The following is a 57,671-nucleotide window of genomic DNA, read 5'->3' as shown; positions in this document are numbered from 1 at the left end:
CGAACAGGCCGAGCTCCTTCAGCCCCTCCACGATCTCGGCGGGGTACTCGTCGCGGTGCTCCAGCCGCGTCGCGACCGGAATGATCTCCTTGTCGACAAAGTCCCTGACCGTCGAAAGGATCTCCTGCTGGACCTCGGTGAGCCCGGCCGTCTGGGCGAGTCGCGTCATGACTGCTTCTCCACGTTCTTCTGCGAAGGCTGGCTGAGCTCCGGGCGGCCGGGCTGCTCCCCGCCCCGCTCCTTGATGTACGTCGCGGTGGGGACCATGACCTTGCGGCGGAACACGCAGACGAGCGTGCCGTCCTGCTTGTAGCCCTTGGTCTCCACGTAGACGATTCCGCGGTCGCTCTTGGAGCGCGACGGCGTCTTGTCCAGGACCGTCGTCTCGCCGTAGAGCGTGTCGCCGTGGAAGGTCGGCGCCACGTGCTTCAGCGACTCGATCTCCAGGTTGGCGATGGCCTTTCCGGAGACGTCCGGCACCGACATGCCGAGGAGGAGCGAGTAGATGTAGTTGCCGACGACGACGTTCTTGCCGAAATCGGTCGTGCTCTCCGCATAGTTGCTGTCCATGTGCAGCGGGTGATGATTCATGGTCAGCAGGCAGAAGAGGTGGTCGTCGTATTCGGTGACGGTCTTTCCGGGCCAGTGCTTGTAGACCGCACCGACCTCGAATTCCTCGTAAGTGCGCCCGAACTGCATCTCAGGCCTCCGGGGCTTCGAACTTGGAGGTGCGCTGCATGCCGGCCGCCCGGCCCTTGCCCGCGACGACCAGGGCCATCTTGCGGCTGGCCTCGTCGATCATCTCGTCGCCGAGCATCGCCGAGCCCTTCTTGCCGCCCTCCTCGGAGGTGCACCAGTCGTAGGCGTCCAGGATCAGCTCGGCGTGGTCGTAGTCCTCCTGCGAGGGCGAGAACACCTCGTTCGCGGCGTCGACCTGCCCGGGGTGCAGCACCCACTTGCCGTCGAAGCCGAGCGCCGCCGCCCGGCCGGCCACCTCGCGGTAGGCCTCCACGTCGCGGATCTGGAGGAAGGGGCCGTCGATCGCCTGGAGGTCGTGCGTCCGGGCCGCCATCAGGATGCGCATCAGGATGTAGTGGTACGCGTCCGCCGGGTAGCCGGGCGGCTGCTGGCCGACGACCAGGGTCTTCATGTTGATCGACGCCATGAAGTCGGCCGGGCCGAAGATCAGCGTCTCCAGGCGGGGCGAGGCGGCACCGATCTCGTCGATGTTGACGAGGCCCTTGGCGTTCTCGATCTGCGCCTCGATGCCGATCCGGCCGACCTCGAAGCCCATGGTCTTCTCGATCTGGGTCAGCAGCAGGTCCAGCGCGACGACCTGCTGGGCGTCCTGGACCTTCGGCAGCATGATGCAGTCCAGGTTCGGCCCGGCGCCCTCGACCACCGTGATGACGTCGCGGTACGTCCAGTGCGTCGTCCAGTCGTTGACCCGGACCACCCGGGTCTTGCCCGTCCAGTCGCCGTTGTTCAGGGCGTCCACGATGTGGTGGCGGGCGCCCTCCTTGGCGAGCGGCGCGCAGGCGTCCTCCAGGTCCAGGAACACCTGGTCGGCGGGGAGGCCCTGGGCCTTCTCCAGGAACCGGGGGTTGCTTCCCGGTACCGCGAGACAGGAGCGGCGCGGGCGCAGTCGGTTGACGGCAGTCATGCGGGGACCTCCAGAGGGTCGAGCTTGTTCGCTTTCCGGATCTCGTCGACGATACGGCCGATGATCTCCGTGATGCCGAAGTCCTTCGGGGTGAACACGGCGGCGACACCGGCCCTGATCAGGGCTTCGGCGTCGGCCGGGGGAATGATGCCGCCGGCGATGACCGGGATGTCACCGGCCCCGGTGCGGCGCAGCCGGGTCAGCACGTCCGGCACCAGCTCGGCGTGCGAGCCGGACAGGATGGACAGGCCGACGCAGTGCACGTCCTCGGCGACGGCCGCCGAGACGATCTGTTCGGGCGTCAGGCGGATGCCCTGGTAGACCACCTCGAAGCCGGCGTCCCTGGCCCGCACCGCGATCTGCTCGGCGCCGTTGGAGTGACCGTCCAGGCCGGGCTTGCCGACCAGCAGCCGCAGCCGCCCGGCGCCCAGGTCCTCGGCGGTCCGCGCGGTCTTCTCGCGTACGACGGCGAGCGGCGAGCCCTCCTCGGCGGTGACCGCGACCGGGGCGGACGACACCCCGGTCGGCGCCCGGAACTCGCCGAACACGTCGCGCAGCGCCCAGGACCACTCGCCGGTGGTCACCCCGGCACGGGCGCATTCGACGGTCGCCTCCATCAGGTTCCCGGTACCGGCGGCGGCCTTCTTCAGCGCGGCCAGCGCCTCGGTGGCCCGGGGCTCGTCGCGGTTGTCGCGCCACGCGTGGAGCGCGGCGACGACCTTGGCCTCGTTCGCCGGGTCGACCGTCATGATCGCCCCGTCGAGGTCGGCGGTGAGCGGGTTGGGCTCGGTCGTCTCGTAGACGTTGACGCCGACGATCTTCTCGTCACCGGCCTCGATCCGGGCCCGCCGCTCGGCGTGCGAGGAGACCAGCTCGGACTTGAGGTATCCGGACTCGACGGCGGCCATGGCGCCGCCCATCTGCTCGATCCGGTCCATCTCGGCCAGTGAGTCGGCGACCAGCTCGTCCACCTTGGCCTCGATGACGTGCGAACCGGCGAAGATGTCCTCGTACTCCAGCAGGTCGCTCTCGTGCGCCAGGACCTGCTGGATGCGCAGCGACCACTGCTGGTCCCAGGGCCGGGGGAGCCCCAGCGCCTCGTTCCAGGCGGGCAGCTGGACCGCGCGGGCCCGGGCGTCCTTGGAGAGGGTCACGGCCAGCATTTCGAGCACGATGCGCTGGACGTTGTTCTCCGGCTGGGCCTCGGTCAGGCCGAGCGAGTTGACCTGGACGCCGTAGCGGAAGCGGCGCTGCTTGGCGTCGGTGATGCCGTAGCGCTCACGCGTGACCCGGTCCCAGATGCGGCCGAAGGCGCGCATCTTGCACATCTCCTCGATGAAGCGGACGCCCGCGTTCACGAAGAACGAGATCCGCGCGACGACGGCCCCGAACTTCTCCTCGGGCACCTGCCCGGAGGCGCGTACGGCGTCGAGGACGGCGATGGCCGTCGACATCGCGTACGCGATCTCCTGGACCGGGGTGGCCCCGGCCTCTTGGAGGTGGTAGCTGCAGATGTTGATCGGGTTCCACTTGGGGATGCGGTTGACCGTGTACGTGATCATGTCGGTGGTCAGCCGCAGCGAGGGCCCGGGCGGGAAGACGTGCGTCCCGCGCGACAGGTACTCCTTGACGATGTCGTTCTGCGTGGTGCCCTGGAGCTTGCCGGGGTCGGCGCCCTGCTCCTCCGCGACGACCTGGTAGAGCGCCAGCAGCCACATGGCGGTGGCGTTGATCGTCATGGAGGTGTTCATCTGCTCCAGGGGGATGTCCTGGAACAGCCGGCGCATGTCACCGAGGTGCGACACGGGCACACCGACCCGGCCGACCTCGCCGCGCGCCAGGACGTGGTCGGGGTCGTACCCGGTCTGGGTCGGCAGGTCGAAGGCGACCGACAGACCCGTCTGGCCCTTGGCGAGGTTCCGCCGGTAGAGCTCGTTGGACGCCTCGGCCGTGGAGTGGCCCGCGTACGTCCGCATGAGCCAGGGGCGGTCCTTCTGGCGTTCGGTCATCTCTGGACCTCAGACGTTCCGGAAGCGGTTGATGGCGTCCAGGTGCTTCTCGCGCATCTCCTGGTCGCGCACGCCCATGCCCTCGCGGGGGGCCAGCGCCAGGACGCCGACCTTGCCCTGGTGGGCGTTGCGGTGCACGTCGTGGGCGGCCTGGCCGGTCTCGTCGAGGGAGTAGACCTTGGAGAGCGTGGGGTGGATCTTGCCCTTGGCGATGAGGCGGTTGGCCTCCCAGGCTTCGCGGTAGTTGGCGAAGTGGGAGCCGATGATGCGCTTGAGCGACATCCACAGGTAGCGGTTGTCGTACTCGTGGTTGTAGCCGGAGGTCGAGGCGCAGGTGACGATGGTGCCGCCCTTGCGGGTCACGTAGACGCTCGCGCCGAACGTCTCGCGGCCGGGGTGCTCGAAGACGATGTCCACGTCCTCGCCGCCGGTCAGTTCACGGATGCGCTTGCCGAAGCGCTTCCACTCGCGCGGGTCCTGGTTCTGCTCGTCCTTCCAGAACCTGTAGCCCTCGGCGTTGCGGTCGATGATCGCCTCGGCGCCCATCTTCCGGCAGATCTCCGCCTTCTGCTCGCTGGAGACGACGCAGATCGGGTTGGCGCCGCCGGCCAGTGCGAACTGTGTCGCGTACGAGCCGAGTCCGCCGCTGGCGCCCCAGATCAGCACGTTGTCGCCCTGCTTCATGCCGGCGCCGTTGCGCGAGACGAGCTGGCGGTACGCGGTGGAGTTGACCAGGCCCGGTGCGGCGGCCTCCTCCCAGCTGAGGTGGCCGGGCTTCGGCATCAGCTGGTTGGACTTGACGAGGGCGATCTCGGCGAGACCGCCGAAGTTGGTCTCGAAGCCCCAGATCCGCTGCTCCGGGTCGAGCATCGTGTCGTTGTGCCCGTCGGACGACTCCAGCTCCACGGAGAGGCAGTGCGCGACGACCTCGTCGCCCGGCTTCCAGGCGTTGACGCCCGGGCCGGTCCGCAGGACGACGCCCGCCAGGTCGGAACCGATCACGTGGTACGGCAGGTCGTGGCGCTTGGTGAGCTCACTGACCCGGCCGTACCGCTCCAGGAAGCCGAAGGTGGAGACCGGTTCGAAGATCGAGGTCCAGACGGAGTTGTAGTTCACCGAGCTGGCCATGACCGCCACCAGGGCCTCGCCCGGACCGAGTTCCGGCACCGGCACGTCCTCCACGTGGAGTGACTTGCGCGGGTCCTTGTCGCGGCTGTCGACCCCGGCGAACATCTCGGCCTCGTCCTTGTGGACGGTGACCGCGCGGTACGACTCGGGGACGGGCAGCGCCGCGAAGTCGGCGGCGGTGGGCGCGGCGGAGCCGCCCTTCGCTTCGGTCTGCGACTGGATCGCGTCCAGGATTTCCTTCACGGGTGCCTCCGGCGGATGGGGTCTCCCCGGCTCGAGCGAAGACGAGAGCTCGGGGAAGCGTTGAGGGAACGCTGAGGGTCCCTGGGAACAGGGGATACGGGTCTGGAGGTGTGCCGTCGGTTCGGCGGGGGTGGTACTCGGCTGCTTGCTCTGTGGAGCAGAAGGGTTGCCTGGTGACGCAGGCGCCCGGGCGCGCAAGCGCGGTGGCTTGCGGGGACAGCCGGCGTACGTGAGTTGCCAGCACGCCGGCCGCCCGGATGCCTTCAACGTATGGCACTGCGTGACAGCTGACAAGGCACTCGGTGCCAGTAATTTCCCTCAATTGTCAGCCGGTCGCCACGCATGAGCAACACGGGCTGCGGTATGTACGGAGACGTTCCGATATGACCGGTCAGGGGCGTGTGGGGCGGTATACGTACGGAGTCGTGGTGGTCAGTGCCGTGAAGCCCAGCCGCTCCAGGATCGGGCGGCTGTCCTCGGTGGCGTCGACCTGGAGGTGGTCGTAGCCCCGCTTCGCCGCCACGCCCGCCCGGAAGGCCACCAGCGCCCGGTAGACGCCCCGCCCGCGCCACGCGGGGTCCGTGCCGCCGCCCCACAGCCCCGCGAACCCCGTGCCCGGGTACAACTCCATCCGGGCGGAGCTGACCGGCTCGTCGCCCGCCATGGCCACCAGCGCCACGAAATGCTCCGGGTCCTCCCGCAGCCGGTCCAGGACCAGCCGGCGCAGCCAGGACCCGTCCCTGCCGAAGGCCCGTTCATTGGCGCGCGCCATCAGCTCCGCGCCCGCCTCGTCCCGGACCTCTTCCAGCCGGACGCCCTCCGGCAGCCGTACCTCCGTCACCAGCCCGGCCACCCGCGCCACGAGCAGGGTCTCCGGCTCCTCGGCCTCGAAACCGGCCGCCTGCAGCCGTGCCCCCAGGTCGGCGGGCCGGTCGTGCCCGTAGAGCTTCCACTCGAACTTCTCGCAGCCCGCCCGCTCGCAGTACGCCACCTGCTCCGCGACCGCCGCGTCCGCCCGGGCGGCGTCCAGGTCCGGCGCGGACCACACCACCCCGTTCCAGGCGTGCGCGGCGCCCACCTGCCGTACGACGTCACCGGTGCGTTCGACGCGGACGTCAGGGCTCTCGGGGCGGGCCCGTTCGCGCATCACCCGGTCGAAACGGGCGAGGAGGCGGGCCGGGTCGGATGCCACATGATCGTTCATGCGCCACACCCCAGCATCGGGGACCCGCTCCGGCAACAGGGTTTCCCCGGGCGGCTCAGCGCTCCTTGAGGGCCTGCTGGATCGTCCGCATGACCTCGTCCAGCGGCGCGTCCGTACGCGCCACCGCGACCAGCACCTCGCCCTGGGTCTCCACGGACGCGGCCGGCGGCTTCGCGGGTTCGGCGCCCGCCGTGCGGCCCGCGCCGATGCCCGTTCCGAAGGTGTCGCGCACGATGGCGAACGCCTGGTCGAGCTGCGCCTCCACATCGCCCTGCCCGTCCGCCCGCAGCCAGCGGCGCAGCACATGGTTGTGCGCGGTGACGACGGCGGAAGCGGCGACCTCGGCCAGCAACGGGTCGTCGTTGCCGGGGTGGTGGTCGCGCTCGTCGAAGTGGCCCAGCAGATAACGCGTGAACAGCCGCTCGTAGCGGGCCACCGAGGCGATCTCCGCCTGGCGCAGGGTCGGCACCTCGCGGGTCAGCTTGTAACGGGCCACGGAGACCGCGGGCTTGGCCGCGTACATCCGCATGACTTCCTTGATGCCCCGGCACACCGTGTCGAGCGGGTGCTCGTGCGCCGGGGCCGCGTTGAGGACGGCCTCGGCCCGCACGAGGGTGTCGTCGTGGTCCGGGAAGATCGCCTCTTCCTTGGAGCGGAAGTGACGGAAGAAGGTCCGCCGGGCCACGCCCGCCGCGCCCGCGATCTCATCGACCGTGGTCGCTTCGTACCCCTTCGTCGCGAAGAGTTCCATCGCCGCGGCGGCCAGCTCGCGGCGCATTTTGAGCCGCTGGGCGGCGGCACGGGTGCCTGCGGCACTCTCCGGGACGTCGGGCGCGGCGGACACACGGGTGGACCTGGCGGGCTGGGACATGGTGTGAACGTACTGCATGGGGGCGGGAGAGCGCTCCTGCGGGGGCGGGCCGCCCGGAGGCCCGAGCAGCCCGCCCCAGCCGGCGCCCCCGTCAGCGCCGGGCATATTCGCGGAAACCGCGTCCCGTCTTGCGGCCGAGGCAGCCCGCGGCCACCAGGTGCTCCAGGAGCGGGGCGGGCGCCAGGCCCGGATCGCGGAACTCGTTGTGCAGCACCCTCTCGATGGCCAGCGAGACGTCGAGCCCGACCACGTCCAGCAGCTCGAACGGGCCCATCGGGTAGCCGCCGCCCAGCCTCATCGCGGCGTCGATGTCGTCGAGGGACGCGTAGTGCTCCTCGACCATCTTGACGGCGTTGTTGAGGTACGGGAACAGCAGCGCGTTCACGATGAAGCCGGCCCGGTCCCCGCAGTCCACCGGGTGCTTGCGGACCGCGTGGCACACCTCGTGGACCGTGGCGTGCACCTCGTCGGCGGTGAGCACCGTACGCACGACCTCGACCAGTTTCATCGCGGGCGCCGGGTTGAAGAAGTGCATCCCGACGACGTCCTCGGGCCGCCCGGTGGCCCGGGCGATCGCCACGACCGGCAGCGAGGACGTCGTCGTGGCCAGCACCGCGCCCGGCCGGCACACCTTGTCCAGCGTGGCGAACAGCTCCTGCTTGACCAGCAGGTCCTCGGCGACCGCCTCCACGGCCAGGTCCACCTCCGCGAAGGCGTCCAGCGAGGCCGCCGCGGCGATCCTGCCCAGCGTCTCGTCGCGGGCCTGCCCGCTCAGCCGCCCCTTGGCGACCGACCGGTCCAGCGACTTGGCGATCCGGGCCTTGGCGAGGTCCGCCTTCTCCTGGCCGCGCGCGGCGAGCACCACGTCGAACCCCGCCTTGGCGAAGACCTCCGCGATCCCCGAGGCCATCGTCCCCGAGCCCGCGACGCCCACCGACCGCACGGTGCGCCCGGCCGCCTCCTCACCGCGCGGGGCCGGCGTCAGCGCGTCCGGCACCACCGTCTGGCTTCCCGGCTCGGCGTAGGTGTAGAAGCCGCGCCCCGCCTTGCGGCCGGTCAGACCGGCGGCGGTGAGCTGGCCGAGGACGGGCGCGGGGGCGTGCAGGCGGTCGTGCGAGGCGGAGTACATCGCCTCCAGGACCGTGCGGGCCGTGTCGATGCCGATCAGGTCCAGCAGCGCCAGCGGACCCATGGGCAGGCCGCAGCCCAGCTTCATCGCCGCGTCGATGTCCTCGCGGGTGGCGTAGTTCGCCTCGTACATCGCGGCGGCCTGGTTGAGGTAGCCGAACAGCAGGCCGTCCGCGACGAAGCCGGGCCGGTCGCCGACGGCCACCGGTTCCTTGCCCAGCAGGCGGGCCAGCGCGGTGACCGCCTCCACGGCGGGCGGGGCCGTCAGCACCGAGGAGACCACCTCGACCAGCTTCATCGCGGGCGCCGGATTGAAGAAGTGCAGGCCGAGCACCCGCTCCGGGCGCTGCGACTCGGCCGCGAGACGGGTCACCGACAGGGCGTTGGTGCCGGTCGCGAGGATCGTGGCGGGGGAGACGATCGCGTCGAGCTCCCGGAAGACCTGCTGCTTGATCGCGTACGACTCCGGCACGACCTCGATGACCAGCTCCGCGTCGGCGGCCGCCTGGAGGTCGGAGAACGTACGGAAGCGGGCGAGGGCGTCGCGCCGTTCCTCCTCGGTGATCCGCCCGCGCTCCACGGCGCGGGCGGTGGACGCCTCCAGCGAGGCGACGGCCCGGCGGGCGGCGGCCTCGTCGGTGTCGATGCCGATGACCTCGCGGCCGGAGCGGGCCAGGACCTCGGCGATTCCGGTGCCCATCGTGCCGAGGCCGACGACGGCGATGGTGGAGAGAGGGGTGTCCATCACGGGACTCCAGGGGTGAGTGACGACTGGGAGAACGCACGGCGCGCACGGCGCACGGCGCGCGGGAGGTGCCTGTCGTGGTGGTCGACCACCGGGCGTGATCCACGCACGGGACCGGAAAGGAACGACGGACCCTGTCCCGGGGCCGCGTCTCGTACAGCTGCCGAACCGACGACACTCCGGATGGCTGCGTCACCAGGCCATCGGAGCGACGGGAGCATGTCCCGCTCAACTGAGCTTAACCAGCGAGTAACGAGCGCGCCAGCCCTGGCCAGTTGTGGCCCGCACCACATTTCCGGGGTCCGTCGATACGCACCGTGTCCGCTATTACCCTTTCGGTCATGGACGACGAGGAGTTCCGGTCACTTGCGCACCGGCTGGCCGGCGAGGCGGGGGAGTCGCCGGCCTACCGCGCTCTGCTCGCCACCGGGGACGACGAAGAACTCGCCCGGGTGCTGGTCGAGCGCGAACGCCCGCTCTGGGCGCGCGAGATCGCCGCGTTCCGGCTGGGCTGCGCCGGCGACCCCCGCGCCTTCGAGCCCTTGGTGCTCCTGCTCAACCACCGCGACCCCGAGCGCTGCGTCAGCGCCGCCCACGCGCTGGCCCGCCTCGCCGACCCCCGTACCCCGCGCGCCGCCGCCGCCCTCGCCACCAACTCCCTGCGCACCGCCTACGCCCTCCACCCGGTCCGCCTGCTCACCGCCCTGAACGCCCCGGAGTCCGTACCCGCCCTGATCGAGACCCTGTCCGGCCTGCTGACCCCGGACGAACCGCACTGGCGCGTCGCCCTGGCATGTGTGGAGGGTCTGGGGTCCCTGGGGGACGCCCGCGCCCGCCCGGTCCTGGAGGCCGCGCTGCCCCGGCCCCGGCTGGCGGCGGCGGCCCAAGAGGCGCTCAGCCGGCTGGGGTGAGCGTGGGGTCCGGCTGCCCGGACCCGGGGCCGGACCGGCGGTCCGCGCCCTGCGCCAGCCGGCGGGCGAGGGCACGCGTCGCCGCGAGCAGCGAGTCGGGGGGCTGGGCGAGATCCAGTGCGTGCTGATGCAGGGTGACGGTGCCACGGCGTACACGGTGTTCGGCGTGCGGGGCGCTGCCCTCGGCGTACACGAGATGGCCTTCGGGCAGCCCGAGCGCCGTGCAGTACGCGAGCATCTGGTAGAGGTCGGCCCCGGGGTACCCCTCGGGCTTCTCCGCCTTGTATTTGGCGTCCGCGACCGCGAGCGGCGCGCCCCCGTCGCCGTACCAGACGAAGTCCGGGCGCATCCGGACCGTGGCGGCCTCGTCCAGGTAGACGCCTCCCGCCTGGAGCGAACCACGTCCGCCGTACGGGAGAAGCGCCTCGCGCAGGGCGACGCACACGAAGTCCTCGAAGACCTTGTTCATGTCGAAGAGGAATCCGTCGATGTGCAGGCTTCCCGGACCGTGCTCGGCCGAGGAGCCGGTCAGGACGGCCCGGGCCAGGTGGAGGGCATGGTGATAACGGCGGTTGAGGCGGGTCGGCCGCCACTCCGGCAAGGTGTGTCCCCGGGGCAGTGGTGCGACCTCGGCCAGTCGGACGCGTTGGCGGGTCAGCCGGGTACGGACGGGGCGGGGGACACCCGGCAGCCGCAGGAAGCGGTCCACCGCGGAACGCAGCAGCCGGTTCTCGGGGATGTCCGTCGTGAAGTCGTCGTAGGTGACCTCGACGGGCAGAGCGGCGCCGAAACGGCGCTTCATCTGGTCCGCCCCCCTGAGCCTGCCACGCAGCACGAGGGTGGTTGCGTCAGTGCTGCGGTATCCCTGGAGCAAGCCCTTGCCGAGGGCCCGTTCCACCTGCCTTTCGAAGGCGTGCGCGAGGGCGGGGAGGAGTTCGCGGTGTTCGGCCACCTCGACCTGGCCGTCCCGCCATCCGCGGGGGTCGAGACTGTAGCCGAGAAGGAAGAACAGCCGGTCGATCGGCACCTTGGGAGTGATGCGGAGCGTGACGGGCCCCTGTCCCGGGACCTTCACGGCCACGGCTCCCACTCTGCTCCCCGCCCGGAGGACCCAGTGCCCGGGAAGGCAGGCATCGGGCGCCGCTTCGACGATCCGGGAGGCGGCGAGGGCGCGGCCGACCTCGTCAGGGAGCCTCCGGCTGACCGGCCTCGCGTGTTCGACCAGGCTGATGACGACTTCGTTCACGTGCCGGGCTCGTCGTCCGAGGCGTGCAGCGTGCGTCGCAGGGCGGCGATTCCGTAGCGCTTGTCGATGTCCACGCCTTCCCCGTAGTGATGCTCTTCCAGCAGGGGAAGGATCCTGGTCCGCCACGTCCGTTCCAGCCCACCCTCCCGGTAGACGCCCGGCTTCATCAAGTAGGAGGGGCCGATGCGGAAGTCGGCTTCCTCGATACGGGAGTTGAGGGCGTCCAGGAGCCGCGCGGGCTCGTCGTCCCGTCCCTCGGCCGCGAGCCACCTCCGTAGCAGCCCACGTGTCGGCTCCGCGCGGGGTGAAAGCTCGACGAAGGCGAACCGGCGCCGCATGGCCGCGTCCACGAGTGCGATCGAACGGTCGGCGGTGTTCATGGTGCCGATCACGAAGACATTCGGCGGCAGGGCGAAGTCGTCGCCCGAGTAGGTGAGCCGAACGGACTTGTTGCGGTATTCCAGAAGGAAGTAGAGCTCGCCGAACACCTTGGCGAGGTTGGCCCGGTTGATCTCGTCGATGATCAGGAAGTGCGGGATGTGACGGTTGCCTTCGCGGGACGCCAGGTCGGCCAGCTCACGAAGCGGCCCGGCAGTCAGCCGGAAGGCGACCTCGCGGCTCTCGGGGTCCTCCTGGGGCCGAAAGCCCTCGAAGAAGTCCTCGTAGGAATAGGACGGATGGAACTGGACGAGTTTGACCTGCTCGGGCCCGCCGCCCAGGAACTCCGCCATCCGCAGTGCGAGGTAGGTCTTGCCGGTGCCGGGTGGTCCGTACAGCACGAGCTGTCGCTCGTCCCACAGAAGGTTCCGGACCTCCTCCAGCCACGACACGTCGTGGACGAGCAGGTCGCGTGCGAGGTCCGTGGTGGGTACGGGGAGTGCCAGCTCCCGCCTGGCGGTGATCGCCGGGATCTCCACGCTGGGATCGCGGTCCGCGGCTTCGGCTTCCTCGACGAGTTCCTCGTCGCTGATGCCCAGCCCGGCGAGCAGGTCCTTCACCGGGGTGAGATCGACGACGTCGTGCTGTGCGGACAGCTTCTGCTGAAGTTCTTCGGGGAGGGCGCCGTACGCGTGGCCGCCGTCCCGCCACTCCACCGGACGCCGCAGATTGGAGCGGCCGCCCTCCGAGGTGATCTGCTCGAACGATCCGGTGACCTCGCCGATGTACAGGCGCCCTCCGGAGATGGTGCAGACCGTGTCGCCCGGCCTCATCCGGGAGAGGAACGCGTGCAGCTCTTCGACGAGAGCCAGCCTCTGGTGGTAGGTCGCGGTCGAGTCGTAGTCCTCCTCGACCATCGATCGGAGCGCGTCCTTGGCCGCACCCTGTTCAACGCCCTGACGCAGTTGCCGAGCCGGAAGGCTGATGATGCCTTCCGGCATCCACAGACGCTGGACGAGGTCGAGTCCCGACACGTTGGACCCACGGACCAGCCACGAGCGGCTGGGCCCCCAGAAGGCGTGCTCGATGAAATCGACCAGCGGGTGCCCGTCGGCCGTCTTCCACTCCTGCCAGCCGTTTGCACCGCGCCCGACCAGGATCTCGGCCGCCGCCGAGGGCGAGTTGCACTCGATGTCCCGCGCGGTTTCCAGCCATCCCGGCCACCGCTCCGACGGTCGGATCGCCTTCTCCGCCAGGAGCTGCTCCCGGAGCCGGTGCGAGGAAGGCATGCGTGCGGCGAACGACGGAACCGCCTCGGCCCTTGCCGGTGACCCTGCCGTGACGACGAATCTCTGACTGCCGTTGGTGCCCTTCGTCCGCATCAGCCGTCCTACGGCCTGCGGCCCGCCGTTCGGCAGCCGAAGCCGGAACTCCGGGTACTGCTCGGACATAACTGCTCGCTTCCTTCCAGGTGACGTGCGGTAGCGGTCGCCGCGCGGTAGCGGGCCGCGCGGTCCAGCCCCGGACAAGAGCGTGCCGGGGCACCGGGCGATCAAGGGCGGTTCCTCCGCACCCTCGTAGGCTAGGTGCAGCTCGTCACCGGCCCGGGTGGCCAGTACGAAGTACGCCATACGCAACGACGCCGATGTCGGGTCCGTGCCCGAATCCGCGTGGGTGTCCGGGACGAGCACGGTGTCGCAACCGAGACCCTTCGCGCTCGCCCGGTTGACGATGACGATGCCGGGACGGTCCAGGTCCAGGTTCCGGTACCGGCCCGAGGCGGCCTCCGAGGTGTACATCTGCGGCCTGGGGCGCGGCGCCCGCCGCTCCAGCCGGGTCAGCAGATCGGACTGGTCACGGGTCGAGGCCATGACGACGCCGATGCTCCGGCGGGGAGCTCCTCCACTTCACCGGCTGGGACTCGCTCGGCGCAGGCGCAGGCGCAGGCGCAGGCGCGGTCCGGGGCCGGCGTCGACGGGGAGTCGATCGTGTCGAGAGCCGCGGGATCCTCACCGTGTGCGACGGAGGTCCTGAGTTCCACTGCCCCCTGCTTTCACGCGGCGCGATCCGACCTGCGGGGGCGAAGAACGTGACGCCCTCGACCGTCTCCATGGAAGCACCATACTAGCGGCACGTTGACGATGTAAACAAAGTGAACGTGTGATGGGTTCACGCTCCTTCGTGTACGCTTCCACGAGTCGTCGGCCCCGTCGCATCTCCGGGCGGCGCCGCGGCCACCATGGGGAGGCGTGCGTCCTGACGGGGACCGCGCCGGAGTGCGCAGGAGGAGTACCAGTGGATCTGGAGACGGTCGCGGGACGGTTCCGGCTCGTGGGGGCGATCGACTCCGGCAACATGGGCGAGGTGCACCGGGCCGAGGACCACCAGGTCCCCGAAGGCGCGGCGGATCGCGTGGTCGCCGTCAAGCTCATCCTGCGACACCGCTCCGGCACCCTCGTGGACACGAGGGCCGACGCGAAGGCCGTGGCCCGGTTCGCCCGCGAGGTGCGCATCATGCGCCGGCTCCAGGACGCGAACCTCACCCGGATCATCGACGGCGGCGTGGACGAGGCGCGCGGCGGGCGGCCGTACCTGGCGATGGAACTCCTCGACGGAGACACGCTCGGCGACCTCATCGACGAGGAGAGCCGGCTCCCCCTCTCCTGGGCCGCGGCCATCGGCGCTCAGATCGCGAACGGCCTGTCCGCGGCGCACGGCGCGGAGGTCATCCATCGCGACCTCAAGCCGCGCAACGTCATGCTGACCCGCGGAGGCGTGGTCAAGGTCCTCGACTTCGGCATGGGGCGGATCACCGACGATCCCGACGACACGCGGCTGACGAGTTCGGGCACGACGGTGGGCACGGCGCGCTACATGGCGCCCGAACAGTTCAAGGCCGGGCTCGTCACGCCCGCCGCCGACCTCTACGCCCTGGGCTGCGTGCTGTACGAGATGCTCACGGGCGTTCCCCCGTTCGTCGGTGAGAGCGCGTACGAACTGATGGAGAAGCACGTATACGCCGCGCCGACCCCGGTCCGCCTGATCCGCCAGGACGTACCGAAGGAGCTCGCCCGGCTCGTCGACCGCCTGCTGGCGAAGAACCCGGCCGACCGTCCGGCCGACGCCGCCGCCGTCCGGGACGCCCTCCTGCCCCTGGCCGTTACCGCCGACGACACGGCAGAGCTCTTGTCCTGGGCGGCGCTCGACCCGGTGCGGGGCCTCCGGTCGCTCAGGGTCGAACAGCCGCTACGGCCCACGGACGCCGCTCCGCCCCAGACGTCCACCGACGACCCCCGCCGCGCTGCTCCTGCCCCGGGCATGGACGTCTTCGGGGTGCACCGCACACTGATCAAGGACTATCACTCCTTCACCAAGGGCGGCACCGTCATCCGCGACGGGCGCGTCAACGCCTATGTGGAGAGCGACCTGGAGGCCAAGTCCCAGTGGCCCGACCCCTGGCTCTCCCTCAACCCGTTCTTCGCCGGCGGCGGCACGGTCCTCGAACTGGCCGGGCAAGGGGTGCTCCACGAGGAGTGCGCGAAGATCTTCCAGGCCAGGAAGACGGAGGGCGGGACGGTCTGTGACGGCCGTCCGCTCACCCTTCACCAGCACCAGCGCGAGGCCGTCGAAGCCGCCCGCTCGGGCGCGTCGTATGTGCTGACCACCGGTACCGGCTCCGGGAAGTCGCTCGCCTACATCGTCCCGATCGTCGACAAGGTCCTGCGGGAGCGTGCAGCCGCCGGGCCCAAGGCCGGGAAGCGAGTGAGGGCGATCATCGTCTACCCGATGAACGCCCTCGCCAACAGTCAGCTCAAGGAGCTGGAGAAGTACCTCCGCGACGGCTACGGCGACGGCCGGGAGCCCGTCACCTTCGCGCGGTACACCGGGCAGGAGGACGACGCCCGCCGCAAGGAGATCCGCGACAACCCGCCGGACATCCTGCTCACCAACTACGTGATGCTCGAACTGATGCTGACACGGCCCGCGGACCGGGCCAGCCTCATCAAGATGGCCCGCAACCTGGAGTTCCTCGTCTTCGACGAACTCCACACCTACCGCGGCCGCCAGGGCGCCGACGTCGCCCTGCTCATCCGCCGGGTGCGCGAAGCGTGCCAGGCCGCCACGCTCCAGTGCATCGGTACCTCGGCGACCATGTCGACCGAAGGCACCCTGGAGGATCAGAAGAAGGTCGTCGCGGACGTCGCCTCCACCCTCTTCGGCACGGAGGTACGCCCTCAGCACGTCATCGGTGAGACGCTGGTGCGCGCCACCGACCCGGCGCCCGCCACCGTGCCTGCCGACCGCCTCACCACTCCTGCCGCCCCGCGGGCGTACGCCGAACTCGTCCACGACCCGCTCGCCCGCTGGATCGAGACCCGCTTCGGGCTTGCCACCGACGAGGTGACCGGCCGCCTCGTGCGGCAGCGGCCCGCGAAGATCGAGGACGCGGCGCAGGAGCTCGCCGAGCAGTCCGGTATCGACGAGAGCGTGTGCGCCGACGCGATCCGCGCCACCCTGGAGACCGGCTCCCAGGCCCTCCACCCGGTCACCGAACGACCGCTGTTCGCGTTCCGGCTGCACCAGTTCCTCTCCAAGGGCGACACCGTCTACGTCACCCTGGAGGACAAGGCCACCCGCCACCTCTCCCGCTCCTACCAGGTCGAGCAGCCCGGCAGCGGGGGCAAACTGCTCATGCCGCTGGCCTTCTGCCGCGAGTGCGGGCAGGAGTACGTGACGGTCTGGCGCGACGAGAAGAACGGCGACGTACGGTACGAAGCGCGGCGCGACACCTCCGCGACCGGGGGCCGCCAGGGCGACGGCTACCTCTACATCGACCACGACCGCCCGTGGCCGGCCAACCCCCAGTACGCCGTCGACGACCGCAGGCTGCCCGAGTCCTGGCTGGAAGTGGACGACAAGGGGCAGGAGGTCATCAAGAGGACCTACCGTGACCGGGTGCCGCGAGCGGTCACGGTCGATGCCCACGGCTACGAGGGCCGGGGCGATCTGGACGCGGCGTTCATCCCCTCCCCGTTCCTCTTCTGTCTGCACTGCGGAGTGACGTACGAGCAGACGCGCGGCAAGGACTTCGCCAAGCTCGCCACCCTCGACCAGGAGGGCCGTTCGTCCGCGACCTCGCTGATCTCCGCCTCCGTGGTCCGCTCTCTGAAAGCGGTGCCCGAGAAGGCGCTCGACAAGGAAGCGCGCAAGCTGCTCACCTTCGTCGACAACCGCCAGGACGCCTCGCTCCAGGCCGGCCACTTCAACGACTTCGTCCAGATCACCCAGCTGCGCGGCGCTCTGCACCGGGCCACGCTGGACGCCGGCGAGGACGGCGTACGCCACGAGGAACTGGCCTCCGGCGTGGCCAACGCGATCGCCCTCGACCCGGTCGACTACACCGGCGAGACCGAGCTCCCGCCGGGGCTCGCCCGCAGTGCGGCCAGGACCCTTCGCGATGTGATCGCCTTCCGGCTCTACCTCGACCTGGAACGCGGCTGGCGCATCACCATGCCCAACCTGGAACAGACCGGGCTTCTGGAGATCGACTACGAGGACCTGGCCTGGCTCGCCGCGAAGCAGGACCGCTGGGCGGGCACCCACGCGGCCCTGCGCGACGCGGATTCCGCCCTGCGTGCCGAGGTCATGAAGGCACTGCTCAACGAGATGCGCCGCGCCCTCGCCATCGACGTCTCCTACTTCCGCGACGATTTCGACGCGCTCCAGCGCGCCAGCGAGGAGCGCCTGACCGACCCGTGGGTCCTCTCCGCCGCGGACAAGGCGAAGGTCGGCACCGCCTATCCCACTCCGTCCAGGCCCGGCCTGGACCGCACCGCGCTGTTCCTCTCGGCGGGCGGCAAGTTCGGCAAGTACCTCAAGCGCACCGACAAGGCCTTCCAGGCCCTTCCCAAGAACGACCTCCAGACGGTCATCGAAGAGCTGCTGAAGGTCCTCGCCAAGGCGGGCCTGGTGAAGGAGGTCACCGAGACCCCGCAGCGCGGCGGGCGATTCCGCAGGCCCTCCGGCCCGGTGGCGACCGGCTACCGAGTGGCGGCCCAGTCGCTCATCTGGCGCGCGGGCACGGGGGAGAGGGGCGCGCACGACCCGCTCACGCGCACCTACCAGAGCGGCGACGGCCCCCGCGTGAACACGTTCTTCCGCGACCTCTACCGGAACGCGGCGGGCGAACTGGCCGGACTCTTCGCCCGCGAGCACACGGCCCAGGTGCCTCCGGCAGACCGGGAGAAGCGCGAGGAGGCCTTTCGGAAGGCCGAGCTGAAGCTGCTGTACTGCTCGCCGACGATGGAGCTCGGCGTGGACATCTCCTCCCTCAACGCCGTGATGATGCGGAACGTCCCGCCCACCCCGGCGAACTACGCGCAGCGCTCCGGCCGAGCGGGCCGCAGTGGACAGCCCGCCCTCGTCACCACGTACTGCGCGACGGGCAACAGTCACGACCAGTACTACTTCCGCCGCTCCGCGCGCATGGTCGCGGGAGCCGTCGCCCCGCCCCGCCTCGACCTGGCCAACGAGGACCTGGTCCTCTCCCACCTTCAGGGCATCTGGATCGCCGAAGCCGGACTGAAACTGGGCCGTGCCATCCCCGAGGTCCTCGACGTCTCGTACCCGGACACGGGTGACCGGCCCGACCCCGCCCTGGGCCTTCAGCCCGAGATTCTCGCCGCCTCGCTCGACGCCGACGCGCAGCGCCGAACGGTCGACGCCGCCCAGCGCGTCCTGGCACCGCTGCTCCCGCAGTTCGTGGAGACCACCTGGTGGCACGACGACTGGATCCAGGACCGCGTCCGCACCGTGCCCGAGCGTTTCGACCGCGCCTTCGACCGCTGGCGCCTGCTGTTCAGGGCCGCGCTCGACGACCAGTACATCCAGAACAAGCGCCGCCTCGACTACAGCCTCACCGAGGGCGACCGCATCCGTGCCAACGGCCGCCGCCGCGAGGCCGAGACCCAGCTCAACCTGCTGATGAACGAGAGCGCGGACAGCAAGTCCGTCCTCTCCGACTTCAACCCCTACCGCTATCTCGCCTCCGAGGGCTTCCTGCCCGGCTACTCCTTCCCGCGTCTCCCACTGGCCGCCTACATCCCCAAGGCCGGCGGCCGTCGGGACGGCGACTACCTCCAGCGGCCCCGCTTCCTCGCCATCCGCGAGTTCGGCCCCGGCGCGCTGATCTACCACGAGGGCGCCCGCTACCAGGTCACCCGCATCCAGATCCCGCCGGACGCCTCCGGCGACCTCGCCACCACGGAGGCGCGCCGCTGCGCCGGCTGCGGCTACCACCACGACCCCCAACTGCGTGCCGACCGCTGCGAGATGTGCGACGAGCCGCTGGGCTCGGCCACCTACGGCCTGCTCCACCTGCACACCGTGTACACCACCCGGCGCGAGCGGATCTCCTCCGACGAGGAGGAGCGCCGCCGCGCCGGCTTCAGACTGGAGACCTCCTACCGTTTCCAGGACCACGGCACCCGCAAGGGGCGCCTGGACGCGACGGTGTCCGACGCCGGCGGCGAGAGGATCGCCGCAGTGGCGTACGGCGACTCGGCGACCGTCCGCATCACCAACACCGGCCGGGTGCGCGCCAAGAAGGACGACCCCGACGGCTACTGGCTGGACCTCGCCGACGGCCGCTGGATGAACGACCGCGACGCCGCCGACGCCTCCGGCGACTCGACGGAGATGCCGGTTATTGACTCCGACGGCAACGAGAAGCGCCGCAAGAAGCGAGTCATCCCCTTCGTCGAGGACCGCCGCAACATCGTCGTCGTCACCCTCGACGAACCACTGCCCGAGCCGGTCGCCCTGTCCGTCATGTACGCCATGGAACGAGGCATCGAAGCGGCGTTCGAGCTCGAGGACTCCGAGCTCAGCAGCGAACTGCTCCCACCCGACGACGGCCCCCGCAAGCGCATCCTCTTCACCGAGGCGGCGGAAGGCGGCGCGGGCGTCCTGCGCCGCCTCCAGGCGGAACCCGACGCCCTGGCGAAGGCCGCACGCAGGGCACTGGAGATCTGCCACTTCGACGAGGACGGCAACGACCTCGGAGGCCCGCACGAGAGCCGCAGATGCGCCCGGGGCTGCTACGAGTGCCTGCTGACCTACGGCAACCAGCTCAACCACACCGACATCGACCGCCACACCGCACGCGACCTGCTGCTGCGCCTCGCCTCGGCGACCGCCCGACGCAAAGGACGCGGCGAGTCGCGGACCGAGCAGTTCGAGCGGCTCCTCGCGCGGGCTTCCGACGACCGCACGAGCGAGGAGACCGCCGTGGAGCCGGTGGCCGCAGAGGCTGCCGGCGTCGCCCAGGACGACCTCCTGGCCTGGCTCAGGGCGAAGGGCCTGCGCCTCCCCGACGACGGCGAGACACTGATCACCGAAGCGAACGCACAGGCGGACTACGTCTACCGGCTGCCCCACGTCAGCCTCGCCGTGTTCGTCGACCTGCCCGGTACGGAGCCGACGGCCCTGCGCGACGAGGACGCCGAGGAGCGGCTGCTCGACGCCCGCTGGGACGTCATCCGCTTCCCGCACGACGCCGACTGGGACAAGATCGCGTCGGAACACGTCAGTTACTTCGGAACCGCGGCCAACTGACCGCCCACCACGAGGACTCGAACACCCACATGGCACTCACATACTCCGCCGGATCCCTGGTGACGGCCCGTGGTCGCGAATGGGTGGTGCTCCCCGAGAGCGCCGCCGACATGCTCGTGCTGCGCCCCCTCGGCGGCTCCGACGACGACATCGCCGCCGTCTTCCCCGCCTTCGAATCCGTGAAGGGGGCCGCATTCGCCGCCCCGGAGCCCTCCGACCTCGGCGACCAGCGCGCGGCCGGCCTCCTGCGCACCGCCCTGCGCATCGGCTTCCGCTCCGGAGCCGGCCCCTTCCGCTCCCTCGCCGGCATCGCCGTCGAGCCCCGCGCCTATCAGCTGGTGCCGCTGCTCATGGCGCTGCGGCAGCCGACCGTACGCCTGCTGATCTCCGACGACGTCGGCATCGGGAAGACCGTCGAAGCGGGGCTCATCGCGAGCGAGCTCCTCGCCCAGGGCGAGGCGACCGGCCTCGCCGTCCTCTGTTCGCCCGCCCTGGCCGAGCAGTGGCAGGGGGAGCTGCGCGGCAAGTTCGGCATCGACGCCGAACTGATCCTCTCCTCCACCGTCTCCCGCCTGGAGCGCGGCCTGGACCTGGGCCAGTCCCTCTTCGACAAGTATCCGCACGTCATCGTCTCCACGGACTTCATCAAGTCCACCCGACACCGCGACGACTTCGTGAAGCACTGCCCCGACCTGGTGATCGTCGACGAGGCCCACACCTGCGTCGCCGCGGACGACACCTCCGCCTCCGCGCAGAACCAGCTCCGCTACGAGCTGCTGCGCCGGATCTCCGAGGACATGACCCGCCACCTGCTGCTGGTCACGGCCACCCCGCACAGCGGCAAGGAGTCCGCCTTCCGCAACCTGCTCGGTCTGGTCAAGCCCGAACTGGCCACGGTGAGCCTGGACTCGGAGGCCGGCCGAAAGCTCCTCGCCCAGCACTTCGTGGCGCGCAAGCGGGCCGACGTACGCCAGTACCTCACGACCGACGACGGGCTCGCGGACGACACCCTGGCCGAGAAGACGGCGTTCCCCTCGGACCGCTTCTTCAAGGACGAGACGTACAAGCTGTCCCCGGACTACCGCGCCCTCCTCGACGACGCCATCGCCTACGCGAGCGAGCGCGTGCAGGAGGCGGGCTCCCAGGGCAAGCGGGAAGCCCGCATCGCCTGGTGGTCCGCGATCGCCCTGCTGCGCTCGCTCGTCTCCTCCCCGCGCGCCGCCGCCCAGACGCTCACCACCCGCTCGGCCGCCGCGATCGCCGCCTCCGCCGAGGAGGCCGACAAGCTCGGCGCCCCCCTCAACTCGGACGCGGCGGACAGCGACGCCATGGAGGGCCAGGACGTCGCCCCCGGCGCAGAGACCACCGAGAACGCGGGCGCACGCCTCAAGGACCTGGCGGCGCGGGCCGTGGCACTGGAGGGGGTGGAGGACGACCTCAAGCTCAAGGCGCTCATCAAGCACCTCAAGGCACTGCTCGCCGACGGCTACAACCCGATCGTGTTCTGCCGCTACATCCCGACCGCCGAGTACGTCGCCGCCGAGCTGAGCGACAAGGAGACCGACGGCAGGAAGAAGCGCGGCCCGCTCGGAACGAAGACCATCGTCAAGGCCGTCACCGGCACCCTTTCCCCGCAGCAGCGCCTCCAGCGCATCGAGGAGCTGGCGGCGGAGGCGGGCGAGGACGCGGCCGCCCGCCGGGTGCTCGTGGCCACCGACTGCCTCTCCGAGGGCGTCAACCTCCAGCACCACTTCGACGCCGTCGTCCACTACGACCTGGCGTGGAACCCGACCCGGCACGACCAGCGCGAGGGCCGCGTCGACCGCTACGGCCAGAAGCGGGACCAGGTCCGCGTCATCACCCTGTACGGCGACGACAACGGCATCGACGGCAAGGTCCTCGACGTTCTCATCAGGAAGCACCGGCAGATCAAGAAGGACCTCGGCATCTCGGTCTCCGTACCGGACGAGACCTCGGCCGGTGTCACCGACGCCATCGTCGAGTGGCTGCTGATGCGAGGCCACCGGGGCGAGCAGGAGGGCCTCTTCGCGGCGGACGAGGTCATGGACACCCGGGCCGCCCAGTTGGAGAAGGACTGGAACTCGGCCGCCGACCGCGAGAAGGCGTCCCGCTCCCGGTTCGCCCAGCGCTCCATCCACCCCGAGGAGGTCGCCCGCGAGGTCGCCGCGCTCCGCGAGTCCCTGGGCGGCGCGGGGGAGATCCGCACCTTCGTGCGCGAGGCGCTGGGCGCCCTGGGCGGGGTCCTGCGTGCCGAGGGTGACGGCTTCACCGCCCAGGTGGGGGGAGCCCCGGCCGGCCTGCGGGACGCGCTCGCCCCCGTCGTCGGCGCGGACGTCATCGACCACGACCGCCCGATCCCCTTCCGCGACGACCCGGCGGTGGGACGCGGCGAGGCCGCCCTCGTCCGCACCGACCCGGTCGTCGGCGCCCTGGCCGCCCACGTCCTCGACGCCGCCCTGGACACCCGGGCCGAGGGCGAACGCCCGGCCCGCCGCTGCGGCGTGGTCACCACGGACGCCGTCACCACCCGGACGACCCTGCTCCTGGTCCGCTACCGCTTCCACCTCACCCTGCCCTCCCGCAGCGGCGAGAAGCAGCTGGTCGCGGAGGACGCCCGGCTCCTGGCGTTCCGCGGCTCCCCGAAGAACGCACAGTGGCTGACCCAGGAGGAGGCCAGGGCCCTGCTGGACGCCACGGCCACGGAGAACACCGACCCGCACTTCGGTGAGCGCACCATGACCCGCATCCTGGGGCAGCTCCCCGAGACCACGGCCCACCTGGAGTCGTACGGCGACGAGCTCGCCGCCGACCTCGACGCCTCCCACCGCCGGGTGCGCACCGCCTCCGGTGAGATCGTCCGGGGCCTCTCCGTCACGGCTCAGAAGCCCGCCGACATCCTCGGCGCGTACGTGTACCTGCCCGATGCCTCTGCCGCTGGAGAGACCGCCTGATGTCCGCCACCACCCGCAACCAGGTCTTCTCCGCCGTCCAGACGGTTGGCGCGCTCCTCCCGGCGGACATGCTGGTCCGCATCAGCGAGGGCAAGGACACCCCGGGCTCCAAGCCCGCCGACTACGGGCTCCCGTCCTCCCGTTCGGTCCGCGACGAGGCCGAACGCAGCTGGGAGTACCTGAAGCCCCTCTGGCGCGATCTGCGCAAGCGCCTTCCGGAGCACCCGGAGACCGGCGCCCCCGCCACCGACCCGACCGGACTCGCCGTCAGTGACTGGCTCGCCCCCCTCTGGCGGGAGCTGGGCTTCGGCCCGCTGACATCGGTCGGCCCGGACGGCATCGCGGCCGACTCCGACAGCGAGAAGAGGTTCCCGGTCTCCCACCGCTGGCGCCACGCCCTGATCCACCAGACGGCGTGGAACGCCGAACTGGACAGGCGCGTCGCCGGCCAGGTCCCGCCGCAGTCGATGCTCCAGGAGTGCCTGAACCGCACGGACGCCCATCTATGGGGCGTGCTGACGAACGGCCGCCAGGTGCGGCTGCTGCGTGATTCCAGCGCCTTGGCGACGGCCTCGTACGTGGAGTTCGACCTGGAGTCGGTCTTCGACGGCGAACTCTTCAGCGAGTTCGTGCTGCTGTACCGGCTGCTGCACGTGTCCCGGTTCGCGGTGGAGGAGGACGCACCGGCCGCGGGCTGCTGGCTGGAGAAGTGGCGCACGGAGGCGATCGCGAGCGGGACGCGTGCGCTGGACCAGCTCCGCAAGGGCGTCCAGGAGGCCATCACCACCCTGGGCACGGGCTTCCTGCGCCACCCGGCCAACGCCGCGCTGCGCGAGAACGTCGACGCCAGAACCTTGCACAACGCTCTGCTGCGGCTGGTCTACCGCCTGCTCTTCGTCTTCGTGGCCGAGGACCGGGGCGCACTGCTCACGCCGGACGCGGACGAACAGAAGCGGTCACGTTACGCGACGTACTTCTCGTCCGCCCGGCTCCGCGCCCATGCCCGCAAGCGACGCGGCACCGCCCACGGAGACCTGTACGAAGCCCTGCGGATCGTCCTCGAAGCACTCGGCGACGAGAAGGGCCGCCCGGAGCTGGGGTTGCCCGGCCTCGGCGGGATCTTCGACGACACGGACACCGATGCGCCGCTGCGCGGCCTGTCCCTGTCGAACGAGCACCTGCTGACGGCGGTACGGCACCTCTCGCAGGTCCGGGACGCGGGCTCACGGCGTTTGCGTACGGTGGACTACCGGCACCTGGACGCCGAGGAGCTGGGCTCCATCTACGAGTCGCTCCTCGAACTGGTCCCGCAGCACAGCGCGGCCGACCGCACCTTCGAACTGGTCGAGCTGGCCGGCAACACCCGCAAGACGACGGGCTCGTACTACACGCCGTCCTCGCTCATCGAGTGCCTGCTCGACACCACGCTCGACCCGGTTCTGGACGACGCGGTCGAGCGCGGCGAGCAGGCCGCGACGGCGGCCGGCGATCCGGACCCGTTCGACGCCATCGCGCGTGAGCTGCTGGCCCTGACCGTCTGCGACCCGGCGTGCGGCTCCGGCCACTTCCTGGTCGCGGCGGCACGCCGTATCGCCAAGCGGGTGGCAGCCGTACGGGAACGGAACCCGGAGCCGACGCTGGGGGCGGTCCGGCACGCGCTGCACGAGGTGGTCGCACGCTGCGTCTACGGTGTGGACCTCAACCCGATGGCGGTGGAACTGGCGAAGGTCTCGCTCTGGCTGGAAGCGCTGGAACCGGGGAAGCCGCTGGGCTTCCTGGACGCGCATGTGAAACACGGGAACGCGCTGATGGGCGCCACTCCGGCGTTGTTGCGGGGTGGGATCCCGGACGCCGCGTTCAAGCCCATCGAGGGCGACGACAAGAAGTACGCCAAGGCGTTGGAGAAGCAGAACAAGGCGGAACGCGGGGGTCAGCGGGGCCTGTTCGACCTGACGGACGAGTCGCTGGTCGCCAACGCGGTCTTCGCGACCGGGCTGCGCCGGATCACGGGTGCCTCCTCCAACACGTTGGCAGAGGTCCGGCGCCAGGAGGCCGACTACCGGAGTTTCGCGGAGTCCACGGAGTACGTACGGGCGTTGCACGTGGCCGACGCCTGGTGCGCCGCATTCGTGTGGAGGAAGAAGGCGGGTGCCCCTCCAGCGGTTACGGAAGGGCTTTTCCGTAACCTCCAGGACCTGTCCTCGGACGCGGCACCGTGCTCGACCCACGCCGAGATCGTCGAACTGCGCGGTCAATACCGGTTCTTTCACTGGCACCTGGAGTTTCCGGAGGTCTTTTCCGTACCCGAGTCGGGGGAGGGGACTGACGCGGCTACGGGGTGGAACGGCGGATTCGACTGCCTACTGGGCAACCCGCCGTGGGAGCACATCGAGCTCAAGGAGCAGGAGTTCTTCTCGGGCCGAGCGCCGCACGTCGCGGAGGCGGTCGGCGCGAAGCGCAAGAGGCTCATCGGCGAGCTTGCGACGGCTGACCGACCGCTGTACCAGGCGTACGAGGCGGCGAAACGCGAGATCGACGGCGTACGTCACTTCGCCAGTGAGTCCGGGGTGTTTCCGTTCTGCGGGCGGGGGCGGATCAAGACCGACCCCGTCTTCGCGGAACAGGGGCGCGGACTGACGTCTCCGCAGGGCCGCATGGGTGTCATCGTGCCCACCGGAATCGCGACGGACGCGACGACGCAGTACTTCTTCAAGGACCTCGTGGTACGAGGGGCCATCGCGGCGCTGTACGACTTCGAGAATGCCGCACCTCTGTTTCCCGACGTGCACCGTTCGTTCAAGTTCAGCATCCTGTCACTGACCGGCCAGGCCCTGCGGGAACCGGCTGCGCGGTTTTCCTTCTTCCTGCATGACCCGGTCGAGCTGGACGACCCGGAACGGGTTTTCGCCCTCACCCCGGAAGAAATCACCCTCCTCAATCCGAACACCGGCACCTGCCCCATCTTCCGCTCACGTCGTGACGCAGAGATCACTCTCGGCATCTATCGACGGGTGCCCATCCTCATCAACGAGGGCGAACTCCAGGGAAATCCCTGGGGGGTCTCGTTCATGCAGGGGCTGTTCAACATGACCAGCGATTCGCATCTCTTTCGGTCGCGGGACGAGCTGGAGGCCGACGGTTGGGTCCTCGAGGGCAACGTGTTTTCCAGTGGCGCGAAAAGGATGGTGCCGCTCTACGAATCGAAGATGCTTCACCACTACGACCATCGTTGGGCCACCTACGACACCGAGGGCGTGCGAGATCTCACCTTGGCGGAAAAGGGCGATTCGACGTGCGTAGTGCTGCCCAGGTATTGGGTTCCGGAGGATGAAGTAGAGAGAAGCGTAAGTGCCGGCGGCTGGAACCGCCCTTGGCTCATGGGGTTCCGGAAAATCTGTCGCGCCACCGATGAGCGCACAGTGATTGCCTATGCGTTCCCCAAGAGCGGACTGGGCGACTCGGGAAACCTGTTGCTGCCTGCGGTCGGGCAGTCGCCGGAATTGCTGTACGCGAACGCTGTATCGGTCGCGCTCGACTACATTCTGCGTCAAAAGCTCGGAGGGACGAACCTCAATTTCTTCCAGTTCGCGCAGCTTCCGTTCCTGTCTCCCGAGGTGCTGAACCTGCACCGCGGGTTCATCATCCGCCGAGTGCTGGAACTCGTTTACACAGCGAACGACATGCGCGGATTCGCCGCTGATGCAGGTGATTTCGGCGCCCCCTTCCGGTGGGACGAAGTGCGTCGCCCGCAGATCCGCGCAGAACTGGATGCCTTGTTCTTTCACCTCTACGGGATCAGCCGCGAGGACGTCGACTACATCCTCGACACCTTCCCCATCGTCAAGCGCAAGGACGAGGCCGCGTACGGCACGTACCGGACCAAGGATCTGATCCTCGCCGAGTACGACCGGATGGCTGCCGCCGGCCTCACGCCGGAGACCCCGCTCGTCGACGGCGGGACCTACACCTCCACCCTCGCCCCGCCCCCCGGCCAGGGCCCCCGCCACCCCGCCTGACCAGTGATCACCGTGGAAATGGAGTACCGCAATGAGTACGGACACCGACCCCACCGCCGACGTCGCGACCGCCATGAGCGCGTACGAGGAGCAGGTGTGGGCCACGCTCAACGAGCACTGGCAGAAGCGCAACAACCGCCGTGGCCTGCCGAACTGGGCGAGCACCGCGATATCCCGCACGGGCGAGGCCACGGGGAGCGCGGCGAGACGGGTCAAGGACGCCGTGCCGGAGGCGGTCTCCGACCCCATCCGCCGCGCAGGCGGTGTGGTAGCCGACAAGGCCCTGGGGCCGGCGCTCGCAGGCGCGGCGTCGCTGGTCGAGTTGGTCAACGAATCCGCTCTGGAGCTGAACGACCCCGGGAACGTCGAGAAGATCGCCCGCAAGAGAGGTCTTGAGCTCGACAGCTTCACCGAACTGCGCCGGCAGGATCTGAAGTTCTGCGATCGACTGCTGACCCGCAACACTCTCAAGTGGCGGGCCACCGGTGCGATAGAGGGCGGCGCCATGGGCGCACTGGCCATGGTCCCCGTCGCCGGCATCCCCGTGGCGATGACCGCTGACGTCCTCGTCCTGCAAGTCATGAGCACGTCGATCGCGGCACGCATCGCGTACTCCTACGGCTACGACGCCAAGGACCCCGACGAGCAGCACTTCATCCAGCGCCTGGTACAGCGGTCCTTCATGGCCCAGGCGGCCAAGGCAGGACCGCTGCGTGACACCGCGCGGGCGGCGGAGGCGCTCAAGGGGCGCGTCAACTGGTCGGCGAAGCTCCGCCAGGACCACCGACTCGTGGCCGCACTGGAGAAGCTGTTGCAGCAGATGGGCCCGGCCGGTGCCAGGGTGCCGGTCAAGAACGTCGCCAAGGTCGTGCCGTTCGTGGGTGTCCTCATCGGCGCGGGGATGAACTCCGCCGTTCTCGGCAGGGTGGCCGCCGACGCCCAGCGGTACTGCCAGACCCGGTTCCTGTGCGACAAGTACGGGCTGCCGCTGCCGGCCGCGCTGGCCGCCGACCCGATGGACGCCGCTGAGAGCGACACCATGTAGGGGCGTCGGGCCGGGGCGGCGCTCGTATGAGCGTCGGGCCCCCACCGCACTGGTGAACAAGGAGTTCTTTCGTGCCGCGACTCGCCTTAGCGAACACCTTCTGGGAGAGCTTCGACGCTCTGGAGAAGCCTGTGAAGGCGGGTGTACGCAAGGCGATGGCCAAGTTCCAGGCGCTGACGGTGGCCGAACTCCACGCGGACAAGGGGCTCCACCTGGAGTCGGTCGAGAAGGCGCGGGATCCGCGGATGCGGACCATCCGCATCAACGACTTCTGGCGCGGGGCGCGAGCGCTGCGTACTGTTCGTGGCGTGCAAGCGTGCACGCGTGCCCGTGAAGCGCTCCACGTGTCGTGGAGCGGCGCACCCGGCCCCTTCCTGCCCATCGGGAAGCAGGTCAGGATTCCTCGGCGGACGGCGGGCTGAGGGCCCCGCTGGTGAGACCTTCGCGGGCCAGGGACGCGGCCTGCCCGGTCAGCTCCGTCAGGTGCCCCACGCCCGCCTCGAAGTCCGCGAGGGCACGGAACGCCGCTCCGTAACGGCGCTGCTCCTCGACGGCCATCTGCGGAATCCTGGACCCGCGCGTGTCCAGGCGGAACGTGCCCGTGGTACTCGTGGCGCGGCGGTTGTTGGGGGCGCTGCGCAGGAAGCCGTTCACATAGTCGGTGTCCAGTTGCTCGCTGGTGGACACCGCCGCGTTCTCCGTCGTCTCGACCAGCCCGGCGCGCGCGAGCTCCGACACACTGACCATGGCCCTGTCCTGGAGGGACCCCGCCGTGCCTTCCGGCAGAGGCGGCAGCAGGCGATCGAGGAGCCGCTCCAGTTGCTTCTTGATCTCCGAGCGGGTGGTCTCGTACTGGGCCGTGAAGTCCGTGTGCCGGGCGGAGATGTACGCGGTCGGTGTGAGGTCCACGGCGTCGTTGAGCAGATCGATCCGGGCGACCCGCGCCGTCTGGTTGTCCGCCGGCTCGAAGGGGCCACGGGGGTCGTTGTCGGTCAGGTCCGTCATCTGTACGAACTCGACCGTGCCCTCCGCCTCGGACGGCCGCCGGAGAATCCAGAGGTGAACGGAGAGGGCGTGGGCCGAGGCCATGCCCGGGGGGAGCGCGACCACCTGGGTGAGCAGGCCGCGGCGCACGATCTCGGCGCGGATCCTGCGGCCTGCCTTGCGGTAGGCGACTGATGCGGGCATGACGATGATGACCTGGCCGCCCGGCCGGGTGTGGCGGTAGCAGTGCTGCAGCCAGGCCAGTTCGTTCTCGGCCCTGGACGGCACCCCGAACTCCCAGCGAGGGTCCAGGAGGAGTTCCTCCCTGCCCCAGTCGGCCGCGCCCACCGGGGGTTCGCACACCACGAGGTCCGCTCTCAGGTCCGGCAGCTGATCCGAGCGGAGCGAATCCCCGGTGAGGATGGTGACGTCGCTCAGTCCGGTCACCTCCGCGCGGAGCTGCGCGTAGCGTGCGTTCAGGGGGTCGAGGTCCTGACCCGCGAGGGCACCGGAGTGGTGGTGGAAGGCGAACAGCAGGGAGCCGATCCCGCACGCCGGGTCGTACACGGTGCGCTTCCTGCCCGCCGGCCCGGCGAAGTGCTGGACGGCCTGGATGAGGCGCGGCGAGGTGATGCCGTCGGAACCGGCTCTCCCCGACGACTCGACGTAGCGTGCCGTGAGGCCGTTGAGCAGTCCGGCGGGCGACTGGTCCGTCGTCAGCTCGTCGATGAGAGGGCGCAGCGCCGAGCCGGCGCCGTCCGGCGCGGGCTCTCCCTTCCGCGAAAGGAGATCCGCGACGGCGGTGAGCCCGGTGACCATGTCGTCGCCGTGCGCCGAGCGCAACTGCTGCCAGAGACGTACCTCGGCCGACATCTCCTGGCCCTTGCGCTGTGAGGCCAGCCAGGCGCGTACTTCCGCGAGGTCGAAAAGAGGGCTGCTGGTGCTGTCGGTGGCCGGAGCCGGGAAATCGTCGTACCGCCGACGCCAATTGGATACGGCGGCACGCGTGACTCCGGCCAGCCGAGCGATTTCGGCCGCGGTGACGAGAGGATCGGGGAGGTGCCGCCCGGCGTCGTCTTTCATGCTGCCACCGTACACGGACGGCACTGCGAGCGGAGGAGCTGCCGCGTTGGCGATGTAAACGAACTCAGTGTTACCGGTCGCTCGCGCAGGGGACGCGTACGTACCGCACCTCCGGCGCCGCGACGCCGTCCCCGTCGAAGGGCACTCGGCATGTGGAGCGGGGGCGTGCGCGGGGGCCGGCCGGTCGATCACGCGGCCGTCCTCGCGCACGCCCCCAGGAGAGGCACTGCCCTGTCTCAGCCGCGGAACCCCAGCAGCCCGTGCAGCACACTGCCCCGGTCGGCGTCCGGGCGCACCGCCGGGCGTGCCGACTTGGCGGTCTCCGGCTCCGGGTCGGGCGTCTTCGCGCAGACCGCGTCCACGTCGCCCCGGCCGGCTCGGGGCACGGTGCCCTTCGCCAGGTAGTCCGTCAGGTAGCGGTCCAGGCAGGCGTTGCCGCTCAGCGTGATCCCGTGGTTGCCACCGCCCTGCTCGACCACCAGGCGTGAGCCGCGCAGCTTGCGGTGCAGGGTGACACCGCCCTCGTACGGGGTGGCCGCGTCGTCCGTCGCCTGGAACAGCAGCACCGGCGGCAGGGCGTGGTTGGACACCCGCACCGGGTTCAGCGGCTCCACCGGCCAGTCGGCGCACGGCGCGTTGTACCAGGTGTTGCCCCAGGCCATGAACGGCGCCTTCGCGTGCACCCGCCAGGTGTCACTGCGCCAGGTGTTCCAGTCGCGCGGCCAGGAGGCGTCCCGGCACTGCACGGCCGTGTAGACCGCGTACCCGTTGTCGCCCTCCGCGTCCACCGCGCCGAACCGTTCGAACGCCGCGACGAGCGGCTTCTCGTCCTTGTCGTTGACGTACGCGGCGAACGCCTCCGCCAGCACCGGCCAGTAGCCGTTGTAGTAGCCGCCCGGCAGGAAGGTGTCGTCCAGCTCGCCCGCGCCGACCTTCTTGCCCGCCGGACGCTTCTTCACCGCGTCCCGCATCCGGTACCAGGCGGCCTCGACCTTCGCCGGGTCACCGCCCAGACGGTAGGTGGCGTCGTACTTCGCGACCCAGGCGGCGAACGCCTTGTGCCGGGTGTCGAAGGCGTAGTCCTGGGTGAGGTTGTCCTCGTACCAGACGCCCTCGGGGTCCACATTCGAGTCGAGGACCAGGCGCCGGACGCGCTCCGGGAAGAGCTTCGCGTACACCGCGCCGAGGTAGGTGCCGTAGGAGTAGCCGAAGTAGTTGAGCTGCCGCGCCCCGGTCGCGCGCCGGATCACGTCCAGGTCCTTGGCCGCGCTCACCGTGTCCATGAACGGGAGGAGGTCCGGGTACTTCTCGCCGCAGGCCGCGGCGAAGTCACGGGCGCGGTTGCGGTTGACCCGCTCGCCGCCGAGGGACTGCGGTACGGGGTCGGGCCTGACCGGGTCGAAGTACCCGGGCAGGCAGTCCAGGGCCGGGCGGCTCCTCCCGACGCCGCGCGGGTCGAAACCGATCACGTCGTACTGCGAGGCGACCGCCTTCGGCAGCGAGGCGGCGACGAAGGGGGCCATCGAGAGGCCGCTGCCGCCGGGGCCGCCCGGGTTCACCAGCAGCGGGCCCTGGAAGGTCTTCGAGGTGTGCGGCACGCGCGTCAGGGCCAGGGTGACCTGGCGGCCCGCCGGGTCGTCGTGGTCGAGCGGGGAGCGTACCGTCGCGCACTGGAGCGTCGGCGAGGACTTCGTCCCGCAGTCCTTCCAGGCGAGCGGTGCGGCACGCGGGGTCGTGGCGTCCGCCGCGGCCGGCGCGGCGGTCACCAGACCGGCGACCGTCGCCCCGACGGCGAACAGCAGTACGGAACGGTTCGTCATATGGCCTCCCGGGATGGGGGAACACGGCTGCGCGGGACGCAGCCCCCGCCGCATGTTCCCCGCAATCGGAGCCGGAAGGACCCGTTGTGGCGAGAGATGACCCGTTTGCGCTCCCGCTCAGAGCAGGGTCAGCTGGGTGGGTTCGGAACCGGCGAGCGGCGGACGCGGCTCGCGTCGGGGGAGCTTGCGGGCCGCGCCGCGGTGCGAGGGCCCGATCCCGTACTCGGCCGCCAGTTCGTGCACGTATCGCGTGATGCGACGCTGGTACCAGGTCGGCGCGTAGGCGCCGTCGGCGTACAGCCGCTCGTAGCGCCGTACGAGATGCGGATGGTGGTGGCCCAGCCACTCCATGAACCACTCCCGGGCGCCGGGGCGCAGATGCAGGACGAGCGGGGTCACCGATGTCGCGCCGGCGGCGGCGATCGCGCGGACGGTGGCCCGCAGCTGTTCGGGGCTGTCGCCGAGGTGGGGGACGACCGGCGCCATCAGCACCCCGCAGCCGATGCCCGCCTCGCTCAGCCTCCGTACGACATCGAGCCGGCGCTCCGGTGAGGGCGTGCCGGGCTCCACGGTCCGCCACAGCTCGGGGTCGGTGAACCCGACCGAGACCGAGACGCCGACCTCGGTGACCTCGGCGGCCTGCCGCAGCAGCTCCAGGTCCCGCAGGATCAGCGTGCCCTTCGTCAGGATCGAGAAGGGGTTCGCGTGGTCGCGCAGGGCGCTCAGGATGCCGGGCATCAGCCGGTAGCGGCCCTCCGCCCGCTGATAGCAGTCGACGTTCGTGCCCATCGCGATGTGCGCGCCGTGCCAGCGCGGCGAGGCGATTTCGCGGCGGACCAGCTCCGGGGCGTTGACCTTGACGACGATCTGCGAGTCGAAGCCGAGCCCCGTGTCGAGGTCGAGATAGCTGTGGGTCTTGCGGGCGAAGCAGTAGACGCAGGCGTGCGTGCAGCCCCGGTACGGGTTCACGGTCCATTCGAACGGCATCCGGGAGGCGCCGGGCACCCGGTTCACGATCGAGCGGGCCCGGACCTCGTGGAAGGTGATGCCCCGGAATTCCGGGGTGTCGAAGGTGCGGGTGGTCACCGCGCCGGCGGCGAAGAGCGCACCCGTACCGCTCGTGGGGTGGTTGGCCCGGTCTTCGGCCAGATTGTCCCAGCGCATGGACGCCTCCTCGGTAGTTCTGGACCGAGAATAGAACACTTGTTCCCATGATCGTTTTCTCCCCTTCGTCCCGGCCCGGATTTTGAGCCCGACACCCGAGGTGATTGGCTCAGCACACCCCGAAGAACCGAGTGCTGGAGGAGCAGGCATGGCGCAGGTCGAAGCCACGACGGAGCGGATCATCGCGGCGGACGCGGAGGCGGTGTTCGACGCGCTGGCCGACTACAAGGACGTCCGCGGGAAGATCCTCCCCGCCCACTACAGCGAGTACGAGGTGCGCGAGGGCGGCGACGGCGAGGGCACCCTCGTCCACTGGAAGCTCCAGGCCACCAGCAAGCGGGTGCGCGACTGCCTGCTGGAGGTCACCGAGCCGACCGACGGGCAGCTGGTGGAGAAGGACCGCAATTCCTCGATGGTCACCACCTGGACCGTCACTCCGGCCGGCGAGGGCAGGTCCAAGGCCGTCGTCGCGACCGTGTGGAACGGTGCCGGCGGCATCGGCGGCTTCTTCGAGAAGACCTTCGCGCCCAAGGGCCTCGCCCGCATCCACGACGAGCTGCTGGCGAACCTCGCCGCCGAGGTGGAGAACTGACCCCGCGCCGGCGGCGCCCGGCCTCACCGGTTCGGGTGGTCTTTGCAGCGGGGCGGTTGTGCGCCGTTGTGCCTCCGACCGGGGGCAACGCCCCCTGAGTGCGCCGCCGGCGCCCCCCTTCGCGTTTGCCCTCACTTGTCACACGGTGCGAGAAATGTGCGGCAGCGCGACGAGGGGAGCGGGACGTGGTGGGTGGCATCACACTGTTGGAGGACGAGCCGGGCGGCCCGGGGGACGCCGAGGCGGCGCCCGCACTCGCCCCGCCCCCGCCGCCTCCCGCCGCGAAGGGGACCGCCGCAGGCGGCACGTCCGACGGCATCGCGACGGACCCCCGCCGTATCCGGCTGGTCTTCGTCGGGCTGATGCTCACGCTCCTCCTCGCGGCGCTCGACCAGATGATCGTCGCCACCGCGCTCCCGAAGATCGTCGGCGAGCTGCACGGCCTGGAGAAGATGTCCTGGGCGGTCACCGCCTATCTGCTCGCCTCGACCATCGGGCTCCCGATCTACGGCAAGCTCGGTGACCTCTTCGGACGCAAGAGCGTCTTCCAGTTCGCCATCATCGTCTTCGTCGTCGGCTCCGCGCTGGCCGGCTGGTCCCGCACCATGGACCAGCTCATCGCCTTCCGGGCGCTCCAGGGCATCGGCGGCGGCGGCCTCATGATCGGCGTGCAGGCGATCATCGCGGACGTGGTCCCGCCCCGCGAGCGCGGCCGGTTCATGGGCCTCATCGGGGCCGCCTTCGGCCTCGCCTCGGTGGCCGGACCGCTGCTCGGCGGCTTCTTCACGGACCACGCCTCCTGGCGCTGGTGCTTCTACATCAACGTGCCGTTCGGCCTGGTCACCCTCGCCGTGATCACCGTGGTCCTCGAGCTCCCCCGGCCCACCGTGCGCCCCCGGCTCGACATCCTCGGCGCCGCCCTCCTCGCCGCCGCCTCCACCTGCCTGGTGCTGCTGACCAGCTGGGGCGGCACGGAGTACGCCTGGGGCTCGGGCACCATCCTGGGACTGGGCGCCGGAGCTGCCGGAACGACTCTGCTGTTCCTCCTCGTGGAGCACCGCGCCGCCGAACCCGTCATCCCGCTCCGGCTGTTCCGCGACTCGATCTTCAACGTGACCGCCCTGGTCGGCGCGGTCGTCGGCGTGGCGCTGTTCGGCGCGGCCAGCTATCTGCCGACCTTCCTCCAGATGGTCGACGGGGCCACCGCCACCGAGTCCGGGCTGCTGATGCTCCCGATGATGGGCGGCATCGTCGGCGCCTCCGTGGTCTCGGGCCAGCTCATCTCCCGCACCGGGCGCTACCGCGTCTATCCGATCGCGGGCAGCGCGGTCTCGGCGGTGGGCATGTGGCTGCTGTCCCGGCTGGAGACCGACACCCCGCGCCTCGAATACAGCATCGCGCAGGCGGTCCTGGGCCTCGGGATCGGACTGATCATGCCGGTCCTGGTCCTCGCCGTGCAGAACTCCGTGCGCCCCGCCGACCTGGGGACCGCCACCAGCGCCAACAACTACTTCCGGCAGATCGGCGGCAGCGTCGGCGCCGCCGTCTTCGGCACCCTGTTCGCCGGGCGGCTCGCCGACGCGCTCGCCGTCCGGCTGCCCTCCGGGGCGGACCTTCCCGACCCGGAGTCGATCAGCCCGCAGCTGGTCCACGCGATGGAGCCCGCGCTGCGGGACGCGTACATCCAGGCGTACGCCGACGCGATGCCCCGGATCTTCCTCTACCTCGTGCCGGTCCTCGTGCTCGGCCTGTTCTTCGCCTTCTTCCTCAAGGAGAAACCGCTGGTGTCCCACAGCCCCGAAACCGCCGCAGGACCCGAAGCCGCCACCGAGTACACCCCGATCCCCTCCGCCCGCACCGACCCGGCCGCCCCGTCCGCCGGCTACCTCTCCGGTGTCCCCGTCTCGGGCACCGTCCAGCACTCCGACGGTACGAAGGTGCCGCGCGCCGCCCTCACCCTCATCGACGTCCAGGGCCGGCAGGTCGGCCGGGGCGCCAGCGGCGACGAGGGGCGGTACGCCCTCAGCGTGCCGGGCGTCGGCTCGTACGTCCTGATCGCCGCCGCCGGAGGCCACCAGCCGCAGGCCGTCAGCGTCACCGTCGGCGAGCGCCCGGTCGAGCTGGACGTGGTGCTCGGCGGCGCCGGCCGGCTCGCGGGCACCGTCGTCACGGCGGACGGTGTCCCCGTGCGGGACGCGGCCGTCACGCTGACCGACGTACGCGGCGAGGTCGTCGCCTCCACGCGCAGCGGCCGCGAGGGCGGCTACGTGATCTCGGAGCTGGTCGCCGGCGAGTACACCCTCGCCGCCTCCGCCCCGGCCTTCCGGCCCGCCGCGCTGCCGGTCAGCGTGCAGGCGGCCCGGGAGACCCGGCAGGACATCGAACTGGCCGGCGGCGCCGTGCTGCGCGGGATCGTCCGGGCCACCGGCGGGCGGCCCGTCGAGGACGCCCGGGTCACGCTCCTGGACGCGGCGGGCAACGTCGTGGACACCGTGACCACCGGGCCGGACGGGGCGTTCCGCTTCGTGGACCTGTCCACCGGCGAGTACACCGTGATCGCGGCCGGCTACCCGCCCGTCGCCACGGTCCTCCAGGTCGCGGGCGGCGGACGCACCGAGCGCGACCTCCAGCTGGGTCACGAGGACTGAACTCCCCGGGCACGGCGAGCCGGTGCGCCCGGAGTGCGCGGGCGCACCACCCCCGTGGGGGATTCCGCCGATGACCCGCGGGCGCCGGTCGCAGCCCCGTACCGTGGAGTCACGCGCCGCGGAATGCCGCGGTGAGGAAGGAGCCTTCACCTCATGGACCTCGGTGTGCCGCCGCAGAGGACACCACAGCCGGGTGACGGCACGGCGGGCCGCGTGCCGCTCGCCGTGGCCGTGGTCGACGCGGAGGGGCTCGTCTCGCACTGGTCGTCCGGGGCGAGAAGGCTCTTCGGCATCAGCCGCGAGGATGCGGTCGGCTGCCCCGCGGGTGAACTCCTGCCGGTGTCCGGTGTGCTGGGCGTGGACGGCGCACCCGCGGAGTACGACGAGGGTCCCGCGCTGGACAGCTCGCTCAGCGGGGACTTCCCCTACCCGGCGTCGGGCCGGGCCCGCCTCGGCGAGCCCGGGCACGGCAGGATCGACGTGCTGTGGTGGGCCTACCCGCTCGCCGGCCCCGGACCGGCCCGGCTGCTGGTGCTCGCCGCCGACTGCGCACACCTGCGCGACGCCGAGCACGGCGAGGACCGCCCGGCCCGTACGGTCTCCCCCGGCTTCGCCCTGCACACCGACTTCCCCGGCCACCCCGAGCTGTCCGCCAGGCTGCCCGAGATCCTGCCGAACATGAGTGTCCAGGAGGCCACCGGGATCGTCACCCAGGTGCTCGAACTGGGGTACCCGGTCCTGGAGTTCAGCCACCACCAACGCATCCCCGTCACCCCGGACTGGGGTGTCCCCAAGCGCGCCGGAGGGCCGTCGGTGCGGGAGGAGCGGTACGGCGAGGAGCCGGCGGTGCTCCCGCCGCGGGCCGCGCCCCGGCCCGAGCTGGACCTCGAATACGCGGCGGTCCGCGAACGGCTGGAATTCCTCAACGAGGTGAGCGGCCGCATCGGCACATCGCTCGACCTGGAACGCACCATCCGCGAGGTCACCAGTGCCGCCGTCCCCCGCTTCACCGATTTCGCCGGCACGCATCTGCGCGCCGCCGTCCTCGCCGGTGAGGGCTTCCCCGACGGACCGCCCGACGTCACCACCGTCTGGCACCGCGTCTGGGTCGAGCACAACGACGAACCGGGCCGCTGGGACGACACCGTGCCCGTCGGCGAGGCCATCGCCTTCCCCGAACACACCCCGTTCTTCCAGTGCATGGTCACCGGCGAGCCCGTCATCGTGCCCCATGTGAGCGAGGAGCTGAGCAACCGGATCTCCGGCGAGTTCGAGAAGCGGGACCTGCGCCCCCTGATCACACACCGCTCGCTGCTCATCGTGCCGCTCAAGGCCCGTGACGTGGTCCTCGGCTTCATGGTCCTGATGCGCCGCCCCGGCCGCGAGCCCTTCGACGACATGGACCGCACCACCGGAGCCGAACTCGCCGCGCGCGCCGGGCTCGTCCTGGACAACGCCCGCATGTACACGTACCAGGAGAACGTCGCGGAGACGCTCCAGGACAGCATGCTGCCCAAGGTCGAACCCCGCATGGCCGGGTGCGACATCGCGACCCGCTATCTGCCGGGCACCCGGCTCGGGCGGATCGGCGGCGACTGGTTCGACTCGGTGAAGCTCCCCGGCTCACGCACCGCGCTGGTGGTCGGGGACGTCATGGGTCACGGGCTCAACTCGGCGGCGATGATGGGACAGTTGCGGACCGCCGTGCTGACCATGGCCACCATGGAGATGGAGCCCGCCCAGCTCCTGCGCAACCTGGACGACCTGGCCCAGCGCCTCGGCGAGCAGTACCTCGCGACCTGCCTGTACGCGGTCTACGACCCGATCGCGGGCGAGCTCCAGATCGCCAACGCCGGTCACATCCCGCCCGTGCTGGTCCGTGCCGAGGACGGCCGGGCCGAACTGCTCGACCTGCCGACCGGGGCGCCCATCGGAGTCGGCGGGGTCGCCTTCGAGACCGCCACCGTGCGGGTCCGCCCCGGGGACCGGCTCGTCCTGTGCACGGACGGGCTGGTCGAGGTGCGCGGCCAGGACATCGGGGCCGGGCTCGCCGCGCTCTGCGCCTCCGCCGCCCACCCGGCCGCCTCGATGAACGACGCCTGCGACACCATCATCCGCGCCCTGAACACCGGCGACGGCCGCAAGGACGACGTCGCCCTGCTGATGGCCCGGCTCAACGGCATCGCGGACGAGGACGTCGCCGAGTGGCAGCTCGCCCTCGACCCCCGCGAGGTGTCCCGGGCCCGCCGCCTCGTGCGCGGCCAACTGCTCGACTGGGAGCTGCCCGACGCGGTGGAGGCGGCCGAGCTGATGGTCAGCGAGCTGGTCACCAACGCCTTCAAGCACGGCCGCACCCACCACATCGGGCTCCGGCTGGTCCGCACCGGCGCGCTGCTGTGCGAGGTCAGCGACGACGAGCCGGCCCCCGCCTCGCTCCTCGGCGTCACCGACCACGACGAGTTCGGCCGGGGCCTCATGGTGGTGAGCGCTCTCGCCAAGGAGTGGGGCACCAGCGGCACGGCACGCGGCAAGACCGTCTGGTTCGAGCTGGCCCTGTCCCGGGTGCCCCGGGCCCGGTACAGCCGCCCCCGCTGACAAGGAGATCGCGTCCGCACCCTTGCCCCCGGACACCTCTGGGCAGTAGTCCCTGGCTGAGCAATGTGAGCCTGTACGACGGGACTTGGGAGTACGCATGGGTGTGTCACAGCAGTACCGCGCGGCGTGGGAAGGGTATTGGGCGGCCACGTCGGACGAGCCGGGCGAGGCCATCTGGGACTCCGGCCCGGATCTGAGCGCCGTGCCGCACAGCCGGCTGCTCCTGCCGTACGCCGATGCCACCCTGCCCGTTGTGGACCTCGGCTGCGGCAGCGGCACGCAGACCCGCTACCTCGCCACCCTCTTCCCCCGCGCGATCGGCGTGGACCTCTCCCACGCGGCGATCGAGCACGCCCGGAAGGCGGACCCGGGGGAGACCGCGGCGTACGAGAGGCTCGACCTCACCGACGCCGAGGCCGTGCGCGCCCTGCACGAGCGCGTCGGGGACACCAACGTGTACATGCGGGCGGTGATCCACCAGAGCGACCCCGAGGCCCGCCCGGCCGTCGCCGCCGCCGTCGCCACACTCATCGGCGCGCGCGGCCGGGCCTTCGTCACCGAGCTGACCCCCGCCTCCAAGGACGTCCTGCAACGCGCCGCGCAGGGGCCGGGCGGGCCGGGCCCGAAGCTGCGCCGGGTCTTCGAACACGGGCTGAAACCGGCGAGCGCCACCGACGAGGAGGTCCCGGAACTGCTGGCGGCGGCCGGGCTGACCGTCCTGGACAGCGGTGACACGGTCCTGCCGCAGACCGAGAACCTCCCCGACGGCACCCGGATCGACCTTCCGGCGAGGTGGTTCGTGCTGGCCACGGGCTGACCCCGGGCCGGGGGCGTGCGTACGGCCCCCCCCCGGCCGGGGCGTGTTCCGAAAGTAGCGCCGTCCGCCCGTCGCCCGGCAGGCGGGACTTTCGAAACAGGACCTAGCTCCCCGTCCCGTCCCGGAGCAGCGCCATCAGGGCCCGCGCCCCCGGGCTGAGCGCCCGCGCCTCGGGGAGCACCACGGCACTCTCGTAGTACGCCTCGCCGGCGCCCTCGGGCCGCACCGCGACGAGTCCGCGCGCCTCGGGCTTGCGGGAGAAGTGGTGCGGCACGAGCGCGATGCCCAGCTGCTCGTGCACCAGCTCCAGCAGGCTGTGCACGTCGGTCACCTCCAGGGCCACCGTGCGCCGCACCCCGGCCGCCGTGAACGCCGCGTCGGCCGCGCGGCGCGGACCGAAGTCGGGGTGGAAGTCGATGAACGGCTCACCGGCCAGCTCCGCCCAGTCCGCCCGGTCCGCCGCCGCCAGCCGGTGGCCCGGCGCGCACAGCAGCACCATGGGCTCCCGGGCCAGCGGGACCAGCTCTCCGCGCCAGCCGTCCGGGTCCACGGTCGCGGCGAACGCGATGTCGAGCCGGCCGCCCGCCACCCCCTCCACCAGCCTCGCCGTGCCCTCCTGGCGCAGCCGGATCTCCATGTGCGGGTGGGCGCGGTGGAAGGCGGCGAGCAGCCGGGGGAGCCGCAGCCCGGCCACGCACTGCTCCACGCCCACCGACAGGGTCCCGCGCAGCAGCCCCCGTACCGCGTCGACGGCCTCCTTCGCGGCCCGTACCCCGGCCAGGGTGCGCTCAGCCTCGACCAGCAGGGCGCGCCCCGCCTCGGTCAGCCGTACGCTGCGCGTGGTCCGGCTGAACAGCGGGGTCCGCAGCTCCTGCTCCAGCGCCCGCACGGAGGCGGACAGGCCGGACTGCGAGACGGCGACCCGCTCCGCCGCGCGGGTGAAATGCCGTTCCTCGGCGACGGCCACGAAATGTTCCAGCTGGCGCAACTCCATGATTGAGAACTCTATCCCCTGAATCCAAGCGGAATCTCCTGTTGGACTACTGGATCGAAGTGGGCCAGCCTTGGGGTGTCCTGCCGGTCATGGCCGGAACGCCTCTCCTATGGAGCCCGCATGTACATCCCGTCCGCCGACCGCTACGCGAACATGCCCTACCGGCGCACCGGGCGCAGCGGCCTGAAGCTGCCCGCCCTGTCGCTCGGCCTGTGGCACAACTTCGGCGGGGACCGGACACCGCAGACCCAGGGCGAGATCCTGCGCCGCGCCTTCGACCTCGGCATCACCCACTTCGACCTGGCCAACAACTACGGCCCGCCGCCCGGCTCCGCCGAGACCGCGATGGGCAGGGCGCTCGCCACGGACTTCGCCGCCCACCGGGACGAGATCATCGTCTCCACCAAGGCCGGCTACCTGATGTGGGACGGCCCGTACGGGGAGTGGGGTTCGCGCAAGAACCTGCTGGCCTCGCTGGACCAGAGCCTCACCCGGCTCGGCCTGGACTACGTCGACATCTTCTACTCGCACCGGCCGGACCCCGAGACCCCGCTCGAAGAGACAATGGGCGCGCTCGACGCGGCGGTGCGCCAGGGCAAGGCGCTCTACGTCGGCGTCTCCAACTACTCACCCGAGCAGACCCGTGAGGCCGCCCGCATCCTGAAGGACCTGGGCACCCCGCTCCTCATCCACCAGCCGCGCTACTCGATGCTCGACCGCCGGCCCGAGGACGGACTGCTCACCGCCCTGGACGAGCTGGGCGTCGGCTCCATCGCGTACTCGCCGCTCGAACAGGGCATCCTCTCCGACCGCTACCTCAACGGCATCCCGGAGGGTTCCCGCGCCGCCGGCAGCAGCCCCTTCCTGTCGGCCGAGGCGGTGACCCCGGACCTGGTGTCCCGGCTGCGTGAACTGAACGAACTCGCCGCCGCGCGCGGCCAGTCGCTCGCCCAGCTGGCCCTGGCCTGGGTGCTGCGCGGCGGGCGCGTCACCTCCGCCGTGGTCGGCGCGAGCAGCGTCGCGCAGCTGGAGAACAACGTCGAGACGGTCCGGAACCTGGACTTCACCGACAAGGAACTCGCCCGGATCGAGAAGCTGCTGAAGGGCGCCAAGCGGCGCTGACCCGCCGGCGGCCGGACCGGGCGTCGTGGGGATCAGACCTCGTCCGGCCGCAGCAGCAGCTCCAGCAGGCCGGGGAAGCGGGCGCCGAACTCCGCGCGGCGCAGCCGGTTGACCCGTTTGGGCCCCTCGTCGCGCTGCTCGACGAGGCCCGCTCCGCGCAGCACCGTGAAGTGGTGGCTGAGCGCGGCTTTGCCGACGGGGACGTCGAAGCTGCCACAGGTGCGCGTCCAGTCCTCGGAGCACGCCAGCTCGCGGACCAGCTGGAGGCGGACCGGGTCCGCCAGTGCCGACAGTGCGGCGAGCACCGTCACCTCGGCGGGGTCCGTGTGCACGGGGGCGGGCCGGTGTCCGCCCCCCGCCGGCTGCCGGGCCATGGCCCCTCCTGTCTCCTGTGCGGGTCACTTGCCGAGTGTTCGATGAATATCATACAGTCCGAGTGTTCGCTTTTCGTCGAACACTACCTCCAGGGGGCGGTCTGTCATGCGTACGGTCGAGGTCGAGAAGTACGGCGGGCCCGAGGTGCTGACCGTCACCGAGCGGCCCGTGCCGGAACCCGGTTCCGGACAGGTGACCATCGACGCCGTCTACGCGGGCGTCAACTTCGCGGACCTCAAGGCCCGTTCCGAGGGCTACCAGGTGCCGTCGCTGCCCTTCGTGCCCGGCCTGGAGATCTCCGGCCGCGTCCGGGCCGTCGGCGCGGGCGTCGAGGGGCTGAGCCCCGGTCAGGAGGTGACCGCGTTCCTGGCCGGCGGCGGATACGCGGAGGTGGTGACGGTCCCCGCCGCCACCGTCTTCCCGCTCCCGGACGGCATCGGCCTGCGCACGGCGGCCACCCTGCCCACCGTGCTGCCCACCGCACACGCCCTGCTCCACGAGATAGGCCGGCTGCGGGCCGGTGAGACCGTGCTGGTGCAGGGCGCGGCCGGCGGCGTCGGCACGGCGGCCGGGCAACTGGCCCGCGTGTCCGGCGCCGGAGCCGTGTACGGAGTGGTGTCCTCGGCCGGCAAGGCCGCGTACGCCCTCGACCACGGCTACGACGAGGTGTTCGTCGGCGACACCTTCCCGGACGAGGTCCGCCGCGCCACGGGCGGACGGGGCGTCGACCTGGTGCTCGACGCGGTCGGCGGTGACACGCTGCGCCGCGGCCTCGACGTGCTCGCGGTCTTCGGACGCCTGGTCTCCTTCGGCAACGCGGGCGGGGGTGCGCCCTGGCAGGTCGGGCAGCCCGAGCTCTACCCGGGCGGCCGGTCGGTCGCCGGCTTCTCGATCCTCAGCCTCGCGCAGTCCGACCCCGCCGCCCTGCGCGCCCTCGCCGAACGCGCCTTCCGCGCGGTCGCCGACGGCCGGGTGACGCTCCCGGTGACGGCCGAGTTCGCGCTGCGGGACGCGGCCGACGCGCACCGGCTGATGGAGGGACGCACCTCCACGGGCAAGCTCCTCCTGCGCGTCGCCGACTGATCGTCCGCCGGGCGCACACGGCCGCCGGGGCCGTCATTGGAATGGACCTGTGGAGGTCCCGGTACCTCTGGCCTGGGAGTTCATCGGCGCGTACCGTGTGGCCGCATGAAGATCCTCGTCAGCGCCGACATGGAAGGCGCCACCGGCGTGACCTGGCCGGCCGACGTGCTGCCCGGCACGCCGCAGTGGGAGCGGTGCCGCTCCCTGTTCACCTCCGACGTCAACGCCGCCGCCCTCGGCTTCTACGACGGGGGAGCGGACGAGGTGCTGATCAACGAGGCCCACTGGACCATGCGCAACCTGCTCCTGGAGAGACTGGACGACCGCGTCCAGATGCTCACCGGCAAGCACAAGTCGCTCAGCATGGTCGAGGGCATCCAGCACGGCGACGTCGACGCGGTCGCCTTCGTCGGCTATCACACCGGGGCCGGTACGGAGGGCGTCCTCGCCCACACCTACCTCGCCAACTCCATCACCGGGGTGTGGCTGAACGGCGTAAGGGCCGGCGAGGGCCTGCTCAACGCCCATGTCGCCGCCGAGTACGGCGTCCCCGTCGTCCTCGTCACCGGTGACGACCTGACCTGTGCGGACGCCGAGGGGTACGCCCCCGACGCGGCGAAGGTGGCCGTCAAGGACTACGTGTCGCGGTACGCCGCCGTCTGCCGCACCCCCGCCCGTACCGCCGCCGACATCCGGGCGGCCGCCGCCCGGGCCGTCTCCCTGGCCGGCCGGTACACGCCGGTGGAGGGCGGCCCGTTCGCCGTGGAGCTGGAATTCGACGCCGAACACCTGGCCGCCGCGGCCACCGTCGTACCCGGGGTGGCGACGAGCGGCGAGAGGCGGGTCTCCTACACCAGCGCGACGATGTACGAAGGTATCCGCACGTTCAAGGCGGTGACGACGATCGTCTCGTCCGCCGTGGAGGAGCAGTATGGCTGAGGCGACCGCCCCCCAGGACTCCGTCGACGCCCTGGCGCTCGACGAAGCGGTGACGTTCACCTCCGAGCTGATCCGCATCGACACCACCAACCGGGGCGGTGGCGACTGCCGCGAACGCCCCGCCGCCGAGTACGTCGCCGAGCGCCTGGCCGCCACCGGCCTGGAACCCGCGCTCCTGGAACGCACCCCCGGCCGTACCAACGTGGTCGCCCGGATTCCCGGTACCGACCCGTCCGCCCCCGCCCTCCTGGTCCACGGCCACCTCGACGTGGTGCCGGCCGAGGCCGCCGACTGGACGGTGCACCCCTTCTCGGGCGAGGTCCGGGACGGGACCGTGTGGGGGCGCGGCGCCATCGACATGAAGAACATGGACGCGATGGTCCTGGCCGTCGTCCGGTTCTGGGCCCGGGCCGGCATCCGCCCCCGCCGCGACATCGTCATCGCGTACACCGCCGACGAGGAAGCCAGCGCCGAGGACGGCTCCGGCTTCCTCGCCGACCGGCACGCCGCCCTCTTCGACGGGTGCACGGAGGGCATCAGTGAGTCTGGCGCCTTCACCTTCCACGCCGGGCCGAACATGCCGCTGTACCCCATCGGCGCCGGCGAACGCGGCACCGGGTGGCTGAAGCTCACCGCCCACGGCAAAGCCGGCCACGGCTCCAAGGTCAACCGCGCCAACGCCGTCACCGCGCTCGCCGCCGCCGTCACCCGCATCGGCGAGCACGAGTGGCCGGTCCGGCTCACCCCGACGGTCCGCGCCGCGCTCACCGAACTCGCCGCGCTGCACGGCATCCACCCCGACCTCGACGCCCCCGGCTTCGACGTGGACGAACTCCTCGGCAAGATCGGACCGGCCGCGGCCCTCGTCGCCCCGACCGTCCGCAACAGCTCCAACCCGACGATGCTGGACGCCGGTTACAAGGTCAATGTGATCCCGGGCCACGCCACCGCCTACATCGACGGCCGGACCGTCCCCGGCGGCGACGAGGAGTTCCACACCACCCTGGACCGGCTCACCGGCCCCTCGGTCGACTGGGAGTTCGCCCACCGCGAGGTCGCCCTCCAGGCCCCGGTCGACTCACCCACGTACGGCAGGCTCCGGGCCGCCATCGAACGGTTCGACCCGGACGGTCACGTCGTGCCCTACTGCATGTCCGGTGGCACCGACGCCAAGCAGTTCTCCCGGCTCGGCATCACCGGCTACGGCTTCTCGCCGCTGAAGCTGCCCGTCGGCTTCGACTACCAGGCCCTCTTCCACGGCGTGGACGAACGCGTCCCCGTCGACGCGCTGCACTTCGGCGTCCGGGTCCTGGACCACTACCTGCGCACCGCCTGAACCGCTCGGGGGAGACCGACACCCATGCCCACCGCACAGCCCCACGGCAGCTGGCCCTCACCGATCGACGCCGCACTCGCCGCCTCCCACGACGGACGGCCCGAGTACACCGGCGCGGTCGGCGACGAGCTGTGGTGGACCGAACCGCGCCCCGCCGAAGCCGGCAGGCGCGCCCTGGTCCGCCGCACCGCCGACGGCACCACCACCGAACTGCCCGCCCCCTGGGACGTCCGCAGCCGTGTCATCGAGTACGGCGGACAGCCCTGGGCCGGCACCGAGCGGGCGGAGGGCGGCCCCCTGGTCGTCTTCGTCCACTTCGCCGACCAGCGGCTGTACGCCCACGCGCCCGACGGCGACCGCGAACCGTGGCCGCTCACCCCCGTCTCCGCCGTCGGCGGCGGACTGCGCTGGGTCGACCCGCGCCTCCACCCCGGCCGGGGCGCGGCCGGCGAGGTGTGGTGCGTCCTGGAGGAGTTCACCGGCGACGCGCCCACCCAGCTGCGCCGGGTCCTCGCCGCCGTTCCCCTGGACGGATCGGCGGCCGGCGACCGGTCCGCCGTACGCGAACTCGAGCACGGACGGCACCGTTTCGTCACCGGCCCCGAGGTGTCGCCCGACGGGCGGCGCGCCGCGTGGATCGGCTGGGACCATCCGCGCATGCCCTGGGACGGCACCGACGTGCTGGTCGCGGACATCGGTGACGACGGCACCTTCCAGGACGTCCGGGCCGTCGCCGGCGGCCCCGAGGAATCCGTGCCCCAGGTCCAGTGGACCGCCGACGGGCGGCTGCTCCTGGCGAGCGACCGCAGCGGCTGGTGGAACCTGTGCCGGCTCGACCCGGACAGCGGCGAGATCCGGGAACTGTGCCCGCGCGAGGAGGAGTTCGCCGGCCCGCTCTGGAAGATCGGGCTGGTCTGGTTCCGCCCCCTGGAGAACGGGCTGATCGCCGTCCTGCACGGCAAGGGCACCACCACCCTCGGCATACTCGACCCGGAGACCTGCGAGCTGGTCGACATCGCCGGGCCGTGGACCGAGTGGGTGCCGACGCTCACCGTGCGCGGCTCCCGTGTCACCGGCGTCGCCGCGAGCCCGCACAGCGGCTACGAGATCGTGGAGCTGGACACCGCCACCGGCCGCACCCGGGTCATCGGCACCCCCCACGAGGACGCGGTCGACCCCGCGTACTACCCGGAACCCGTCCTGCGCACCTTCACCGGGCCCGGCGGACGCGAGATCCACGCCCAGATCTACCCGCCGCGCAACCCCGGGCACCAAGGGACCGCAGGCGAGTTGCCGCCCTATGTGGTGTGGGCCCACGGCGGCCCCACCGGGCACGCGGCGCTCGTCCTGGACCTGGAGATCGCCTACTTCACCTCACGCGGCATCGGCGTCGCCGAGGTCAACTACGGGGGCTCCGCCGGATACGGCCGCGCCTACCGCAACCGGCTGCGCGAGCAGTGGGGCGTCGTGGACGTCGAGGACTGCGCCGCCGTCGCCGGGACGCTGGCCGCCGAGGGCACCGCCGACCCGGACCGGCTCGCCATCCGGGGCGGCAGCGCCGGCGGCTGGACCAGCGCAGCCTCGCTGACCGGCACCGACGTCTACGCCTGCGGCACCGTCATCTACCCGATCCTCGACCTCGCCGGCTGGGGCACCGACGAGACCCACGACTTCGAGTCCCAGTACCTGGAATCGCTGGTGGGCCCGCTCGCCGAGGTCCCCGAGCGCTACCGGGAACGCTCCCCGGTCGGCCGCACCGACCGGCTCACCGCGCCGTTCCTGCTGCTCCAGGGCGAGGACGACCCCATCTGTCCGCCCGTGCAGTGCGAACGCTTCCTCGCCGCCGTCGAGGGGCGAGGCATCCCGCACGCCTACCGCACCTACCCGGGCGAGGGCCACGGCTTCCGCCGCGCCGGCACGATGATCGACGCGCTGGAGTCCGAGCTCTCCCTCTACGCCCAGGTGTTCGGCTTCGACCGGCCCGACGTGGCCGTCCTGGAGCTGAAGCGGTGACCCTCACCCCGCTGGCCCGCCCCGCCCGGCTGCGCCCCGGGGCCCGGGTCGCCGTGGTCTCGCCGAGCGGACCCGTCCCCGCCGACCGGCTGGAACCCGGCCTGGACATCCTGCGCGGCTGGGGCCTCGACCCCGTGCCGATGCCCCATGTGCTGGATGTGCACCGCGACCTGGACTACCTCGCCGGTACGGACGAGGCCCGGGCCCGGGACCTCCAGGACGCGTGGTGCGACCCGGCCGTGGACGCGGTGATCTGCGCGCGCGGCGGGTACGGGGCGCACCGCATGGTCGACCTGGTGGACTGGGCGGCGGTGCGCGCCGCCGGGCCCAAGGTGTTCGTCGGCTACAGCGATGTCACCGTGCTCCACGAGGCGTTCGCGCTGCGGACCGGTTTCGCCACCCTGCACGGGCCGATGGCGGGGACCGAGACCTTCCTCAAGGACCCCCGCACCCAGGAGTCGCTGCGGGCCACGCTCTTCGAGCCCGGTACCCGGCTGACCCTGGGCCTGGAGGAGGCGCGGGCGCTGGTGCCGGGCCGGGCGCGCGGCATCACCTACGGCGGCTGCGTGAGCCTGCTCGCCGCCGACCTGGGCACCCCGCACGCCCGTCGCTCGGCCCGGGGCGGGCTGCTCCTCATCGAGGACACCACCGAGGACCCGTACAGCCTGGACCGCATCCTCACCCAGCTGCTGCGGGCCGGGGCGCTCGACGGGGTCGCCGGGGTGGCCTGCGGGTCCTGGGCGGGGTGCGGGCCCTACGAACGGGTGCGGGCGGTGCTCGCGGACCGGCTGGGTGCGCTCGGCGTCCCGGTCGTGGAGGAGCTGGGCTTCGGGCACGGGCCCACCGGGCTCACCGTCCCGCTCGGGGTGCCGGCGGTGCTCGATGCTCCGGTGGACGGCGGTCCGGCCACCCTCACGGTCGAGGTACCCGCACTGCTCTGACCGGCCGGTGCCCCTGCCTCCGTCACCCGAATGGCCGAACATCTCCGCCCGCGGGGACGGGGGCGGAGCCATCCTGGAGCCCCGGGCGACGGCCGTACCAGGGCCGGGAAAGGGGCTGCTCATGAGCCCGAAGGACGTGTCGAGCAGCGGGAAGAGCGGCAGCGGGGCCTTCACCCCGGCCCGCATCCTGGTCCTCGTGATCGCGGTCCTGTCGATCGTGTTCATCGCCGAGAACACCAAGGACGTCGAGGTCCGCCTCATCGTCCCGCTGGTGACGGCGCCGCTCTACGTATGGCTGGTCGTGATGTTCCTGGCGGGCATGGCGTGCGGCGCCTATGTCTTCCGCAGGCGGTCCAGGTAGAAGCGCGGCAACGGCCGTGCGGGCAGGGTGCACAGGCCCTGCCCGCACGGCCGCTCTAAGCTGGGACGATGTCCGACACCCGCCACCTCGCCGAGGGACCGCGCGCGGCGATCCGCCCCTTCACCCCCGGCGACGCCGACGAGTTCACCGCCCGGGCCCGGGAGAGCACCGCTCTGCACCGGCCCTGGCTGTTCCCGCCCACCACGCCCGAGACGTACGCCGCCTACGCGGGCGCGCTCATCGAGGACCCGGCGCGGGCCGGGTTCCTCGTCTGCGAACGGGACGCGGCCGGCGGGGCGGGGGCGATCGCCGGGTTCATCAACATCAACAACATCGTCGCCGGAGCCTTCCGCTGCGGCGCCCTCGGCTACGGCGCCTTCGCGCACGCGGCCGGGCGCGGCCTCATGGGCGAGGGGCTGGGCCTCGTCCTGGACCACGCCTTCGGCCCGCTCGCCCTGCACCGCCTCGAAGCCAACATCCAGCCGGACAACGAGGGGTCGATCGCGCTCGTGCGCGGGGCGGGCTTCCGGCTGGAGGGCTACTCGCCGGACTTCCTGCACATCGACGGCGCCTGGCGCGACCACGAACGCTGGGCGATCACCGCGGAGATGCGCCGCCCCGCTTGACGCCGGCTACTTGACCAGGCTGCGCGCCGCGTCCGCGATGTGCGTGCGCGAGATCCCCGCCGCGTCGAGCAGCTCCGCCGTGGTGCCGGACCCGGGCAGGTCGCTCCCGGCGAGGTGGACGAAGCCCGGGTGGCTGCCGGACTCCGCGAGCGACGACAGCACCGCCTCGCCGATGCCGCCCTCCGGGTGGTGGTCCTCCACCACGACCAGGGCCCCGGTCTCGCGGGCAGCGAGAGCCAGCGCGTCGGCGTCGATCGGCTTGACGGAGTAGAGGTCGATGACCCGGGCCCGTACGCCGTCCTCGGCCAGCAGATCGGCGGCGGCCAGGCACTCGTGCAGCGTGACCCCGGCGCTGACCAGGGTGACCTGGTCGTCGTCGCCGTGGCGCAGCGTCTTCGAGCCGCCCACGGGGAACGTCTCCCCGCTCCCGTACAGCACCGGGTACGCGCCGCGCGTGGTGCGCAGGTACGAGATCCCGTCGATGTCCGCCATGGCCACGGTCAGGGCCGCCGCCGAGGTCGCGTCGCTCGGGTAGAGCACGGTCGAGCCGCGCACCGCGCGCATCATCGCCAGGTCCTCGACGCCCATCTGAGAGGGCCCGTCCGCGCCGATCTCCACCCCGCTGTGCGTCCCGCAGAGCGCCATCGTGATCTCCGAGACGGCCGCCATGCGGATGAAGTCGTGTGCCCGGGTGAGGAACGCCGCGAACGTCGTCGCGTACGGGCGGAAGCCGCGCACGGCCATGCCGACGGCCTCGGCGACCATCTGCTGCTCCGCGATGTACGTCTGGAAGAAGCGGTCCGGGTACGCCTTCTTGAAGTCCTCCGAGTGTGTGGAGTTGCCGACCTCGGCGTCCAGGGCGACGACCTCGGGCCGTACCCCGAGCGCCACCAGCGCCTTGCCGAAGGCGACCCGGGTGGCGACCTCGTCCCCCTTCTCGAAGCGCGGCAGCTCCACGGCTCCGCCCGTGCGCTTCGCGGCGGGGGCGGCCTTCGGCGGCCGGGGGCCCTCCACCCGCAGGTCACGGACGCCGCCCAGCTCCTCGACCGCGCGCTCGGCGAGGTCCTCGGGGAGCGGCTTGCCGTGCCAGCCCTCCTTGTCGGCGACCTCGCTCACCCCGCGCCCCTTGACCGTCTTCGCGACGATCACGGTGGGAGCGCTGCCGTCCGCCGCCGTCTTCAGGGCCCGGTCGACCTCGGCCAGGTCGTGGCCGTCGACCACGAGGGCCCGGCAGCCGAACGCCTCGACGCGGCGCGCGTAGGTGCCGGTGTCCCACTCCAGCTCGGTGGGGCCGGACTGGCCGAGGCGGTTGACGTCGATGATCGCGGTGAAGTTGCCCAGCTTGTGCTGGCCGGCCTTGTCCAGGGCCTCCCAGACGGACCCCTCGGCCATCTCGCTGTCCCCGCACAGCACCCACACCCGGTAAGGCTGCTTCTCCAGGTCCCGCCCGGCGAGCGCGATGCCCACTCCGTAGGCGATGCCCTGGCCCAGCGAGCCGGTCGCCACGTCCACCCAGGGCAGCTCGGGTGTGGGGTGGCCCTGGAGCCGGTGGCCGAAGCGGCGGTACGTCGTCATCAGCTCCTCGTCGGTGACGGCACCGGCGGCCTTGAACATGGCGTAGAGCAGCGGCGAGGCGTGGCCCTTGGAGAAGACCAGGTGGTCACCGGCCGGATTCTCGGGCGCGTCCCAGTCGTACCGCAGATGCCGGGTCATGAGGACCGCCATCAGATCGGCCGCCGACAGGCTGGACGTGGGGTGCCCGGACCCCGCCGAGGTGCTGGCGCGCACCGAGTCCACCCGCAGCTGCTGGGCGAGCTCGAAGATTTCGGTGAGATCGCTGTCGGGGCCGAGTGTGCTGGTCTGTTCGCTGGTCATGGGCCGGACCTTTCGCGTGAGGGCGGGACGACGGAACGGGTTCCCGAATCCGGGCGGTCCATCACCTTCCGGGGGCAGGTTGCCCTCGTTTGCGCTGTGGGGCCTGCCGGCCGACGCCCGCGCGCTGGCCGGCAGACCCCGTCCGTCAGGCGTCGGCCCGGCTGCCCCGTACGACGCAGGAGCGGCTGTTCTCCCAGCCCCAGCCGTCGCCGTCGGGGTCGGAGGAGGCGTTGGCGCAGTACGGGTATCCGTTGGGAGCCGTACCCGTGCCGGAACCCGTGTCCGGTGCGCTGCCCCGTACGACGCAGGAGCGGCTGTTCTCCCAGCCCCAGCCGTCGCCGTCGGGGTCGGAGGAGGCGTTGGCGCAGTACGGGTATCCGTCGGGAGCCGTACCCGTGCCTCCGTCACCGCCGCTCGAACCGCTGCCGTAGACCGTGGCGCGGACGGAGGTGGCGACGATGCCGTTGCTGCCGTTGAAGAGGCGGTCGCCCCAGCTGGTCAGCGAGTTCGGGTCGAATCCGTTGACGAGGTCGAGGTACTCGACTCCGCCGCCGTTGCCGCTCCACGACCAGCCGATGTAGCCGAGCCGCAGTGACTGGGCGGTGGCCATGATCGCGTCCTCGTCCGGGTTTCCGTCGCTGTGCGCGTTGCCGAACTCGCCCACCACGACGGGGAGCGCGTGGTCCACGAAGTGGTTCAGGTAGTCCCGCACCTCGGCGGCCGTGTCGTAGACCCCGTACATGTGGATGGAGAAGACGGTGTTGCGGTCCGGGTCGGAGGCGAAGACGGAAGCGGCGTTGTCCCGCATGGTGCCGGACCAGTCCTGGCCCCAGTTCGGACCGTCCACCATCAGGGCGTGCCGCAGCCCGGCGGCGCGCAGCTTGCCGATGGCGTTCTTGGTGGCCGAGGTCCACCCGGTGTAGCCCGTGTTCCCGAACGGTTCGTTGCCGATGTTGACGACGACGTAGTCCTCCTGGCCCTCCAGCGCGCTCTTGACGCTGATCCAGTAGTCGGCCGCCTTGTCCAGCGACGTGGCGGCGGAGTCCTCGCCGTAGCCGGTGGTGTCGTGTGCCTCCAGCACGCAGATGACCTTCGCGGCCTTGCACTGCGCGATGAGCGAGGACACCTGCGACGTGGTGGTCTTCGTCCAGCGGTCGCCGCTGCCCAGAACGACGCGGACCGTGTTGGCCCCCTTGGCGGCGATGTCGGAGATGGCGGTGGTCTGCTCCGGGTACCAGGCGTACGCGTGGTTGACGCCGCGCATCACGAACTCGTTGCCGTTGGCCTCGTACAGCCGTCCGTCGCTGACATGGAGACCCGTGTCGGCGGCCTGTGCGGCACCGACGGGACCGAGGACGGACAACAGGACGCCGGCCACGCCGGTGGCCAGGGCCGTGACGGTCGCGAGCAGGGAGCTTCCGGGGGGTTTCTTCATGGGGCTCTCCTCAGGGGGCATGGGTGAGAGGTCCGCAGCCGCTCGACGGGGACCCGGGGCACTCCACGTTGTGGACAACGTTGTCAGAAGTGGCACCCGGGCGGGTGGCTGACGGGTGGTCAACCTGCTGGAGCGGAGGGGGAATCGGGCTCGCCGCGCGGTGTTCGGCACCGGCCCGGCGTTGCCCTCATATGAGGCACTGGATGTTCCATTCATGTCAATAGACGTGTCGCCCGTATTTCGTTCACGGTTTCCCCGCCGCGAAGCGGTCGGGGGAAATGAGGGCTGTTGAAGGTGCATTCGCGAGGCATCCCGAGGTCGCCCGAAAGTGCGAAATTTGCCAAACCATTACTCAACTTGCTCAACAAGGCTAGACAACGTTGTCAAGGGCGGGCAGAGTACGGCCGGGGGCGATGTGCGTCCCGGCATGGAAGGGCGGAACAGCAATGGTGTACGGAGCACTTGACATAGGTGGGACCAAGATCGCCGGGGCGCTCGTGGACGAGAACGGGCGCCTGCTCACGCGCGTCCAGCGGCCCACCCCCGCCCGGCGCCCCGCCGAGGAGATGGCCGCCGCCGTCGCGGCCGTACAGGGCGAGCTCGCGGCTCATCCGGCGTGGGCCGGCGTCACGTGCCTGGGGATCGCCAGTGCGGGGCCGGTCGACACGGCCGGTGGCACCGTGAGCCCGGTGAACATTCCGGCGTGGCGGGAGTTCCCGCTGGTCGAGCTCGTCCGCAGCCATCCGGAGACCCCGGCGGGCGTCGAGCCCGTCCTCGTCGGGGACGCCGTGGCCATGACCGCCGCCGAACACTGGCTCGGCGCCGCGCGCGGTGTGGCCAACGCCCTGTGCATGGTGGTCTCGACGGGCGTCGGAGGCGGCCTGGTCCTGGACGGCAGGGTGCACGGCGGCCGGACGGGCAACGCCGGGCACATCGGTCACATCACGGTCGATCTCGACGGCCCCCGCTGCCCCTGCGGTGCGCCGGGCTGCGTGGAGACCTTCGCCAGCGGGACGGCCATCGCGGCCCATGCCCGGGCACTCGGCTGGACCGCGCCGCCGGGCGTCGCGCCGACCGCGGCCGCGGTCGCGGAGGCGGCCCGCGGCGGCGACGCGCGGGCGCGGGCGGCCTACGACCGTGCCGCGCGCGCCCTGGCCGCCGCGATCGCCGCGACGGCGGCACTCGTGGAGCTGGAGCGCGTGGTCATCGGCGGCGGGGTGGCTCAGGCGGGAGAGGTCCTGTTCGGCCCGCTGCGGCGGCGACTGGCCGACTACGCCGTCCTCGACTTCGTGCGCGACATCCCCGTGGTCACCGCCGGCCTGGCGCTGGACGCCGGGCTCGTCGGCGCCGCGGCCGTCGCCGCGTCGGCACTGGAGTCCCGTCCCGTGCCCGCCCTGCACTCCTGATGCCGGCCGAACCGGGCACGGCCGACCGCCGGCCGGAGCCGTAAGGACCTCTCACATGGACCCACTCGTCAACACCGTCCGCCCCTACGCCTGGGGCTCCACCACGGCGCTGCCCGGCCTGCTGGGGGTCGCCCCGGACGGACGGCCGCAGGCGGAACTGTGGATGGGGGCTCATCCCGCAGCCCCCTCCCTGGTCCGGCGCTCCGAGGGCGACCTGCCGCTCGACGCCGTGATCGAGGCCGCGCCGGCCGCCGAGCTGGGCGACACGGTCCTCCGCCGCTTCGGCCCCCGGCTGCCGTTCCTCCTCAAGCTGCTCGCGGCGGATGCGCCGCTCTCGCTCCAGGTCCATCCCGACCTGGCCCGGGCCGCGGCCGGTTTCCGGATCGAGAACGCCGCCGGCGTCGCGCTCGACGCTCCGCACCGCAGCTACCGCGACGACAACCACAAACCGGAGATGGTCGTCGCCCTCGGCGCGTTCGAGGGGCTGTGCGGCTTCCGGACGCCGTCGGAGTGCGCCGGGCTGCTCACCGTCCTTGGCGTCGACGAACTCGCCCTGTACTGCAAGGTCCTGCGCACCCAGCCGGAGGAGGACGCCCTGCGTGCGGTGTTCTCCGCCTTTCTCGCGCCTCCGCCCGGTCTCGTCGCGGCGGTGGCCGGCGCGGTCGCCCGCGCGGCGCGGCGAGAGGGCCCGCACCGGGCGGACTTCGCCCTGTACGACTCGGTCGCGCGGGCGTACCCCGGGGACGCCGGGCTGCTCGCGGCCCTGATGCTGCGGACCGTCCGGCCGGCCCCGGGCGAGGGGCTCTTCCTGGGTGCGGGTGTTCCGCACGCCTATGTGCGAGGGCTGGCCGTCGAGATCATGGCCGCTTCGGACAACGTGCTGCGCTGCGGTCTGACGTCCAAGCACGTGGACACCGCGGAACTCCTGCGCGTGGTGCGGTTCGACGCTCGCCCCGTACACGTCCTGCGGCCGTCCCCGGACGGGCCGGAGGACGTGTACCCGGCGCCGGTGGACGATTTCCGGCTCTCGCGCGTCCGGGTGGTGCCGGGCGGCCCTGCCGCGGTCCTGGACGCGGCGGCTCCGCACATCCTCGTCTGCACGCGCGGTCACGTGCGCCTGAGCGGTCCGCAGGGTGTCGTACCGCTGCGTCCGGGCGGCTCGGCCTACGCGCCCGCGGGGGAGCGGGTGGTGGTCGAGGGGGACGGAGAGCTCTACCGGGCCACCTGCTGCTGAGAGCCAGGAGCTCAACCGGTTTTGCCATGCGGCGGCCTCCTTCTCCAAAGGTCACGGAGAAGGAGGCCGCATTCTTTTGAGCCGCACCGGGCTGCGTCCGGAGAGAGCGAATGTCCGCTATTTGGTCGCGCCCTGGGCGAAGCCGTTGTAGATGTAGCGCTGGAGGAAGAGGAAGGCGACCAGGGTCGGGACGATGACGAGGACGGCCCCCGCCGAGATGTTCTCCCAGTGGGCTCCGAACGGCCCCTTGAAGCGGAACAGGGCTGTGGAGACCGTGCCGAGCTCCGGTGAGGGCATGTACAGGAAGGGGATGTAGAAATCGTTGTAGACGGTGATCCCCTTGATGATCACCACGGTCGCGATCGCCGGCTTGAGCAGCGGGAAGATGATCTTGCGGTAGATCGTGAACGAGTTCGCCCCGTCCAGTCGCGCGGCTTCGTCCAACGACACGGGGATGCCGCGGATGAACTGCAGGAAGATGTAGATCGAGACGATGTCCGTGCCCATGTACAGCAGGATCGGGGCCCAGCGGGTGTCGAACAGGCCGAAGCTGTTGACGACCTGGAAGGTCGCGACCTGCGTGGTGACTCCGGGCACGAGGGTGGCGATCAGGAAGAGGGCCATCACGAGCTTCCTCGCCCGGAAGTGGAATCGGTCGATGGCGTAGGCCGTCATCGAGCCGATGAGCACGGTGCCGGTGATGGAGAAGAGAAGGATGAACGCGGTGTTGCCGAAGGCAGTGAGCATCTGGCCGTCGGAGAACGCGGTCGCGTAGTTGTCGAAGTTCAGCCAGTTGCCCGGAAGCGACAGCGCTCCGCCGTCGGTGGCCTCCGAGGATGTCTTCAGTGAGGTGAGGAAGACGACCGCGAGCGGGAGGACCACCACCAGGGAGGCCGCGACGAGTGACACGTAGACGAGTGTCCGACCGATCCGGCCGCGGGTGCGGACGTGTCGCCGACCGGGTGCGGTGCGGACTCGGTCCGCGGTCTTCGGGGCCGAGGTCTGCGAGGCCGTGGTCATACGAGGTCCACCTTTTCGTCGGGCACGAGCCGGCGCTGGATCCAGGTGATCAGCAGAATGATCAGCAGCAGCACCACGGCGGCCGCCGATGCCAGCCCGGTCTTGTTGAACTGGAACGCGAGCTTCACGGTCTGGATGACGAACGTGGAGGTGCCGGTCGCGCCCCCGGTCATGATCCAGGGAATCTCGAACACCGCGAGCGATCCGGAGATCGCGAGGATGACGCTCAGGCTGAGCACCGGCCGGATGCTCGGAGCGATGATGTGCCGGAACTGCTCCCACTTGTTCGCGCCGTCCAGCTGGGCGGCTTCGTACAGCTCGCCGGGAATGGACTGGATCGCGCCGAGGAACAGGACGAAGTTGAGCCCGGTGAAACGCCACACCGAGACGCCGGCGAGGGACGTGTTGGCCGAGGCCGGGTCGCCCAGCCACGCATGGTCGGGGCTCTGGCCGAACCAGGAGAGCACCGTGTCCAGGGTGCCGCCGTCCTGGAAGAAGTACAGGAAGACGAAACCGATGGCCACGCCGTTGATGAGGTAGGGGAAGAAGAGCAGCCCCTTGAACAGGTTGCGGAACCGCAGGTCGAAGCTGAGCACGGTGGCGAAGTACAGCGCGACCACGATCTGCACCACGGACGCCGCGAGGTAGTAGAAGCTCACGAAGAAGACCCGGAACAACTCGGGCCGGGTGAAGATCTGGACGTAGTTGTCCATGCCCGTGAAGTTCCGGTCGGGGCTGATCCCGTCCCAGTCCGTGAAGCTGTAATAGATCATGTTCCCCACCGGCACGTAGGTGAACGTGATCAGGAGGGCCAGCGGCGCCAGCAGGAACAGCCATGGCGTCGCGCGGCGGAGCGACCGGCCCCGGGTCCTGCGCGTGCGAGGGCTGCCGCCCGTGGGGGAGGTGCCGCGCCGCCGGCGCGTCGCAGGGCGCTTTGTCACGCTCACCGCCTCGGTCGTCTCTGTCATGTCGGGCCTTTCGTCGTCCGCGTCGGTCATCCGGTGTGCGCGGGGCGGGGCCCGGCCGGTCTCCC

Annotated in this window: 38 protein-coding genes and 1 pseudogene (1 of these 39 running past the window's edge); 20 read left to right on the top strand and 19 right to left on the bottom strand. The window is 71.2% G+C overall.

The window, feature by feature from the left end:
• The 8 genes from ACN6LM_RS09185 to ACN6LM_RS09150 all read right to left on the bottom strand — a co-directional run.
• Nucleotides 1-169, bottom strand: the 5' end (the start) of a protein-coding gene (locus ACN6LM_RS09185; protein ID WP_445064797.1) for an acyl-CoA dehydrogenase family protein. It extends 1,037 nt beyond the left edge of the window; only the first 169 of its 1,206 coding nucleotides appear in the window; its start codon is at nt 167-169; its stop codon lies off the left edge, out of view.
• Complete coding sequence (locus ACN6LM_RS09180; protein WP_445064796.1) at nt 166-699, bottom strand: MaoC family dehydratase; 534 nt, start codon at nt 697-699, stop codon at nt 166-168. Before ACN6LM_RS09180 ends, ACN6LM_RS09185 begins: the two co-directional genes overlap by 4 nt.
• Before the next feature lies 1 nt (nt 700).
• Complete coding sequence (locus ACN6LM_RS09175) at nt 701-1,663, bottom strand: HpcH/HpaI aldolase/citrate lyase family protein (protein ID WP_445064795.1); 963 nt, start codon at nt 1,661-1,663, stop codon at nt 701-703.
• Nucleotides 1,660-3,672 carry a protein meaA gene (locus ACN6LM_RS09170; RefSeq protein ID WP_445064794.1) on the bottom strand — a complete coding sequence of 671 codons (2,013 nt, stop codon included), beginning with the start codon at nt 3,670-3,672 and terminating at the stop codon, nt 1,660-1,662. The genes ACN6LM_RS09175 and ACN6LM_RS09170 overlap by 4 nt, the downstream gene beginning before the upstream one ends.
• Nucleotides 3,673-3,681: 9 nt before the next feature.
• Nucleotides 3,682-5,043: a crotonyl-CoA carboxylase/reductase gene (ccrA, locus tag ACN6LM_RS09165; RefSeq protein WP_445064793.1), complete on the bottom strand. Its 1,362-nt coding sequence runs from the start codon at nt 5,041-5,043 to the stop codon at nt 3,682-3,684.
• 391 nt (nt 5,044-5,434) lie between these two features.
• Nucleotides 5,435-6,235 (bottom strand): GNAT family N-acetyltransferase, encoded by an 801-nt coding sequence (locus ACN6LM_RS09160; RefSeq protein ID WP_445064824.1) that lies wholly within the window; start codon nt 6,233-6,235, stop codon nt 5,435-5,437.
• Nucleotides 6,236-6,302: 67 nt separating this feature from the next.
• On the bottom strand, nt 6,303-7,118 hold the full coding sequence (locus tag ACN6LM_RS09155) for a TetR family transcriptional regulator (protein WP_361022175.1): 816 nt from the start codon (nt 7,116-7,118) through the stop codon (nt 6,303-6,305).
• A 91-nt stretch (nt 7,119-7,209) separates the two neighbouring features.
• Nucleotides 7,210-8,991: a 3-hydroxyacyl-CoA dehydrogenase family protein gene (locus ACN6LM_RS09150; protein ID WP_445064792.1), complete on the bottom strand. Its 1,782-nt coding sequence runs from the start codon at nt 8,989-8,991 to the stop codon at nt 7,210-7,212.
• Between the two features lie 341 nt (nt 8,992-9,332).
• On the opposite strand from ACN6LM_RS09150, the gene ACN6LM_RS09145 reads away from it, so the two are divergent.
• Complete coding sequence (locus ACN6LM_RS09145; RefSeq protein ID WP_445064791.1) at nt 9,333-9,902, top strand: HEAT repeat domain-containing protein; 570 nt, start codon at nt 9,333-9,335, stop codon at nt 9,900-9,902.
• On the opposite strand, the gene ACN6LM_RS09140 is transcribed toward ACN6LM_RS09145, so the two are convergent.
• Complete coding sequence (locus ACN6LM_RS09140; RefSeq protein ID WP_445064790.1) at nt 9,886-11,148, bottom strand: McrC family protein; 1,263 nt, start codon at nt 11,146-11,148, stop codon at nt 9,886-9,888. The genes ACN6LM_RS09145 and ACN6LM_RS09140 overlap by 17 nt on opposite strands.
• Nucleotides 11,145-12,977, bottom strand: coding sequence for a DUF4357 domain-containing protein (locus tag ACN6LM_RS09135; RefSeq protein WP_445064823.1), 1,833 nt, complete (start codon nt 12,975-12,977; stop codon nt 11,145-11,147). The genes ACN6LM_RS09140 and ACN6LM_RS09135 overlap by 4 nt, the downstream gene beginning before the upstream one ends.
• A gap of 904 nt (nt 12,978-13,881) precedes the next feature.
• Between ACN6LM_RS09135 and ACN6LM_RS09130 the strand changes: the two genes are divergently transcribed.
• From ACN6LM_RS09130 to ACN6LM_RS09110, 5 genes and pseudogenes are all read left to right on the top strand, one after another.
• Nucleotides 13,882-20,142 carry a protein kinase domain-containing protein gene (locus ACN6LM_RS09130; RefSeq protein WP_445064822.1) on the top strand — a complete coding sequence of 2,087 codons (6,261 nt, stop codon included), beginning with the start codon at nt 13,882-13,884 and terminating at the stop codon, nt 20,140-20,142.
• A gap of 29 nt (nt 20,143-20,171) precedes the next feature.
• Nucleotides 20,172-23,114 carry a helicase-related protein gene (locus tag ACN6LM_RS09125; RefSeq protein ID WP_445064789.1) on the top strand — a complete coding sequence of 981 codons (2,943 nt, stop codon included), beginning with the start codon at nt 20,172-20,174 and terminating at the stop codon, nt 23,112-23,114.
• Nucleotides 23,114-27,130: an Eco57I restriction-modification methylase domain-containing protein gene (locus tag ACN6LM_RS09120; RefSeq protein ID WP_445064788.1), complete on the top strand. Its 4,017-nt coding sequence runs from the start codon at nt 23,114-23,116 to the stop codon at nt 27,128-27,130. Before ACN6LM_RS09125 ends, ACN6LM_RS09120 begins: the two co-directional genes overlap by 1 nt.
• Before the next feature lie 31 nt (nt 27,131-27,161).
• On the top strand, nt 27,162-28,175 hold the full coding sequence (locus ACN6LM_RS09115) for an EcsC family protein (RefSeq protein WP_445064787.1): 1,014 nt from the start codon (nt 27,162-27,164) through the stop codon (nt 28,173-28,175).
• Nucleotides 28,176-28,246: 71 nt separating this feature from the next.
• Nucleotides 28,247-28,456, top strand: a pseudogene (locus ACN6LM_RS09110) (hypothetical protein); the annotation flags it as partial.
• 112 nt (nt 28,457-28,568) lie between these two features.
• Here ACN6LM_RS09110 and ACN6LM_RS09105 read toward each other — a convergent pair.
• The 3 genes from ACN6LM_RS09105 to ACN6LM_RS09095 all read right to left on the bottom strand — a co-directional run bounded on the left by ACN6LM_RS09105 (nt 28,569) and on the right by ACN6LM_RS09095 (nt 33,226).
• Nucleotides 28,569-30,242: an N-6 DNA methylase gene (locus ACN6LM_RS09105; protein WP_445064786.1), complete on the bottom strand. Its 1,674-nt coding sequence runs from the start codon at nt 30,240-30,242 to the stop codon at nt 28,569-28,571.
• A 236-nt stretch (nt 30,243-30,478) separates the two neighbouring features.
• Entirely contained in the window at nt 30,479-32,062 is a 1,584-nt protein-coding gene (locus ACN6LM_RS09100; RefSeq protein ID WP_445064785.1) for an alpha/beta hydrolase, read from the bottom strand.
• A 117-nt stretch (nt 32,063-32,179) separates the two neighbouring features.
• The gene (locus ACN6LM_RS09095) at nt 32,180-33,226 is read right to left on the bottom strand and encodes an Rv2578c family radical SAM protein (RefSeq protein ID WP_445064784.1); all 1,047 of its coding nucleotides are present in this window, start codon (nt 33,224-33,226) and stop codon (nt 32,180-32,182) included.
• A 148-nt stretch (nt 33,227-33,374) separates the two neighbouring features.
• On the opposite strand from ACN6LM_RS09095, the gene ACN6LM_RS09090 reads away from it, so the two are divergent.
• The 4 genes from ACN6LM_RS09090 (at nt 33,375) to ACN6LM_RS09075 (ending at nt 39,878) form a co-directional block, all read left to right on the top strand.
• Nucleotides 33,375-33,818, top strand: a complete 444-nt coding sequence (locus tag ACN6LM_RS09090; protein ID WP_445064783.1) for an SRPBCC family protein — start codon at nt 33,375-33,377, stop codon at nt 33,816-33,818.
• Nucleotides 33,819-34,003: 185 nt separating this feature from the next.
• Complete coding sequence (locus ACN6LM_RS09085) at nt 34,004-36,466, top strand: MFS transporter (protein WP_445064782.1); 2,463 nt, start codon at nt 34,004-34,006, stop codon at nt 36,464-36,466.
• Between the two features lie 153 nt (nt 36,467-36,619).
• Nucleotides 36,620-39,061: a SpoIIE family protein phosphatase gene (locus ACN6LM_RS09080; protein WP_445064781.1), complete on the top strand. Its 2,442-nt coding sequence runs from the start codon at nt 36,620-36,622 to the stop codon at nt 39,059-39,061.
• 97 nt (nt 39,062-39,158) lie between these two features.
• Nucleotides 39,159-39,878 carry a class I SAM-dependent methyltransferase gene (locus ACN6LM_RS09075; protein ID WP_445064780.1) on the top strand — a complete coding sequence of 240 codons (720 nt, stop codon included), beginning with the start codon at nt 39,159-39,161 and terminating at the stop codon, nt 39,876-39,878.
• A 103-nt stretch (nt 39,879-39,981) separates the two neighbouring features.
• Here the strand turns inward: ACN6LM_RS09075 and ACN6LM_RS09070 are convergent, their stop codons facing one another.
• The gene (locus tag ACN6LM_RS09070) at nt 39,982-40,872 is read right to left on the bottom strand and encodes a LysR family transcriptional regulator (RefSeq protein WP_445064779.1); all 891 of its coding nucleotides are present in this window, start codon (nt 40,870-40,872) and stop codon (nt 39,982-39,984) included.
• Between the two features lie 120 nt (nt 40,873-40,992).
• Here ACN6LM_RS09070 and ACN6LM_RS09065 point away from each other — a divergent pair, with 120 nt between their 5' ends.
• Complete coding sequence (locus ACN6LM_RS09065) at nt 40,993-41,994, top strand: aldo/keto reductase (RefSeq protein ID WP_445064778.1); 1,002 nt, start codon at nt 40,993-40,995, stop codon at nt 41,992-41,994.
• A gap of 32 nt (nt 41,995-42,026) precedes the next feature.
• Here the strand turns inward: ACN6LM_RS09065 and ACN6LM_RS09060 are convergent, their stop codons facing one another.
• The gene (locus tag ACN6LM_RS09060; RefSeq protein ID WP_445064777.1) at nt 42,027-42,368 is read right to left on the bottom strand and encodes an ArsR/SmtB family transcription factor; all 342 of its coding nucleotides are present in this window, start codon (nt 42,366-42,368) and stop codon (nt 42,027-42,029) included.
• 106 nt (nt 42,369-42,474) lie between these two features.
• On the opposite strand from ACN6LM_RS09060, the gene ACN6LM_RS09055 reads away from it, so the two are divergent.
• The 7 genes from ACN6LM_RS09055 to ACN6LM_RS09025 all read left to right on the top strand — a co-directional run bounded on the left by ACN6LM_RS09055 (nt 42,475) and on the right by ACN6LM_RS09025 (nt 49,668).
• Nucleotides 42,475-43,452: a quinone oxidoreductase family protein gene (locus tag ACN6LM_RS09055; RefSeq protein ID WP_445064776.1), complete on the top strand. Its 978-nt coding sequence runs from the start codon at nt 42,475-42,477 to the stop codon at nt 43,450-43,452.
• 105 nt (nt 43,453-43,557) lie between these two features.
• On the top strand, nt 43,558-44,391 hold the full coding sequence (locus tag ACN6LM_RS09050; protein ID WP_445064775.1) for a M55 family metallopeptidase: 834 nt from the start codon (nt 43,558-43,560) through the stop codon (nt 44,389-44,391).
• The gene (locus ACN6LM_RS09045) at nt 44,384-45,727 is read left to right on the top strand and encodes a M20/M25/M40 family metallo-hydrolase (RefSeq protein WP_445064774.1); all 1,344 of its coding nucleotides are present in this window, start codon (nt 44,384-44,386) and stop codon (nt 45,725-45,727) included. Before ACN6LM_RS09050 ends, ACN6LM_RS09045 begins: the two co-directional genes overlap by 8 nt.
• A 24-nt stretch (nt 45,728-45,751) precedes the next feature.
• Nucleotides 45,752-47,740 carry a prolyl oligopeptidase family serine peptidase gene (locus tag ACN6LM_RS09040; protein WP_445064773.1) on the top strand — a complete coding sequence of 663 codons (1,989 nt, stop codon included), beginning with the start codon at nt 45,752-45,754 and terminating at the stop codon, nt 47,738-47,740.
• Complete coding sequence (locus tag ACN6LM_RS09035; protein ID WP_445064772.1) at nt 47,737-48,681, top strand: S66 peptidase family protein; 945 nt, start codon at nt 47,737-47,739, stop codon at nt 48,679-48,681. Before ACN6LM_RS09040 ends, ACN6LM_RS09035 begins: the two co-directional genes overlap by 4 nt.
• Before the next feature lie 121 nt (nt 48,682-48,802).
• Nucleotides 48,803-49,042 (top strand): LapA family protein, encoded by a 240-nt coding sequence (locus tag ACN6LM_RS09030; protein ID WP_164398751.1) that lies wholly within the window; start codon nt 48,803-48,805, stop codon nt 49,040-49,042.
• A 68-nt stretch (nt 49,043-49,110) separates the two neighbouring features.
• Nucleotides 49,111-49,668 (top strand): GNAT family N-acetyltransferase, encoded by a 558-nt coding sequence (locus tag ACN6LM_RS09025; RefSeq protein ID WP_445064771.1) that lies wholly within the window; start codon nt 49,111-49,113, stop codon nt 49,666-49,668.
• Nucleotides 49,669-49,674: 6 nt separating this feature from the next.
• On the opposite strand, the gene ACN6LM_RS09020 is transcribed toward ACN6LM_RS09025, so the two are convergent.
• Together ACN6LM_RS09020 and ACN6LM_RS09015 are read right to left on the bottom strand one after the other, a co-directional pair.
• A complete protein-coding gene (locus ACN6LM_RS09020) occupies nt 49,675-51,543 on the bottom strand; it encodes a transketolase (RefSeq protein ID WP_445064770.1) in 1,869 nt (622 codons plus the stop codon).
• A gap of 145 nt (nt 51,544-51,688) precedes the next feature.
• Nucleotides 51,689-52,978 carry a cellulase family glycosylhydrolase gene (locus tag ACN6LM_RS09015; RefSeq protein ID WP_445064769.1) on the bottom strand — a complete coding sequence of 430 codons (1,290 nt, stop codon included), beginning with the start codon at nt 52,976-52,978 and terminating at the stop codon, nt 51,689-51,691.
• 446 nt (nt 52,979-53,424) lie between these two features.
• Here ACN6LM_RS09015 and ACN6LM_RS09010 point away from each other — a divergent pair, with 446 nt between their 5' ends.
• A complete protein-coding gene (locus ACN6LM_RS09010; protein ID WP_445064768.1) occupies nt 53,425-54,384 on the top strand; it encodes an ROK family protein in 960 nt (319 codons plus the stop codon).
• Nucleotides 54,385-54,439: 55 nt separating this feature from the next.
• Complete coding sequence (gene manA / locus ACN6LM_RS09005; protein ID WP_445064767.1) at nt 54,440-55,618, top strand: mannose-6-phosphate isomerase, class I; 1,179 nt, start codon at nt 54,440-54,442, stop codon at nt 55,616-55,618.
• A 117-nt stretch (nt 55,619-55,735) separates the two neighbouring features.
• Here manA and ACN6LM_RS09000 read toward each other — a convergent pair whose 3' ends face one another.
• Both ACN6LM_RS09000 and ACN6LM_RS08995 read right to left on the bottom strand, forming a co-directional pair.
• A complete protein-coding gene (locus ACN6LM_RS09000; protein WP_445064766.1) occupies nt 55,736-56,638 on the bottom strand; it encodes a carbohydrate ABC transporter permease in 903 nt (300 codons plus the stop codon).
• Nucleotides 56,635-57,606 (bottom strand): carbohydrate ABC transporter permease, encoded by a 972-nt coding sequence (locus tag ACN6LM_RS08995; protein WP_445064821.1) that lies wholly within the window; start codon nt 57,604-57,606, stop codon nt 56,635-56,637. The genes ACN6LM_RS09000 and ACN6LM_RS08995 overlap by 4 nt, the downstream gene beginning before the upstream one ends.
• Nucleotides 57,607-57,671: the final 65 nt, after the last annotated feature.

This window comes from Streptomyces sp. SAS_281, assembly GCF_052542855.1.
Note: the sequence above shows the minus strand (reverse complement) of the source record. Positions and strands in the feature narration are given on the sequence as shown.

Excerpts from the sequence above, each read along its gene's own strand:
- ACN6LM_RS09180 (WP_445064796.1), bottom strand. The coding sequence starts at position 699 with ATGCAGTTCGGGCGCACTTACGAGGAATTCGAGGTCGGTGCGGTCTAC.
- ACN6LM_RS09175 (WP_445064795.1), bottom strand. The coding sequence starts at position 1,663 with ATGACTGCCGTCAACCGACTGCGCCCGCGCCGCTCCTGTCTCGCGGTA.
- ACN6LM_RS09170 (WP_445064794.1), bottom strand. The coding sequence starts at position 3,672 with ATGACCGAACGCCAGAAGGACCGCCCCTGGCTCATGCGGACGTACGCG.
- ACN6LM_RS09155 (WP_361022175.1), bottom strand. The coding sequence starts at position 7,118 with ATGTCCCAGCCCGCCAGGTCCACCCGTGTGTCCGCCGCGCCCGACGTC.
- ACN6LM_RS09150 (WP_445064792.1), bottom strand. The coding sequence starts at position 8,991 with ATGGACACCCCTCTCTCCACCATCGCCGTCGTCGGCCTCGGCACGATG.
- ACN6LM_RS09145 (WP_445064791.1), top strand. The coding sequence starts at position 9,333 with ATGGACGACGAGGAGTTCCGGTCACTTGCGCACCGGCTGGCCGGCGAG.
- ACN6LM_RS09135 (WP_445064823.1), bottom strand. The coding sequence starts at position 12,977 with ATGTCCGAGCAGTACCCGGAGTTCCGGCTTCGGCTGCCGAACGGCGGG.
- ACN6LM_RS09130 (WP_445064822.1), top strand. The coding sequence starts at position 13,882 with ATGGGCGAGGTGCACCGGGCCGAGGACCACCAGGTCCCCGAAGGCGCG.
- ACN6LM_RS09125 (WP_445064789.1), top strand. The coding sequence starts at position 20,172 with ATGGCACTCACATACTCCGCCGGATCCCTGGTGACGGCCCGTGGTCGC.
- ACN6LM_RS09120 (WP_445064788.1), top strand. The coding sequence starts at position 23,114 with ATGTCCGCCACCACCCGCAACCAGGTCTTCTCCGCCGTCCAGACGGTT.
- ACN6LM_RS09115 (WP_445064787.1), top strand. The coding sequence starts at position 27,162 with ATGAGTACGGACACCGACCCCACCGCCGACGTCGCGACCGCCATGAGC.
- ACN6LM_RS09105 (WP_445064786.1), bottom strand. The coding sequence starts at position 30,242 with ATGAAAGACGACGCCGGGCGGCACCTCCCCGATCCTCTCGTCACCGCG.
- ACN6LM_RS09100 (WP_445064785.1), bottom strand. The coding sequence starts at position 32,062 with ATGACGAACCGTTCCGTACTGCTGTTCGCCGTCGGGGCGACGGTCGCC.
- ACN6LM_RS09095 (WP_445064784.1), bottom strand. The coding sequence starts at position 33,226 with ATGCGCTGGGACAATCTGGCCGAAGACCGGGCCAACCACCCCACGAGC.
- ACN6LM_RS09090 (WP_445064783.1), top strand. The coding sequence starts at position 33,375 with ATGGCGCAGGTCGAAGCCACGACGGAGCGGATCATCGCGGCGGACGCG.
- ACN6LM_RS09080 (WP_445064781.1), top strand. The coding sequence starts at position 36,620 with ATGGACCTCGGTGTGCCGCCGCAGAGGACACCACAGCCGGGTGACGGC.
- ACN6LM_RS09075 (WP_445064780.1), top strand. The coding sequence starts at position 39,159 with ATGGGTGTGTCACAGCAGTACCGCGCGGCGTGGGAAGGGTATTGGGCG.
- ACN6LM_RS09070 (WP_445064779.1), bottom strand. The coding sequence starts at position 40,872 with ATGGAGTTGCGCCAGCTGGAACATTTCGTGGCCGTCGCCGAGGAACGG.
- ACN6LM_RS09065 (WP_445064778.1), top strand. The coding sequence starts at position 40,993 with ATGTACATCCCGTCCGCCGACCGCTACGCGAACATGCCCTACCGGCGC.
- ACN6LM_RS09060 (WP_445064777.1), bottom strand. The coding sequence starts at position 42,368 with ATGGCCCGGCAGCCGGCGGGGGGCGGACACCGGCCCGCCCCCGTGCAC.
- ACN6LM_RS09055 (WP_445064776.1), top strand. The coding sequence starts at position 42,475 with ATGCGTACGGTCGAGGTCGAGAAGTACGGCGGGCCCGAGGTGCTGACC.
- ACN6LM_RS09050 (WP_445064775.1), top strand. The coding sequence starts at position 43,558 with ATGAAGATCCTCGTCAGCGCCGACATGGAAGGCGCCACCGGCGTGACC.
- ACN6LM_RS09045 (WP_445064774.1), top strand. The coding sequence starts at position 44,384 with ATGGCTGAGGCGACCGCCCCCCAGGACTCCGTCGACGCCCTGGCGCTC.
- ACN6LM_RS09040 (WP_445064773.1), top strand. The coding sequence starts at position 45,752 with ATGCCCACCGCACAGCCCCACGGCAGCTGGCCCTCACCGATCGACGCC.
- ACN6LM_RS09030 (WP_164398751.1), top strand. The coding sequence starts at position 48,803 with ATGAGCCCGAAGGACGTGTCGAGCAGCGGGAAGAGCGGCAGCGGGGCC.
- ACN6LM_RS09025 (WP_445064771.1), top strand. The coding sequence starts at position 49,111 with ATGTCCGACACCCGCCACCTCGCCGAGGGACCGCGCGCGGCGATCCGC.
- ACN6LM_RS09020 (WP_445064770.1), bottom strand. The coding sequence starts at position 51,543 with ATGACCAGCGAACAGACCAGCACACTCGGCCCCGACAGCGATCTCACC.
- ACN6LM_RS09015 (WP_445064769.1), bottom strand. The coding sequence starts at position 52,978 with ATGAAGAAACCCCCCGGAAGCTCCCTGCTCGCGACCGTCACGGCCCTG.
- ACN6LM_RS09010 (WP_445064768.1), top strand. The coding sequence starts at position 53,425 with ATGGTGTACGGAGCACTTGACATAGGTGGGACCAAGATCGCCGGGGCG.
- manA (WP_445064767.1), top strand. The coding sequence starts at position 54,440 with ATGGACCCACTCGTCAACACCGTCCGCCCCTACGCCTGGGGCTCCACC.
- ACN6LM_RS09000 (WP_445064766.1), bottom strand. The coding sequence starts at position 56,638 with ATGACCACGGCCTCGCAGACCTCGGCCCCGAAGACCGCGGACCGAGTC.
- ACN6LM_RS08995 (WP_445064821.1), bottom strand. The coding sequence starts at position 57,606 with ATGACAGAGACGACCGAGGCGGTGAGCGTGACAAAGCGCCCTGCGACG.